The organism is Bradyrhizobium sp. 197 (assembly GCF_023073375.1).
Classification (GTDB): Bacteria; Pseudomonadota; Alphaproteobacteria; order Rhizobiales; family Xanthobacteraceae; genus Bradyrhizobium.
In genome coordinates, this window is sequence record NZ_JADPJJ010000077.1 from 1 (window position 1) to 57671 (window position 57671).

49 protein-coding genes, 6 pseudogenes and 1 other annotated feature (1 of these 56 running past the window's edge) are annotated in these 57671 nt (G+C 59.2%); of the genes and pseudogenes, 29 read left to right on the forward strand and 26 right to left on the reverse strand.

Annotated features, from left to right (window positions below):
- Positions 1-1429 precede the first annotated feature (1429 nt).
- Complete coding sequence (locus IVB27_RS17980; RefSeq protein WP_247444705.1) at positions 1430-1609, reverse strand: hypothetical protein; 180 nt, start codon at positions 1607-1609, stop codon at positions 1430-1432.
- A 201-nt stretch (positions 1610-1810) separates the two neighbouring features.
- Between IVB27_RS17980 and IVB27_RS17985 the strand changes: the two genes are divergently transcribed.
- From IVB27_RS17985 to IVB27_RS17995, 3 genes and pseudogenes are all read left to right on the forward strand, one after another.
- Positions 1811-2095 carry a hypothetical protein gene (locus tag IVB27_RS17985; RefSeq protein WP_247444706.1) on the forward strand — a complete coding sequence of 95 codons (285 nt, stop codon included), beginning with the start codon at positions 1811-1813 and terminating at the stop codon, positions 2093-2095.
- Positions 2096-2367: 272 nt separating this feature from the next.
- Positions 2368-2535, forward strand: coding sequence for a hypothetical protein (locus tag IVB27_RS17990; protein WP_247444707.1), 168 nt, complete (start codon positions 2368-2370; stop codon positions 2533-2535).
- A gap of 130 nt (positions 2536-2665) precedes the next feature.
- Positions 2666-2862: pseudogene (locus IVB27_RS17995) on the forward strand (cold-shock protein).
- Between the two features lie 436 nt (positions 2863-3298).
- Here the strand turns inward: IVB27_RS17995 and IVB27_RS18000 are convergent.
- The 3 genes and pseudogenes from IVB27_RS18000 to IVB27_RS18010 all read right to left on the reverse strand — a co-directional run.
- Entirely contained in the window at positions 3299-3523 is a 225-nt protein-coding gene (locus IVB27_RS18000) for a DUF6894 family protein (RefSeq protein WP_247444708.1), read from the reverse strand.
- A gap of 5 nt (positions 3524-3528) precedes the next feature.
- Positions 3529-4062, reverse strand: a complete 534-nt coding sequence (locus tag IVB27_RS18005; protein WP_247444709.1) for a Crp/Fnr family transcriptional regulator — start codon at positions 4060-4062, stop codon at positions 3529-3531.
- 896 nt (positions 4063-4958) lie between these two features.
- Positions 4959-5582 (reverse strand): annotated as a pseudogene (locus tag IVB27_RS18010) (transposase); the annotation flags it as partial.
- Positions 5143-5257, reverse strand: a sequence feature (AL1L pseudoknot). (Overlaps the previous pseudogene by 115 nt.)
- Before the next feature lie 148 nt (positions 5583-5730).
- Here IVB27_RS18010 and IVB27_RS18015 point away from each other — a divergent pair.
- Positions 5731-6102: an ATP dependent DNA ligase gene (locus tag IVB27_RS18015; protein ID WP_247444710.1), complete on the forward strand. Its 372-nt coding sequence runs from the start codon at positions 5731-5733 to the stop codon at positions 6100-6102.
- 35 nt (positions 6103-6137) lie between these two features.
- Positions 6138-6329: a DUF3606 domain-containing protein gene (locus IVB27_RS18020; RefSeq protein ID WP_247444711.1), complete on the forward strand. Its 192-nt coding sequence runs from the start codon at positions 6138-6140 to the stop codon at positions 6327-6329.
- A 347-nt stretch (positions 6330-6676) separates the two neighbouring features.
- Here IVB27_RS18020 and IVB27_RS18025 read toward each other — a convergent pair.
- The 10 genes and pseudogenes from IVB27_RS18025 to IVB27_RS18070 form a co-directional block, all read right to left on the reverse strand.
- Positions 6677-7065: pseudogene (locus IVB27_RS18025) on the reverse strand (hypothetical protein).
- Positions 7066-7104: 39 nt separating this feature from the next.
- Positions 7105-7950 (reverse strand): carbohydrate ABC transporter permease, encoded by an 846-nt coding sequence (locus IVB27_RS18030; RefSeq protein ID WP_247444712.1) that lies wholly within the window; start codon positions 7948-7950, stop codon positions 7105-7107.
- Position 7951: 1 nt separating this feature from the next.
- On the reverse strand, positions 7952-8881 hold the full coding sequence (locus tag IVB27_RS18035; RefSeq protein ID WP_247444713.1) for a carbohydrate ABC transporter permease: 930 nt from the start codon (positions 8879-8881) through the stop codon (positions 7952-7954).
- 15 nt (positions 8882-8896) lie between these two features.
- The gene (locus IVB27_RS18040) at positions 8897-9925 is read right to left on the reverse strand and encodes an ABC transporter ATP-binding protein (RefSeq protein WP_247444714.1); all 1029 of its coding nucleotides are present in this window, start codon (positions 9923-9925) and stop codon (positions 8897-8899) included.
- Positions 9926-10055: 130 nt separating this feature from the next.
- The gene (locus tag IVB27_RS18045; RefSeq protein ID WP_247444715.1) at positions 10056-11399 is read right to left on the reverse strand and encodes an ABC transporter substrate-binding protein; all 1344 of its coding nucleotides are present in this window, start codon (positions 11397-11399) and stop codon (positions 10056-10058) included.
- A gap of 218 nt (positions 11400-11617) precedes the next feature.
- On the reverse strand, positions 11618-12415 hold the full coding sequence (locus IVB27_RS43280) for a Crp/Fnr family transcriptional regulator (RefSeq protein ID WP_247444716.1): 798 nt from the start codon (positions 12413-12415) through the stop codon (positions 11618-11620).
- 588 nt (positions 12416-13003) lie between these two features.
- A complete protein-coding gene (locus IVB27_RS18055) occupies positions 13004-13441 on the reverse strand; it encodes a histidine kinase dimerization/phosphoacceptor domain -containing protein (protein ID WP_247444717.1) in 438 nt (145 codons plus the stop codon).
- Positions 13442-14056: 615 nt separating this feature from the next.
- Entirely contained in the window at positions 14057-14221 is a 165-nt protein-coding gene (locus IVB27_RS18060) for a DUF2934 domain-containing protein (RefSeq protein WP_247352234.1), read from the reverse strand.
- A gap of 75 nt (positions 14222-14296) precedes the next feature.
- A complete protein-coding gene (locus IVB27_RS18065; protein WP_247444802.1) occupies positions 14297-14581 on the reverse strand; it encodes a hypothetical protein in 285 nt (94 codons plus the stop codon).
- A 1049-nt stretch (positions 14582-15630) separates the two neighbouring features.
- On the reverse strand, positions 15631-16029 hold the full coding sequence (locus tag IVB27_RS18070; protein ID WP_247444718.1) for a hypothetical protein: 399 nt from the start codon (positions 16027-16029) through the stop codon (positions 15631-15633).
- 695 nt (positions 16030-16724) lie between these two features.
- Between IVB27_RS18070 and IVB27_RS18075 the strand changes: the two genes are divergently transcribed.
- The 3 genes from IVB27_RS18075 to IVB27_RS18085 all read left to right on the forward strand — a co-directional run bounded on the left by IVB27_RS18075 (position 16725) and on the right by IVB27_RS18085 (position 20300).
- The gene (locus tag IVB27_RS18075) at positions 16725-19160 is read left to right on the forward strand and encodes a PAS domain S-box protein (protein ID WP_247444719.1); all 2436 of its coding nucleotides are present in this window, start codon (positions 16725-16727) and stop codon (positions 19158-19160) included.
- Positions 19157-19828: a response regulator transcription factor gene (locus tag IVB27_RS18080; protein ID WP_247444720.1), complete on the forward strand. Its 672-nt coding sequence runs from the start codon at positions 19157-19159 to the stop codon at positions 19826-19828. The genes IVB27_RS18075 and IVB27_RS18080 overlap by 4 nt, the downstream gene beginning before the upstream one ends.
- 85 nt (positions 19829-19913) lie before the next feature.
- On the forward strand, positions 19914-20300 hold the full coding sequence (locus tag IVB27_RS18085; RefSeq protein WP_247444803.1) for a response regulator transcription factor: 387 nt from the start codon (positions 19914-19916) through the stop codon (positions 20298-20300).
- A gap of 1399 nt (positions 20301-21699) precedes the next feature.
- Here IVB27_RS18085 and IVB27_RS18090 read toward each other — a convergent pair.
- From IVB27_RS18090 to IVB27_RS18100, 3 genes and pseudogenes are all read right to left on the reverse strand, one after another.
- A pseudogene (locus IVB27_RS18090) lies at positions 21700-22089 on the reverse strand (IS481 family transposase); the annotation flags it as partial.
- A 127-nt stretch (positions 22090-22216) separates the two neighbouring features.
- A complete protein-coding gene (locus IVB27_RS18095) occupies positions 22217-22723 on the reverse strand; it encodes an Hsp20/alpha crystallin family protein (RefSeq protein WP_247444721.1) in 507 nt (168 codons plus the stop codon).
- A gap of 317 nt (positions 22724-23040) precedes the next feature.
- Positions 23041-23367: a hypothetical protein gene (locus IVB27_RS18100; RefSeq protein ID WP_247444722.1), complete on the reverse strand. Its 327-nt coding sequence runs from the start codon at positions 23365-23367 to the stop codon at positions 23041-23043.
- A 373-nt stretch (positions 23368-23740) separates the two neighbouring features.
- Between IVB27_RS18100 and IVB27_RS18105 the strand changes: the two genes are divergently transcribed.
- The 6 genes from IVB27_RS18105 (at position 23741) to IVB27_RS43625 (ending at position 29046) form a co-directional block, all read left to right on the forward strand.
- On the forward strand, positions 23741-25732 hold the full coding sequence (locus IVB27_RS18105; RefSeq protein ID WP_247444723.1) for a protein-L-isoaspartate(D-aspartate) O-methyltransferase: 1992 nt from the start codon (positions 23741-23743) through the stop codon (positions 25730-25732).
- A 4-nt stretch (positions 25733-25736) separates the two neighbouring features.
- Positions 25737-26624, forward strand: a complete 888-nt coding sequence (locus tag IVB27_RS18110; protein ID WP_247444724.1) for a hypothetical protein — start codon at positions 25737-25739, stop codon at positions 26622-26624.
- Between the two features lie 120 nt (positions 26625-26744).
- Positions 26745-26960, forward strand: a complete 216-nt coding sequence (locus IVB27_RS18115; RefSeq protein WP_247352227.1) for a hypothetical protein — start codon at positions 26745-26747, stop codon at positions 26958-26960.
- A 64-nt stretch (positions 26961-27024) separates the two neighbouring features.
- Positions 27025-27594 (forward strand): NuoB/complex I 20 kDa subunit family protein, encoded by a 570-nt coding sequence (locus IVB27_RS18120; RefSeq protein WP_456649770.1) that lies wholly within the window; start codon positions 27025-27027, stop codon positions 27592-27594.
- Between the two features lie 173 nt (positions 27595-27767).
- Positions 27768-27926, forward strand: a complete 159-nt coding sequence (locus tag IVB27_RS18125) for a hypothetical protein (RefSeq protein WP_247444725.1) — start codon at positions 27768-27770, stop codon at positions 27924-27926.
- A gap of 307 nt (positions 27927-28233) precedes the next feature.
- Complete coding sequence (locus IVB27_RS43625; protein ID WP_524536489.1) at positions 28234-29046, forward strand: GNAT family N-acetyltransferase; 813 nt, start codon at positions 28234-28236, stop codon at positions 29044-29046.
- Positions 29047-29247: 201 nt separating this feature from the next.
- Here IVB27_RS43625 and IVB27_RS18140 read toward each other — a convergent pair whose 3' ends face one another.
- Positions 29248-30048 (reverse strand): LssY C-terminal domain-containing protein, encoded by an 801-nt coding sequence (locus tag IVB27_RS18140; RefSeq protein ID WP_247444804.1) that lies wholly within the window; start codon positions 30046-30048, stop codon positions 29248-29250.
- Positions 30049-30399: 351 nt separating this feature from the next.
- Here IVB27_RS18140 and IVB27_RS18145 point away from each other — a divergent pair, with 351 nt between their 5' ends.
- On the forward strand, positions 30400-30807 hold the full coding sequence (locus IVB27_RS18145) for a hypothetical protein (protein WP_247444726.1): 408 nt from the start codon (positions 30400-30402) through the stop codon (positions 30805-30807).
- A 576-nt stretch (positions 30808-31383) separates the two neighbouring features.
- On the opposite strand, the gene IVB27_RS18150 is transcribed toward IVB27_RS18145, so the two are convergent.
- The 5 genes from IVB27_RS18150 to IVB27_RS18170 all read right to left on the reverse strand — a co-directional run bounded on the left by IVB27_RS18150 (position 31384) and on the right by IVB27_RS18170 (position 34634).
- Positions 31384-31848, reverse strand: coding sequence for a cysteine rich repeat-containing protein (locus IVB27_RS18150; protein WP_247444727.1), 465 nt, complete (start codon positions 31846-31848; stop codon positions 31384-31386).
- A gap of 94 nt (positions 31849-31942) precedes the next feature.
- Positions 31943-32428, reverse strand: coding sequence for a DUF992 domain-containing protein (locus IVB27_RS18155; protein ID WP_247352221.1), 486 nt, complete (start codon positions 32426-32428; stop codon positions 31943-31945).
- 59 nt (positions 32429-32487) lie between these two features.
- Positions 32488-33210, reverse strand: a complete 723-nt coding sequence (locus tag IVB27_RS18160) for an outer membrane protein (protein WP_247444729.1) — start codon at positions 33208-33210, stop codon at positions 32488-32490.
- 162 nt (positions 33211-33372) lie between these two features.
- Positions 33373-34062: a hypothetical protein gene (locus IVB27_RS18165; RefSeq protein ID WP_247444730.1), complete on the reverse strand. Its 690-nt coding sequence runs from the start codon at positions 34060-34062 to the stop codon at positions 33373-33375.
- A 224-nt stretch (positions 34063-34286) separates the two neighbouring features.
- Positions 34287-34634: an HdeA/HdeB family chaperone gene (locus tag IVB27_RS18170; protein WP_247444731.1), complete on the reverse strand. Its 348-nt coding sequence runs from the start codon at positions 34632-34634 to the stop codon at positions 34287-34289.
- Between the two features lie 1185 nt (positions 34635-35819).
- Here IVB27_RS18170 and IVB27_RS43285 point away from each other — a divergent pair.
- A complete protein-coding gene (locus IVB27_RS43285) occupies positions 35820-36806 on the forward strand; it encodes an AraC family transcriptional regulator (protein WP_247444732.1) in 987 nt (328 codons plus the stop codon).
- 280 nt (positions 36807-37086) lie between these two features.
- On the forward strand, positions 37087-38100 hold the full coding sequence (locus tag IVB27_RS18180) for an HAD family hydrolase (protein WP_247444733.1): 1014 nt from the start codon (positions 37087-37089) through the stop codon (positions 38098-38100).
- Between the two features lie 291 nt (positions 38101-38391).
- On the opposite strand, the gene IVB27_RS18185 is transcribed toward IVB27_RS18180, so the two are convergent.
- Entirely contained in the window at positions 38392-39393 is a 1002-nt protein-coding gene (locus IVB27_RS18185) for a SphA family protein (RefSeq protein WP_247444805.1), read from the reverse strand.
- A gap of 328 nt (positions 39394-39721) precedes the next feature.
- Here IVB27_RS18185 and IVB27_RS43125 point away from each other — a divergent pair, with 328 nt between their 5' ends.
- The 10 genes and pseudogenes from IVB27_RS43125 (at position 39722) to IVB27_RS18240 (ending at position 54750) form a co-directional block, all read left to right on the forward strand.
- A complete protein-coding gene (locus tag IVB27_RS43125; RefSeq protein WP_276001337.1) occupies positions 39722-40675 on the forward strand; it encodes a helix-turn-helix domain-containing protein in 954 nt (317 codons plus the stop codon).
- A gap of 201 nt (positions 40676-40876) precedes the next feature.
- Entirely contained in the window at positions 40877-42571 is a 1695-nt protein-coding gene (locus IVB27_RS18195; RefSeq protein ID WP_247444807.1) for an arylsulfatase, read from the forward strand.
- A 150-nt stretch (positions 42572-42721) separates the two neighbouring features.
- Positions 42722-43255, forward strand: a complete 534-nt coding sequence (locus IVB27_RS18200; RefSeq protein WP_247444734.1) for an HdeD family acid-resistance protein — start codon at positions 42722-42724, stop codon at positions 43253-43255.
- 107 nt (positions 43256-43362) lie between these two features.
- Complete coding sequence (locus tag IVB27_RS18205; RefSeq protein ID WP_247444735.1) at positions 43363-44337, forward strand: formylglycine-generating enzyme family protein; 975 nt, start codon at positions 43363-43365, stop codon at positions 44335-44337.
- A gap of 348 nt (positions 44338-44685) precedes the next feature.
- Positions 44686-46401 carry an arylsulfatase gene (locus IVB27_RS18210; RefSeq protein ID WP_247444736.1) on the forward strand — a complete coding sequence of 572 codons (1716 nt, stop codon included), beginning with the start codon at positions 44686-44688 and terminating at the stop codon, positions 46399-46401.
- Between the two features lie 205 nt (positions 46402-46606).
- On the forward strand, positions 46607-47164 hold the full coding sequence (locus tag IVB27_RS43630; RefSeq protein WP_524536490.1) for a transposase: 558 nt from the start codon (positions 46607-46609) through the stop codon (positions 47162-47164).
- 696 nt (positions 47165-47860) lie between these two features.
- Positions 47861-49435 (forward strand): porin, encoded by a 1575-nt coding sequence (locus IVB27_RS18220; RefSeq protein ID WP_247444737.1) that lies wholly within the window; start codon positions 47861-47863, stop codon positions 49433-49435.
- A 257-nt stretch (positions 49436-49692) separates the two neighbouring features.
- A pseudogene (locus IVB27_RS18230) lies at positions 49693-50044 on the forward strand (porin); the annotation flags it as partial.
- Positions 50045-51659: 1615 nt separating this feature from the next.
- A pseudogene (locus tag IVB27_RS18235) lies at positions 51660-52857 on the forward strand (ABC transporter substrate-binding protein).
- 39 nt (positions 52858-52896) lie between these two features.
- Positions 52897-54750: an AMP-binding protein gene (locus IVB27_RS18240; protein ID WP_247444738.1), complete on the forward strand. Its 1854-nt coding sequence runs from the start codon at positions 52897-52899 to the stop codon at positions 54748-54750.
- Between the two features lie 59 nt (positions 54751-54809).
- Here IVB27_RS18240 and IVB27_RS18245 read toward each other — a convergent pair whose 3' ends face one another.
- Complete coding sequence (locus tag IVB27_RS18245) at positions 54810-55322, reverse strand: winged helix-turn-helix transcriptional regulator (RefSeq protein WP_247348488.1); 513 nt, start codon at positions 55320-55322, stop codon at positions 54810-54812.
- 237 nt (positions 55323-55559) lie between these two features.
- Between IVB27_RS18245 and IVB27_RS18250 the strand changes: the two genes are divergently transcribed.
- Both IVB27_RS18250 and IVB27_RS18255 read left to right on the forward strand, forming a co-directional pair.
- Entirely contained in the window at positions 55560-56192 is a 633-nt protein-coding gene (locus IVB27_RS18250) for a 2-hydroxychromene-2-carboxylate isomerase (RefSeq protein ID WP_247444739.1), read from the forward strand.
- Between the two features lie 76 nt (positions 56193-56268).
- Positions 56269-57468, forward strand: coding sequence for a CaiB/BaiF CoA transferase family protein (locus IVB27_RS18255; RefSeq protein ID WP_247444740.1), 1200 nt, complete (start codon positions 56269-56271; stop codon positions 57466-57468).
- 33 nt (positions 57469-57501) lie between these two features.
- Here IVB27_RS18255 and IVB27_RS18260 read toward each other — a convergent pair whose 3' ends face one another.
- On the reverse strand, positions 57502-57671 hold the end of the coding sequence (locus IVB27_RS18260) for a glutathione S-transferase family protein (RefSeq protein ID WP_247444741.1). Its footprint extends 505 nt past the window's final position; 170 of the gene's 675 nt are visible here — the last part of the coding sequence; the start codon falls outside the window, past its right edge; the stop codon is at positions 57502-57504.

Here is a 57671-nt window from a genome sequence, read left to right on the forward strand (position 1 = left end):
ACGAAAACAGGCCGCCCTGATCCGTAAACCTGCCGCGCATGATCGTCTCCGCCGATTCGAGATGATAAAGTGAATCATCAAGTCCCCTCCCTGGCGAGGGGGTTTTTCAGCAGAGTGCTAGGTGGCTTGCTGAAGGATTTAGAAGTGCCGCTGTAAGGCGCGGCGCTCCATCAATTGGCCTTCGGGGCAGGAATCGAACCTGCACCACAAGCGGCTGCTCTGGACTTGCTGCCAGCCTTGCGGCTGCTCATCAGGTTTTTGCCGTGAGGCTCACTGCTTAGTGGGCAACAGGTCTGAACTCCTGCGCCGCTCTCCGAACCTCGTTAATTAGAAAGCGAACCAGGCCAGCACCGCTATTAGGGGAATGACTGCTACGCCTAAAAGCATCAAGGGTGCAGGTTCATTTCCTGTGCGGTCACTCATGCGGGTCTCCTCTTGAAAGAAAGACCCCGAGACGGCGGCGCCGCGGGGCCTTTGATGCCGACTCGGTGAGGGGGGACACTGCCGGCACTACTCTACTCGCCTCTTCTGCCTTCAACTCCGACTTGTCGGGATTGGTTCCGTGGGGTCGCTGGTTCACGGCCCCAAGCACAGAGCTAGTTTGAGCCCGTGTCTATTCGGAGATCCTCCAGCTCCAGAGGGCGGGGATTGGGACGGTCTCGGCGGAATCCTTGTTGAGCCGGATGCAGGCCAAGATCGAAGGCCTTTGAGCTTTTGCCTCGTGAGCAGACGTGATCGTGGGCGCGCTGAAGATACGCCACCGCGCGTGATTGCGGCAGGCAAAGTCAAAAGAAGTGTCCGTGGTCACCGGTCTGCTTATCAGGACACGGGTGCTATCCATGTGGCAGCAGCGATGTCAGAGAGGACGATGCTTACCAGGTAGATGACGTTTCCATGCATCGCGCTCGGCAACGACACCGCAACGAAACGCCGCACAGCGGGAAGGCGTGAAGAAATGCGTGTCTGCTGTAAGGGGATGGGGAGGGGTGTCCGCAGCTTCAGAACCAATCGTTTCTTAGCGACCGCTCGCCCCCAGTTTCACGCGCGTCTGCCAATCAAATGTTGAGGGGGGTGGTGGCGCCTTAACTCGATTGCCGTCAGCCCGGTGCGCACTTGTGACATCGCTGCGACGGTTACAATTCTCCGGCCAGCCCGTATGGCCTATCGTCGAATTTCCCTCGATTTCCTCTTCGGCCATCCTCTCTTGTTCGCGGGGGGTCGAATGATGAGCGAGGAGGAGGCGGATCGCTTTCGAACCGAAGCTCGGAAGCTGAGGAATGCCGCCGCTTGGCCGATAGGGCAATTAGACAGCCGGACAAAGAAGCCTGGTTGAGGCTGGCGGAGGATTGGCTGAAGCGAAGGTGCCGGCGTGCAAGTTGAGCGCAAGGGATGAGACTTATCCAGCCGCATCGTAGACCAGAGCGGGAGCCTAACCCCTCGTGTCGAGCGAAACGCCCAATAACGACGCCTTGACCATTGTAGCGCCCGGTGTTCGCTTCAGCGTCTTCGAAATTTTCTTAACACCGGCCTTCTGTTTCGCGAGTGACTTGAGCGTCTTCACATCATCTTTCGTCCATTCGCGACGAACAGTCTTTTTCGTTTTGGCCAAAGCAACTTCCCTGCATTCACTTTTCGTGGTCGCGTTCTATCACGCGAGGGGAGTGATGCAAGGCCGCAGCACCGAGTTTCAAGATGATCCAGGCCCACAATTCCCAGCCCACCTCTCAGAACCGCCGGCAGATGAGGCACGTGCCCGACATTTGATGCGCAACGGCGCGATCGAATCGGTGAAATTATCAAGGAGACTGAAATGGCGATCTTCACCGATAGCAACAGCGCTCGCGTTGCCAGCGTTCTTCGCAACGCCCTTCGCGGGCGAGGCCTACATCGAGGAATAGTCGAGATGACATCGATCAATAATTTTGTAACGTCCGACGCGGTTCATCTCTTTACCGACGCCGGGCTGATGGACTCCGGGTGCACGAAACTTGAAGCGGTTGCCAGTAAGGCCGCGCTGCTACCTGAGTATCACGCCGTCTTCGCGGCGAACGGCATGGTCTTCATTGAACAGCTTCTTCGTGCGGTGCTCGCATAGGTCCGGTTCGACGATTTCGATGCGTTAGTGTCGGGTTTCCTGAAGTAATCAGGCGTGGGACCGATCACGGAACGGGTTACGGCGCGCCGTCTCATTGGCCGAGTTGTGAAGTTGTTCTTGCTGGTTGGTTACTGGGCCAGGATGCGCCGGCTGCCGTCGTTTTCGCGTCGCAAGGTGGATTTGTCGCAAAGCCTGTAGCGCAGTTCATTCGCCCGTCGATTCCGGGGCTCACTTTGGACTCGCAGGAGATTGAGAGCTCAGGCTTGTCGCTCATGCGCAAGCAGCGCGACACGGATTTCGCGGTCGAGGACCCAAACCAAGGTGGCTTCATCAAGTCGAAATGGATGCGCCGGGCTGTCCACGGATTTTGCCAACATACGGTCGTAACGCGCGAGGCGATCACAACGAAGGTGATCGAACGGTGGCCGGATATGCCCTGATGGATTTGTGAGGTTCAAAATGAAAGTCGGATTCAACAACCTCCACCCAGATAGCGCGCGTGACCAGCGTTTCTTTGTCGGAATTCGGGCACTAGTTCTGATTTTTGAAAAATGGAGCAGCTAAGCGGCTATGGGGACAGTGAAGTGGTTCAACCCCCGAAGGGGTACGGGTTCATCCAACCTGACAACGGCGGCAAGGATGTATTTGTCCATATCTCCGCCGTTGAGAAGGCCGGCCTGAGCAGCCTCAACGAGGGAGCCAAAGTCAGCTTCGACGTCGTGAACAATCGCGGCAAAGATTCAGCGGGAAATCTACGGATGGGTTGACCAGCCGAGCCGAATCACGCTGGTGGGCCCAGCACTCCCGGCGCTCTGATCCGCAATTGGATCGGCAGCCGGGAGCATTGGGGCTGGAAAGCGAGCCGTGCCATGTTCCCCCTTTAACGACAATGGGTAGATCGGCGGACTCCGGTAGTTGTACCGACTCCATTTTCGGAACGGGGTGTTCTACTGTGAGAACACCGGCGAGATTTAAGTACCAAAACTGATTTCAAGTTGTCCGGGAATGCCGCAGTGGGGCTGGAACCACGCTGCGGCTTTTCCCGTGGGCGAGGCGCAACCCGAGGCTGCCTGTTTTCCGTCAGGGCTCCAAATCACCAGTTCGTCGATCCTCTTGCTCCTACGCTTAGCGACCCGATGGAGCGCGCGTCGGTTCGATCGTGCCGTTAGCGGCGATAGTGACGTCTGCCTACCCATCGCCGGCTCAAGTATGCTCAATAATGGCAGAGACACTCAAAACACCGCCGGTGTCGTCCCTAACCCAAATAGCTATCCGTCCAGGCCGGCCGGCAAAGGTGAAGTCGCGCACGGCCTCGCCAAGGGCGATCAGCGCCATTTTTCGGGCGGCGTCAACGCTGGCGAATTCCTCACCCGCGCTGTCTACGGTAACGAGGTCCGCTTCATGGTAGTCGAAATGATATCGAACCATGCCGGCTAAATCACTCCGGGTGGGGACGTTCCAAAAACATTGCTGAGTTTTGATCTTTCGCTTGGGCTCAGCTCATGAAGATATTCAGGGCTGAACTCGGCTACAGCTTGCAGTTCCTGCGGGCGGAGCAGAGTAACGGTTTGGTTTTCCCATTCAATGAGGCCCAAACCCCTGAGTTCCTGGATCGTCCTGTTCACGTGAACTATCGAAAGTCCACGTGCATCGGCAACATCTTGCTGCGTGAGCGGAATCCGGAAGCTGCCGTTGTCCGCCAGCCCAACGAATTCCATGCGAGTGGTAAGCTCGCAAAGAAGATGCGCGAGTCGACCTAAGGCTTGGCGGGCTCCGAGATTCTCAACCCATTCGCGATAGATGGAAGCCTGTATCAGCGTTTCGCGCCAAAAAGCGTGTGCAAGTCCGAGAGAGTCGGTCATCATCTCTCTGAGAGATGAATGAAGCACAGCGGCTATCGTCGAATTGCCTATGCTGCAAAGATCACAATCCGCGATCGGCAAATGCAGGGTAGGCAAGTCGGGCATGTCCCCAGCCATGTAGAACGAGGAGATCTGATTTCGATCATTCACCACTCTCAGCTAGAAAGCCGTCGATCACAACGATGCAGCTGCTGGGCTTGTCTCCTTCGCGAACCGCGTATTCGCCATCAGCCAGGGATTTCACCCTGTATGGTATGCGCGTGAGTCTAACCTTATCTCGTTCAGATAAACCGCCGACCGCCTGTAGGCGCGCTATTAGCTTCTGATGCGGCATTCATGCTCCCGTGCGATGCAGGCGGGAGCCCAGTTGGTCTCTCAGCCACCGACGCCTACGGACAAAGCCTTGGCCAGTGATGGCATATTAACGCATGAGGGCGGGCGGAGTGCAACCGACGATGTAGGAAAATTCCAAGTCAAGTCTTGGACTTGTCCAATTCAGCCTGCTTTTTTCGAATCCGGCAATGGCCTACCTCAGAGACGCGAAGCCGGTCCCAATCCCTCCGTCGCGACGAACAGTTTCTTTCTTCTCGGGCAGCCTGGCGCGCCCTCAAACGTATGAGCGACGTTTGCCAGACGGCGCGCGGTACGCAAATCCGCGCGACTTCAGATTTAACCTCACGTCTCAATTTAGGATACAAATGCCAACGACCTCGTAGTCCAACTCGGCGCAAAACTGGACCAATTCGCCCAGCGATATGAATCAAGCTGGCGATATGGCGGATGCAGCAATTGATCGCATTGAACGATCATTAGCCAATTTGAATCCGACTGCGGGCGGCTTTGCGTCGCTCGGCGATGCCGCCGCCATCGCGTGAGGAGTTTCGAGACGCAAGCTTTGACTTGATTGCCGACGTGGAGAAGGTCGATCCTGAATCCTATCTGCTGCACTGCATGGAGATTCAGCGCCGCAAGCGCTTCGATGGACGCCATGTTGTTGGCGGCCTTGCGTATTGACAACGATCACGGCCGCGCTTGAGCTGGCGCCAGACCTTGCGCACGCCATAGACCCGGAAGTTCTGATCGAAGACGCACCGGACCTCGATCTTCAGCGCGGCGTCCTGCCTGGCGCGCGCCGACAGCCTGGCGGGATCGTGCCGTTTGGTCACCTGGGCGTGGTAGGTCGAGGGGGGCGATCGGCAACACCTTGCAGATCGGCTCGACCCCATGCGCCCCACGATGATCGTCGATGAACGCGATCATGGCTTGGACCGGCGGTCGAGCTCCCCTCGCCCGAAAGGCGAATGTCTTCATTCGCCGAAAGGGGCCATCGCAAAATAAGCGCTTGCCTTGCGCAGGATTTCGTTGGCCTGTCGAAGCTCACGGTTCTCCCGCTCCAGGGCCTTCAGCTTCTCGGCCATCTCCGTCGGAACGCCGACCCGCTGCCCGCTGTCGATCTCGGCCTTCTTACCCCAGTCATGCAGCGTCTGCGGTGTGCAGCCAATCTTGGCGGCAATCGATGTCACCGCCGCCCACCGCGAAGGGTGCTCACTGGCGTGATCCAAAACCATCCGAACCGCACGCGCCCGGACCTCGGGTGAAAATTTGTTCGTCGTCTTGCTCGTCATGGCTCCGCCTTCTCAAGAGTTGGAGCCTCCGGCAATCCCGGGGCGTTTCATCCGGTTCTGTATAGCGAAGACTTGGTTGGCGACGGGCAGGTGCTCTTCGAACATGCCAGCAAGCTCAACTACGAAGGCATCGTCTCGAAGTGGGCAGATGCGCTGTACCGTTCGGAGCGAACAGAAGCTTTGGCAAAGGTCAAAACCGTACACACCGGAACATTCCGATGGGTTCATCAAGGACTCGTCGGGCGTTGCCGCTCTCTATCTCGGCAAGCAGGAAGGGAAAGAACTGGTCTACATGGGCAAGGTCGGCACGGGCTGGAGCCGCACAAAGTCGGAAAAGATTAGGAAGGCTCTCGATGCCGTCGTGAGCCCGAAGGTCAAGCTGACGAAGCCCATTAAGAAGCCCAAGGCTACGTGGGTCAAGCCGAAGTTCTTCGCCGACGTCGAATACCGCGACATCACATTGGAGGGCTTACTCAGGGCGAGCTCTTTCAAGGGGCTGAGCAAAGGAACGCGCGGCTGATAACCGCGTTTCCCCTCAAAATAGGGAGGAGGAACGTGACCGACAATCTCACCAAGAGAGAGCAGCCCGACCGCAGCAAGGTCAACATGCACGAAGCCTATGAGGTTAAGCACTGGACCCATGCCTTGGGTGTCACCAAGGAGGAGCTTCAGAAGGCGATCGATAAGGTTGGCAACTCGGCGGCAATCGTTCGCAAGGAGTTGGGCAAAGCAGACGATGCGGGATGAGGAGCGTGAGAGTCTGTTGTTCTTGATCGATGTAGCCATCGCTCCCTGCATGTCCGGTCTCCTCGTGACCTTCGCCCACGTGATCGGGGGACTATTGTTTGACTGATCCGAATTGTCCCATCTGCCACTCGCTGGGCTGGGTCTGCGAGAACCATCCCGATCGCGCTTGGAGTGAGACTGCGGGCGGTTGCGAGTGTGGTGCCGGCATGCCCTGTGAGTGCAACAGGACCGACGGCATCGACTTACCCGACATCGAGGGGATAATCGAGGAAGTCTAAGGCGGCCCCAAGAAGACCTGGCATTGATGGAAGGCCAGTTCAAGATCGCGCTTCCAAAGCGAACTCAGTTCAAGCGGTACCGCCCGGAAGCCGTAGCGCCAGCTGAACGCCAGAGCGGCGAGTTGCGTTCGCGGCGACAAAGGCAAGTAGCGCAGGAGAAATCTCGATATCGGTGTCAGCCGCGCGCTGAGCGACCGCATCGGCGACTTCCGATGTTGTGTCCCGTGGCCATCTCTCGATCGAATTGAAGGCGACGATCCGCACCGGATAGGTATATTCGCCTGACAGAAGACGGTGCCGGATATCATCGAGAGCGGTGTCTCGTTCGTCGGTCTCGCGCCATGCGCAGCCGGCGCGGCGCCGAAATCTTCGAGTACAAGATAGATGTCGCGTTCTAACCGATCGAGCTGTTGATCGGCGCGGGTTCCCGACGCCGATCGGCGAGCTAAGCTATCGATACAGTGAGGGGTGAAGGGTCAATGTTGGGCGCTTGTTCACTATTTGACGGCGCCCCCGGTAATGCCCGCGATGAAGCGATCTAGGAAGAGATTGTAGGCGATCGCCACGGGGAAGGCGGCGATCAAGGCGCCGGCCATGATCTCGCCCCAGAAGAACACGTCGCCCCGGATCAGGTCGGTCGACACGCCCAGCGTGATCGGCTTTTGGTCGGACGACGAAATGAATGTCAGCGCGTAGACGAACTCCTGCAAGGTCAGGGTGAACGTAAAGATCACCACCGTCAGGATTGCAGGCACCGACAGTGGGACCGCCATCTTGATGAAGGCTCCAAACAGACTGCAGCCGTCGACGATTGCGGCTTCCTCGATCTCGACCGGCAGGGCCTTGAAGAATCCCATCAGCAACCAGGAGCAGAACGGGATCGTAAAGGTCGGGTAGATCAACACCAGCGACCACATCGAGTTTTGCAGACCGAGTTCGGCGATGATCCGGGACAACGGCAGGAACAACAGGGTCGGCGGCACCAGGTAGGTCAGGAAGATCATAATCCCGAGCGCTTCGCCCTTGCGGCTGGTCATGCGGGCCAGGCTGTAACCGGCCGGAACCGCGGTGACCAGCGTGATCGCGGTGACGCAGACGCCAATAATCAGCGAATTCAACAGCCAGCGCGCGAACAGGGTCTCCTGGAAGAGGTACTTGACGTGCTCGAGCGTCGGCGGCTCATTGAACCAGAATGGGATGTTGGTGACATCGTAAAGATCACTGTTCTGTTTGAACGCCGTGATCACCATCCAATAGAACGGAAAGGCCGCCAGGATAACGAAGAATGCGACGCCGAGGAAAAACCCGGTTCCGCGGAGCGAGCGAACAAAAGACCGCGACATGTCAAATCTCCCGGCGACGAATAAAGCGCAGCATGAAAATCACCACGACAAGCAGCACCGGCAGCATGAACAGCGAGATGGCCGCGCCGTGCGACACGTCGCCGGAAACGATGCCGGTCTGAAAACCCGCAAAGCCCAGGACTGACGTCGCGCCACCGGGGCCTCCCATTGTCAGCAAAAAGACGATGGAAAGATCCGTGAACGTGAACACGATGCCGAATATCAGGCCGATAGCCATGATTGGCAGGATCATCGGCAGGACGATCTGGTAGTTGCGGCGCCAGAAACCCGCGCCATCGATCGTCGCAGCGTCGATCACGTCCTGTGGAACCGCAGTGATGCCGGCGAGAAAGATCACGATGGCAAATGGAAAGAAGCGCCAGGCGTTGATAATGACAATGCACAGCATCGCGAGGTAGGGATTGCCGAGCCAGTTCGGCGCCTCGTCGCGAGTAAGGATACCAGCTGCAATCATGGTCCAGTTGATCACGCTGTAGAGCGAATCGAACATCCATTGCCAGGCGATCGTGGCGAGCGCGACCGGTACAGCAAATGGCAGGATGATCAGCGCCCGCACAATCTTCCGGCCGGGGAAGGGCTGCAACAGCAGGAAGGCGCCGAACTTTCCGAGTACGAGGCCGAGCAGTTGCGACCCAAATGTAAAGATGAAGGTGTTCCGCAGCGTGTCAAGGAAAGTGGGATTTTGCAGTATCTGCTCGAAGTTGGCCAGACCGACAAACTTCCAGGTCGGGTTGTAGATTGTATAGGCGCTGAGCGAGTAGTAGACCGCGAGCAGAAGTGGCAGGCCTACCAATAGCAGGACGTAAAGGATCGCCGGTGCGACCAGAATCGTTTCAAGCACCTCGCGCCGGTCGAGGACAAAGCGAAATCGTGAAATCGGCTTGGCAATAGGTTCGGCGATGACGGCCATCGGTGAATTCCCCGCTCAGTGGCGACTGCTACGATTGCCGTTGGCGTCGAAGTGGCGCAATGCGCTGTTCCTCACCGCAAACGGATGCCATTCGCCGGGACGAATGCTTTCTTTGGCTACGTGGGCCGGTGGCAACTTCGCCGTGATCGGCTGCTTTGAATCAAAGCCATCCATCACACCGTAAACAATGCGCTCGGATCCGAGATACTCGGAGCGATCGACGCGAAATAAAAACTGGGTCGCGCCCCCGTCTTCGATCATATCCCTGGGCAAGAAATTCTCTGGCCGGAATCCGAGATAGCCGCCGCCGTTGCGGGTGACGATGTTCATCGGCGGCGCGCCGACAAAGGTCGCGACAAAAAGGTCGGCAGGATCTTCATAAATATCAGTTGGCGTTCCCACTTGCCGAACCCGTCCATGGTCGATGACCGCGATACGGTCGCCCATGCCCATCGCTTCGACCTGGTCGTGGGTCACGTAGATGGTGGTGAGGCCAACGCGCTGCTGAAAGTTTTTGATCTCCTGGCGAGCCGAGGTGCGCAGCTTGGCGTCGAGATTGGACAGCGGCTCGTCGAGCAGAAGCGCGGTCGGTTCGCGGACGAGCGCGCGCGCAAGCGCAACACGCTGGCGCTCGCCGCCGGAGAGCTGGCGCGGCCGCCGGTCGAGAAGATGGCCGATGCCGAGCAGCTGCGAGGCCCACTCGACCTTCTTTTCGATTTCCTCGCGGGGCACGCGCTGCGTGCGCAGCGGAAAGGCAATGTTGTTGCGTACTGTGTAGTGTGGATAAAGGCCATAGCTCTGAAACATCATCGCGACGCCGCGAGCGCGTGGAGGGATGTCGTTGACGACGTTGCCGCCGATCAGGAGATCGCCGCTCGTCTGTTGCTCGAGGCCGCAAATGATGCGCAGAAAGGTCGTCTTGCCGCAGCCCGAGGGGCCGAGCAATACCATGAACTCGCCGTTCGGCACCGTAAGCGAAATGCCGTTGACGGCGGCGACCTCGCCGAACTTCTTGACGATATCCCTGGTCAATACCGCTGCCATCGAACCTCCCGAGAACTAATGGATGGCGCTCTGCCGCCAATCGTTCGACGGAGCGCCAATCTTGTTTGCCAATTGGCGGCAACGGCAGCATCCGGACCGACCAAAAAGGGGGTCCGGTCCAGGCACGGCCTCAGGCTTTCTCGTGCCACTTCTTGAAGATGGCTTCCGACTGTTGGTGCGCCCATTTGACCGAATCCTCGGCGGACATCTCGCCGGTCGCCGCCTTCGCCATCATGTCGCAGATGACGAAGTCGTTGTAGACCTCGTCGACGGCGGGCCAGGACGGACCGGGATATCCCGGAGAGGCGGACCACTGGTCGGAGTCCTGCAGCACCGCTAGTTTGTTGGTCGGCGTCGACGTCGGATCGTTCGAGAGGATCGGCATGGGCTTCGGCACAAGGTTGGCGAAGCAGGGATTGTTGTACCCTTCACTCGCCTTAAACGCTTCCGGCCAATGGTCGGCGTAGTATTTGAGGAAATCGATTGCGCCATCCTTGTTCTTGGCGAACTTCCAGATACCGTAGAACTCGGAGGCGCCGCCCATGATCTGGCGCACCGGTCCCTTCGGCGGAGCCATCACGAACGTGTCGTCGGCGCCTTTCTTGTTTGCCTTCTGGAACGTCCGATAGGCCGAGATCGGGTTGACGATCATCGAGCCGATGCCCGAAACGAGATAGCGGTTGTTGCTGGAGTCATCCCACGACAGCACTTCCGACGTCATTGCCTCCTTGTATAGCGCGGCGACGAACTTGACGGCTTCGACCGTCTCCTTGCTGTTGAGCACGACTTCCTTGCCTTCGGCGTCCTGAAGCGCACTGCCAAAGCTCCACAGCAGGCCGCGCCAAGTCGTGTTCGGATCGTTGCTGTGCCCGAGTGAAATGCCGACCGGATGACCCTTGGCTTTCAGCTTGGCGCCGCCAATGCGAACATTGTCCCAGGTGTCCGGCTTCATCCCGATCTCATCCCACATGCCCTTGCGATACATGGCGGGGAAGTTGATGTAGAAATCGGGGAAAGCCGACCAGGTCTTGTCGTCCTGGTTATATCCGATCTGGCGGCCGATCGTGCTGATCTTGCCGTACTTCTTCTCGGTCGCCTGGACGAGGCTTGTCACGTCAACGAGGAATTTGCGGTAGAGGTGCGCCCCGCCTGCGCCGTTCCAGCCGAACAGATCGTGACCTGATTGGGCCGAGGCTTCGGCGGCCGCACGCGCGGCGACGTTAGCGACCGGGATGTGGTCGACGGTGACCTCGATACGGTTCTTCTGTCCCCAGTCCTTTGCGAACGTATCGAACCACTTGTCGTACTCCGGGACGAAATGGCTCCATTGCACGATGGAGAGCGATTTGGTGTCGGCAAGCGCGCGGGAGACGAATGGCGCAGCAAGGGAAGGCGCCGAAACGGCGGCAAGCGTAAGACTGGCTTGTTTCAAGAAGCGGCGTCGCGTGACGCGCAAATATTTGCCCGTGCTCATCTGGATTCCTCCTGTGGATGTGGCCAGTTGGAGAAGGCTCATCCAGATGAGGGATCAGTCTAGCTCGGTCCTGGATCTTGCTATTTTCAACGTCACTATAGCTTTGAGGTCCCGATCGGCCTTTCTACTAAAGACGGTCACTCAGTACGCTGCCGTACAAGGATTGACAGCCGACGAAGTCGCGCGGCGCTGGCCGAAGCAGGCTATTTGAATGACTGTCAGACGCAGCAAAGACAGCTGCGCATAAGGTCGGCGGCCGCGGAAATGCGGTGCTCATGCAGGCCGCTGCGAGTTAGGCGCCCGTATTCCGACGCTATGATCTGATAGCATTCGCATGTTCGAAGCTCGAGGGCCGCGTGATTGCACACGTCGATGCCGCCTCGCTGCCTGATGAGCCCGCCGGACTGCTCCAGTTCCGCAAGCGTCGTCGTGATGCTGGCGCGTCGCACGCCCAGGGTGACGGACAGCACGTCGTGCGTCACGGGAATGACCCGGTCATCCAGACGGTCGGCTGCAAGCAGCAGCCAGCGGCTCAGCCGTTCCTCGAGGCCGTGGCGGGCGCTGCAAAGAGTTGTCTGGGTGTTCTGGACCAACAGCGCGTGGACGTAGCTGAACAGCTGCTGCTGGATGTCCGGGTATCTGTGTGCGGCCCGGCGCAGGTCGGGCACCGCGATGCGCAACGCATAACCCGGGACCGACATCAGGCAGCGATTGGGCGACCGCTGGATGCCGAGCGCCGCGGTCACACCGACAAAGCCGAGCCGTCCGACCATCGCGATCTCCACCGGACCATCGCGCTGCGTTCGCGCCAGCAGCGATGCGACGCCGCGTTCGATGAAGTAGATGTGCTCGATGGGATGGTGGTAGTCCTGAAGGATCGCCCGGCGTTTGAGCGCAACGGGCTGCAGGAAAGGACGAAGGCGCTCAAAGGACGCCGGCGCAAGACCGGCCAGCAGACGGTTTTGAACCCGAACCGTCTGCTCGCGGTTGGCACGGCTCAGCGCACTTACGAGCACTATCCCATGGCGCTGTCCTCGAGATGCGTCCCCATCGGCCCTCGTTCGGCTGAGATCAGGGCTTGTTCCCCGCGAAGCTACTCTCTCTTCCATCTAGAGTCACTGGCACCCGACAATCCGGCGATCCCGCTAAAGGCGCCTTCACCCCCCGAACGAAAGGCAGGCGCCAGCAGGACGGGAGGGCGGCCGAGTTGGAGGCCGACCGGGCCCCCGTCGAGAAACGGTCGCAAGCCGATGAGGCGCGCTGGCAGAAGCAGAGGGAGAAAACTCGAAAGCGCGCTGCGGCGGGCGCGAAACTAGGTGGGAAGCACCGACACCATGACTTGGACCTCGCAGAAGCGAGGCAAGGGGACCCTGGCCATATTTCCATTCATCTGTGAGGTCAGCAGGCTGATGAGGCGGGTCCCTAGGCCGCTGTTGACCTCGCTGGGGCAGCCGACGCCGTCGTCCCGCACGGTGACCGTGATCCGACCGCTCAAAGCCCTGATGTTCACTTCCACCGTGCCGTCTGTCCTTCCGGAAAGGCGTACTTGAACGCGTTTGTCACCGGCTCGACGATCAGCCCGATGGATCCGGCCTGAGAGCTCTTCACCGAGCCGAGTCGCAGTGCACCTGTATCGCGATCGGACGCACTCCACGATGAAAGTCCGCCAGGCTTGCGCACAGCCGGTCCGCGTAGGGCGCAAGATCGACGAGGTCGCTGTCGGCGACGCGCAACCTGTCGTGCACCTTCGCCACCGCGTCCATCCGTGCGACGGCCGAGGCGATCGCGGCCTGCGGCACAGGATTGGGATCGGAACGCGCCTGCAGTCGAAGGATTGAGATGAAGATCGCGAGTTCGTTTCTGGTGCGATGCGCGAGCTCCTGCAAGAGGACATCGCCATATGACTTGGCTTGCGAAAGCCTGTCCAGAGTCTTCCGCAAGGTTTCGGTGACAGCGGCAATCAACAGGCCCATCACTAGAAAGTCGATCAGCGGGACGATTGCAGAGGTGACCGGCGGGGACATGAAATAAGCCGCGGCCATCACTGCGCTCGCCGCGGTGGCCAACACGCCGGACCCATGGTCGGAGATCACTCGATGCAAGGAATACTGCCGGGATGAACAGCAGCAGAGGAAGGGAATCCAGAGCGTCGAAGAGCAGGAGCTTTGCCGTGAACGTGATTCCGACCAGGCCGCGGGTCAGAAGGTACCGCACCCACGTGGGGTAACGCGGCGTCACGGCGATCAGGCGGAGCAGTAGGCGTTCCATCACCGTCGGCGTTTCGACGCATGTTCCTTGGGTCGCCTCACCTGCCATCACCGGGTGGGTCGAGCAGGAGCGACGAGTGCTCTCAAGGCTTTCCTTTATGCGTGCGGCGCTTCGACCATATCGATCGACACGGTATTACAGCGCGCTTAGATTGCCCACGCCGGAGACAAGACCGACAACCATTGAGGGTTGGACCGTTCTTGATGTTAGAGGCGGGATGGCGGTTCTTGGAGGGCCCGACGGGGTTCGGATGGCAACACGGGGTGACACCGTTCCCGGCATCGGACGAATCGACTCCATCGTGCGTTGGGCAACCGCTGGATCGTTGCAACAGCCAGTGGATTGATCTCGACGCCATAGAAGGCGCGCGGACCTCTCTTCCTTGTTTTCTACAGCGTATCCGGCGTTTTGAGTTCGTGGTGGATCAGCTCTTCCTTCAGCTGTCGCTCCGCTTCCAAATAGAACTCTTGATCCCGCCCCTTAGGCATTCCCGCTTGCTCCCACAGCTGATATGCGCGGCGCTCGACGTCCTTCTGGGTCAAAGGACCTGCCATGGTGCGTTACTCCCAATGAGACCAAGCGCGGTTTAGGCTCACCGCCCTGTTCACGTAGTTCTTGTACGGTTCTCCCTAATCCACATCTGGCTCATCATGCCGTTGCAGCTGCAGGACATCACCGCTCCGCACCTGATCGATCAGCGCAAGTTCAGTCGCATTCAAGGTAGCTGAGGCCCCATGCCGCCGTGATGTCAAGGAAAACTGGAGGTCCTGAACGGCTGACTTAATTTCGTCGCTGACCTTGAGAACTCTTCTTCTGCTGTTGCGCCAGTTATGTGCAGAGTAAAGCACGGGTACGGCAGAGCCTGTGCTTAGAACGAGCATGTCACGCTTGTCATTGCGATAGACATCAAACACTTTTCGACCCCGCTGATCATCTTGAACAAAGCAACAAACATGTTTTGTCGTCTCAATGGACGAGCTTAGGATCTCGAACGGCTGTGCGGGTTGGAAATCTGCAGCACTCGCGACTTTTGCTTCACCGCGTTCCGGATCTGGAACGAACTGATGCAAACTCGGACCATCGCCAAATTGGGCGCGCTAGGCAGTTCTTTGAGCGATGCCGTGAACGGCACGAGACGGGACGACCGGCTTGTAATCCTCCCGTGCGGAGCGAAGATGTCCTGGTGTCGCAACAGCAATGATCAGCCGCACGTGGTTCTGGGAAGGTATACTCTCTGGCAAATTTAGGAGACCCGCACTTCAGAGATAAGTTGCGCGATACCGTCCGCACACGCCGGCAGCGGCCGCAGCCTCCGCGCCGTAGCTTCGCAACGCCGGGGCTGGACGCGGCGCGAAGCTGGATGCAGTGACTGCGGCCGACCACTCTGCGCGGCCCTCATCGGCTAGCCGTCACCTCCTTCCGTGGTCAGAAGGTTCGTGCGCGCGCAGAAACGCGTCCGTCAGCGAGCGCGAGAGCGCGCTCATCTGCATCAGCCAGCTCCAGCTCGAAGTGGCCGCCAACACCGTGATCGTCTCGAGCGAACTGTGGTAAGGCCAGAGCATTCCCATGGCCGACTGTTGATAGCGACGGTAGCAATCCGTATCGCAATAACGCCGTCGCGTAGACAAATGCCGGACGTAACTCGCGCCCAATGGCTGGGCGCACGCGCTGCAGGTGGCGCCGTAGCTGGGTCGTCCATGATTGATGAGCATGAATCTCAAGGTCGTGTCCTCTCCTGCCGACAGGCGCATCGCCGATCGTCTCGAGCACGTGTCCGCTCAAGACGCCGCTCGCGTACGCCCCTCGATCAACGGCGCAGCTTCGCCATGAAGCGCGTAGCACTCATAGTCGCAGTAAGGCAGTTGCGTCCTGGCGTCGCGCAGATAACCAGTGCTGATCTGCTCGCAGCACCATAGACAGAACGTCGTGCGGAAAGGGGTTCTGTCGTTCACCAATATGAATCTCACGTGGCACCTCCCAGCGCGAAGCAGTAGGCCGTGTCGACCGGAGAGGCGGACGGCGGCGGCGCGCAAAAATGGTTGCGGCCGTCGGGATTGTCTCTGTTTCGCTCGACCTTCTGGGACGGGATCAGGATGTATTTCCCGTCTTCCCGGCGTCGCGCGTAGACCCTGCCGTCGACGTATCGTACCTCGGTCGGATAGCAATCCGCATTGTTGCAGCAGCTGAGCACCGGATTGTCGGGCATACGCCAGCTGGAATAGAACTTCTCGTGCAGGAGCTGATCCTGGAGCGGATGATGACGATGTGCACTATCCGGTCCAACCTCGTCGGCCTCCACTCCCGTTATCAACGGAAGCGGCAGCGCGATCATCAAGAGGAGCTTGCAAGCACGGTTCAGCACGCAGCCTCCTGTTCAGAATTGGCGGATGGAGCGGATCGAAGGACAAATCCTCATGCCGCCTGAAATCGGAACAACCATCGGCGGTCGCGTTCGCGACGCGCCCTGAAGCGGTCGAGACATTTTCTGGAGCACAGTGGCGTTCGCCAGGAATAATATCGGATCAGGCCAAACTTGCCGCTACAGACAGCGCAACCTTTTACAGCAGGACCGCGCTCGGAGTGTTCAGGCGTATCGCACATCATACTCTCCCGGCTTCATGGCCGTGGATTCGCTCGTACGCTGACGCAGAGCCATCCACGCTCCGTTCGTGAAATGCAGCCTATTAATCGTGATCAGCCATTCATGCGGCAAGTCGGGCAACGGTCGCAGAGCTGTAGCAGCACATCGAGCTAATTGCCGGCTTGTGCCTTGCACATCGCGTCCCCTCGATTGGTTATGAGACTAATCCGCCCGCAACGGACCGCTCAACTGTACGGAGGTAAATGTGCGCTATGACTTGGGATGCGCGAGCTATACGTAAGTTTGTCCCGTAGTTTCGGACCCCGCCGCACCTTCGCAACGAGACGGCGCAAGGCCGGCAGGCTGCACGGTCACCGCGAATTTCGGCGCGGAGTTCTAACTTGGTCGGAGGGAATTGCTCCCCTTGCTGCAAAGTGCTCTACTTGCTGCGGCCCCAGCGAGCCGGGACGCCTGCGATGATGCCTGGCCAAATCGCGAAATTCGGGAATTCGGCCGCACAATTGCTGCTCGGCGGCCTCGCGGCACTTCGATCTTTCGGCAACGGCGAGAAGGACAGGCCCGCTGTCGGAGATGACTCGCGGCAAGACATCCTCGATCTACGCGACGCCGTGAAGCAGTGGCGCGAGGTGTTCGAGCACAATCCGGTCATGTACTTCATGGTCGATCGGGCCGGAACGGTGCTCAACGTCAATACATTCGGCGCCGCACAGCTGGGCTACACCGCGGCCGAGCTGATTGGCCAGTCCGTGCTCAACGTCTTCTTCGAGGAGGACCACGACTTTGTTCGCCGATGTGTAGCATTGTCCCTGGAAACCCTGCACCAGTCGCATACTTGGGAGATTCGCAAGTTCCGGAAGGACGGATCGGTCCTTTGGGTCCGTGAAAACGCCAAGGCGATGCTGCGCGGCGACGGCACGCCGATCGTGCTGGTCGCCTGCGAAAACATTACCCAGCGCAAGGAGGCGGAGGATGCGCTACGCCAGAGCGAGGCCTACCTCGCCCAAGCCCAGGAACTGAGCCGCACCGGCAGCTTCGGCCTCAACATCGTAACAGGCGCGATCGTCTGGTCAATGGAAACCTTTCGCATCTTCCAATGCGACCTGGCGGTGAAGCCGACCTTGGATTTTGTTGTCCAGCGCATCCATCCGGAAGATCGCGCTGCGGTCAGCAAGACCCTCGATCGAGCCGCCCGCCGAGCAGCGGATTTCGACCATGAATATCGCCTGCTGATGCCTGACGGATCAGTCAAATATCTCCATTCCGTAGCCCGCGCGGTCAGACATGGATCCGGGCTCATCGAATTTGTCGGGGCTGTCACCGATGTCACGGTTGCAAAAGAGGCGGAACAGAGGCTGCGCCGCAGCGAGGCCTATTTGGCCGAGGCACAGCGGCTCAGCCATACAAGCAGCTGGGCCTGGGATGTGCGTCGTCAGGAGTTTGCCTACCGATCGGCTGAACTCTACCGCCTGTTCGGATTTGACCCAGGCCAGATCGAAGTACCGGCGCGGGCTTTCCAGCAACGCATCCTCCCTGAGGATTTCCAACGGATCGTCGAGGTGGAACGTCGGGCCGTCCGGCGAAAGGAACCCTTTGAAGTTGACTTTCGCATTGCGCGCCCGGACGGCTCGATACGACGAGTCCATACCGAGGGACATCCCATCGTCAACAGCGACGGCGAAGTGATGGAGATCATCGGTACCCACGTGGATGTCACCGAGCAGATCGCTGCAAAAGAAGCGCTGCAAAGGGCATTTGATGAACTCAAGACATCCGAGCAGCGGTTCCGGGACTATGCTGAAACGGCATCTGACTGGTTTTGGGAGACCGGGTCGGATCACCGTATCACGCAGATATCGGAACACGCCGATACGGCCAGTGCTACGCCGACGGGCTTGATTGGCCTGAGCCGTTGGGACATTCCGCCCGACGCTGAGCTTGAGCCGGGAAAGTGGGAGCAGCATCGCGCGACGCTCGACGCCCACCTCCCGTTCCGCGATCTGGTTTACCGTGGCAGGGATCGCAATGGATCTCCAATTTACGTGCGCACCAGCGGCAAGCCCTTACATGATGCGGACGGCCATTTTCTCGGATATCGGGGCGTCAGCAGCGATGTGACGGCGGCTATCCGCGCCGAGCAGGCTGAAGAAGCGCTACGCAAAGCGCAAGCCGAGCTCGCCCATGTCACGCGCGTCACGACGCTCGGCGAACTCACCGCCTCGATAGCCCACGAAATCAACCAGCCTCTTGCCGCCGTGATCTCCAATGCGGACGCCTGTATCAGCTGGCTCGGTCGCGACCCGGCCAATCTGGACGCTGCGCGACGTTCCGTGGAATGGATTGTCGAAGACGCAAATCGGGCTAGCGAGGTGATCCGCCGGATTCGGGCGCTCGCGAAGAAGACCGAAATCGAGATGGTTGCGCTCGACATCAATCAGGTTGTCAGGGAGGTGATAGCCTTCGTTCGGCGCGAGCTCGCTACAAATGCCGTGTCGGTGCGAATGGAGTTGTCGTCCGGCCTGCCCAAGATTTGCGGCGATCGGATCCAACTCCAGCAGGTGCTGATCAACCTTGTCGTGAACGGGATCGAAGCCATGCAAGCCAATGTTGACCGTCCGCGCGAGCTGGCGATCCGCTCCAGTCAGGCTGGCGAGGACGGCGACCGCCACCTGCTCCTCACCGTGAGAGATCGCGGTGTCGGCCTTGGCTGCGACGTGACAGACCGCATCTTCACACCGTTCTTCACCACAAAGTCGAGCGGCCTGGGCATGGGACTATCGATCTGCCGATCGATCATCGAGGCTCACGCCGGCCGGCTTTCGGCCCTTCCCAATGAGGGGAGCGGCGCAACGTTCCAGATTGCCCTGCCCTTCCCACACAAGGACACGTCGTGACGGACCACGCCAAGCCGATGCAGGCACAGGCGAGTGCCGACGATCCGATCGTCCTGATCGTCGATGACGATCCGTCGATGCGCCGTGCGCTCACCAATCTTTTTCAATCGGTCGGCCTCAGGGTCGAGGCCTTCGGCTCAGCGGCGGAGGTCATGGAAGCCAAGCCGCCGGCGGTCCCCAGTTGCCTTGTGCTCGACATCCGGCTGCCGGGCTCGAGCGGCTTCGACCTCCAGACGGACCTCGCGAAGGCCAACATTCGCACGCCCATTATCTTCATCACCGGCCATGGCGATATTCCCATGACCGTCAGGGCCATGAAGAGTGGCGCCATCGATTTTCTGACCAAGCCGGTGCGCGACCAGGACATGCTGGATGCGGTTCAGGCTGCCATTGATCGAGATCGCAGGCGGCGCAATGCCGAGAAGTCGGTCGCAGGAGTGCGGTCCCGTTTCGAGGGTCTGACCGCGCGCCAGCGCGACATCCTCGCCCTGGTTGCGTCCGGCCTGATGAACAAGCAAGTCGCCGCCGAGCTTGGATTGGCAGAGATTACCGTCAAGATCTATCGCGGACAGATCATGCGGAAAATGGGCGCCAAGTCATTGGCCGATCTCGTCAGAATGACCGAGGCGCTCGGAATCCCACGCCCAGGGGGAAACGTGCAAACCTAAGTATGCTTTTCAAGCTTGCTACGAGGGCCCAGTTTCCGGTGGGCGCTGCACCATGATCGGCAGCCCCCGATCAGGAGCGATCATCTTGTCAACCCCCTCGGTCATTTCCGTCATTGACGACGATCCATCAGTCCGCCTTGCGACGAATAATCTCCTGACGTCGCGGGGATACGCGGTCTCCATCTTTGGCTCCGCTCGCGAATTTCTCCAGTCGGCAGAACTGAAGACGACGTCCTGCGTCATCGCGGATGTGCAGATGTCGGCCATCAGTGGTGTCGATCTGTTGGTGCATATTCGCGGCCTGGGCCACCACACGCCTTTCATTTTCGTGACGGCCTTTCCAGACGACGCCGCGGTGCGCGAGCGCGCGCTGAAGGCCGGCGCCATCTGCTTTCTCGCGAAGCCGTTTTCGACGCCGGCTCTGATTCACTGTCTGGAGACCGCTCTGTCCAGGTCCGGTGTCGCCACGTAATAGTGGGCCGCCAGCACTCGGGCGAGAGTGGTTGAGAAGCTCCAAATTATCGAGGCATGAACATAGCAAAAACCGCTCTCAGAGCTGGTCCCGTTTTGTCTGAACAGAATCTCCGCTTGGATAAGTGGAGCTTCTGCCGGGGTTAACGGACGTAGCTGTTGTGGCGATTGACGTTTGCTCTCGGGCGCATAGCGGCGTTGGATTCAGCGCGGTACGTTCTCGATCATTCGGAGTGGTCGTTGTTGCATTGTTCGGTGGGCTCGAAAGAGGAGTAAGGCCCAAAGCTCTCCAGCAGATCGCGCCATGGTACGCCCGACCTCGCGCGCCTTCTGATGCCGCAGAGACTGATGATCGTGATCCGTCTTCATTCAAATTCTCGACTAGTTTTTGGACATTGCCAATGCGCACACCTCTGGATACCTCAATGGCACGCGCTCGATCGCTGGTCCCAAGGAGCTCATTCAATTGGGCGAACGCTCTAAGTTCGTTCACGAGATGGGGCGCCTGGACCGCGCATCTCTAAAGAAGTCGAGGCGCGCAGAAAGTTCGCCTTCGCCAAGACGGGGCCACCCGCCGTTCGTCCGTTTGGCCTGTACCGCCTTCCTGCAGACAGAACCCGTATTGGGTAGCGACGTTGTGCCGCCCGGCGGTGCGGCGTGACGAGTGGGCAGGAGTGGCTCGGCTGTAGTTTGATGGATTGATGTCCAGATCCGCCCCTGGGCACCTCGAGCAGAGGAGCTTCCTGAAATCCAGCTCCGCCGTCCTTTGGCAACGAATGGTGGGTGCGGCGGATCCGCTATGGTCTCTGCCGCTTCCTCAGGCGGGCTCCGACAGTTAGTCGATGCACTCGACCACCGATTGACCACCGAAACCCCGTGAACAAACGGCGATAAAGGTGGTCAATCCCGCGCAAAGCTCACCGCTTTCGTTGATCTTTTGATCGCTACTTACGTTCGGGACGTAGCGTAGGGAGGTGCCTCGCTCAGATCGGGACTTGAAGCGTGTTGGTATCGGTGTTTGCGTCTCCGGGAATTGAACCTGCGCAGGCCAGGTGGATCGCGAGGTTATTGCCCTCGGTGTACGAGACGAGAAAACCTATTGCGGGTTCAATGCAGGTGGGACGAAACGTTTGTCGGAATGACGATTGATCTTGCTGCGAAATCACACGCCTCTTAATCAGCGGCTCCGTCCAAATCGTAAATTTTATGTCGACGCACGGGCGTGCGAGGACCGCGTAAGAACGGCGGCTCCTGGCGGGCTATGAAGGCGCGACGTCGGGAGTTAAGCTGCCCTCCTGTAAGAGAACAGCGCCTCCACAATAGTGGGTTTAGCCATGTAGCGGTCTCCCGCTACCAACGGCTCCCCTGTCCAGCCCGGAGACATCGGTAACAGGTCGTACCTAAGACATGGGTGACAACCTCGTGCCGAACGGGTTGTCGAGGGGTTGCAGGGTTTTCTGCTCCAGGTCGAAATATCCCAGATCATAGTGCATGAAGCTGACGAGCCAAATGCCGTCGTCGACCTCCTTGATGCCGAGTTTCTGGCCGGCCAGCACGGTCGAGATATTGATTCGCTTGCGATGCAGGCAAAGGCGCCCGCAAACGGTCACGAGAACCTCGCGATCGTGGAACGGATAGATCAACTCGGGCAAGCCATCGTAAGGACGTGGTGAGGCGCGGTAGAGTTCGGCGGGGCATTTCATTCCCAGCGCGTCATGCGGCCGTTCGGCATTGAACTCGCCGACGAAGGCGTCGAAGCGTTCCTGCTGCATCAGGCTGTTGGCGCCCGGCATCCCGGCCTCTTTCAGCGATAAAGTCAGGCGCGATACTAATGGCTCGTCACCCGCGGCCGGCGCAAATTCCCATCGTCGCGCCGAGCCCCCAACTCGGCGAGACTCTCGCGGGCGAACGAGTACGTCAGCCGTTGCGATTTATAGCGATGCGGCGAACGTTGCGCTTCGCTTCCGCGGATTTTGGCGCCGTAATTGTCAGTACGCCATTCTTGAACGCGGCTGAGACTTCATCCTCATTGACGTCCTGTAGCGGAATGCGCCGCTCGAAGCGGCCGTAGTACCGTTCACTGAAACGCCGATCCTTATCTACCGACTCCGATTTCTTCTCACCGGAGATCGAGAGAACGCCATTTGCAATTTGCAGACTGACGTCCTTCTCCTCGAGACCAGGCAGTTCAGCAGTGATACGCAGCTCTTTGTCCGTTTCGTCAATGTCGATCTGAGGCCAACCCGGCCCATCCGCTGACCAGGAGGTTAGTCCGAACGGCGCTAGATCGAACCCGCGAAACGCATCGTCGAACATATGATTGATTTCGCGCTGCAACGTATAGAATGGATGCACGTCCGTACTGCGCGGGAGACCAACCTCGCGACTCCTATTATTCCATGGAACGAGATCCTTGATGGACATGATGATCCTCCCTTAACCAGGCTACTTCCTCCGCATACCAACGCGGAAGTTGATCTGCTGATCCAAAAAGTAGCCTCGCGATTTAGCACTTCAAGCCTCTGCCGCATTTTTGGCTTGGCTCGGAACACGCATGTTCTTGGCCAAGCCAGATGATAGCAATCCGATCGCGCCGTACCGCTGAAACGTCGGCGACGAATCGTCAGCGTCTTGTTTCGGGAGAAGGTGCGCTCGTGCATCTGCAGCAGCGAGCAAAGAAACCGCCTAGTGAAATGGCCCCGCCTCGGCGGGGCCATGCTGTATGTAGCCGCGGATCCGGTTCACCAATCGGAGGCGATCACATCCGTCGCGTAGTCATATCCCGCGTAGCTGTATCCGGGGTGGTAGCCTCCATAGCCGTACGGCACTATCGGCGCGCGATACGAATATGCTGGAAGCCGGGTGTACCCAGGGCGGCCCACCACGACGGTGCGCTCGCGCACGATCGGCGCCGGTGCGACGTAAGCGCTGCCCGGGGCTACGACGACAGGATAGGGCTGGATATAAGGATCCACATAGATGTCCTGCGCGGACGCACTGGTGGCGCCGAGGCCAAACAAGCCGACTATCGCCAAGCCGGCAATTGAGAGCTTGCTCACTCTTGCCATTCTGCAACTCCTTTGCTGCTTGTTGCGACCTTCAAAACGAACCCTCTAGCCGGCGTGGTAGTTCCGGTTCACACCAGTTTTTTGGATAAGTCGTTTTCCGCGTCGCACCGGGATCCGCCAATAGATCGAGGCTCTGGAACGAAGTTTTGAAGGACGCGTTCCGTCATGACGGAGTTTGACCGACGCTAAAGATCGAGGCTGCGATGAGCGCAACTGGCCTTGATGTCGTCCACAGACACTGCAGACGACCAATATTTGGCTCGACGAAATTGTCGCTGCACTCAGCCGCGACCGCAAGGACGCCGGCGATGCTCTGCGCGGAATTTCGTCCGGGTGGAGAGCACACCCATGCCGGATGACGAGGTGGTAGCCAATGCTTGATCTCGCGCGCGCCCGGGACCAGATGGTTGATATTCAGATTGCCAAACGCGGGGTGCGGGATACACACGTCTTGGAGGCGCTCCGGCGTGTGCCACGCGAGGTTTTCGTCGAACCCGGTTTCGAAGAATTTGCCTACGAAGACTGCCCACTGCCGATCTGCGAAGGTCAGACCGTCTCGCAACCTTACATCGTCGCGCTGATGATCGAGGCGGCCGAGGTAAAGCCTGGCGACAGCGTTCTCGAAGTAGGCGCTGGCTCCGGCTACGCGGCAGCTGTCCTGAGTCAGATTGCCAACCGGGTCTGCGCCATTGAGCGCCACCCTTCGTTAGGCAAATCCGCCCAGCAACGGTTGAAGAAGCTCGGTTATGACAATGTCGAACTGCGCGTCGGCGATGGCACGCGCGGTTGGCCCGAGGCCGCGCCGTTCGATGCAATCGTGGTCGCGGCTGGCGGACCCGAGGTGCCTTCGGCGCTGAAGGAGCAGCTCGCAATCGGTGGCCGTCTGGTGATTCCGGTAGGCGAGGAAGAGCGCTATCAGACTCTGATAAAGCTCACCCGGAAGAGCGGGTCTGAATTCGAAGAAGAGAATCTTGGCGCCGTCGCGTTCGTGCCATTGATCGGCGAACAGGGCTGGGCGGAGGATGGTCGAAGCGCGGCCACGAGCGGCGCGCAGGACCAATCACGTGGACAAACTTTGTCTGAAATGATCGCCGGCCTGGCCGAACCGCTGCCCAAGCTCGACGACCCCGCTTTCGGACAATTTTTCGATCGCTTCGCCGATCGCCGCGTCGTTTTGCTGGGGGAGGCGAGCCACGGAACATCCGAGTTCTATCGCGCGCGGGCGGCCATCACCATGCGTCTGGTCGAGGAGCATGGTTTCACGATCGTTGCCGTCGAAGCGGATTGGCCCGATGCGGCCGCCGCCGACCGCTATGTACGCCATCGGCGAGCACGTCTTGGAGAGGAGCCGCCATTTCAGCGCTTTCCGACCTGGATGTGGCGCAACACCGATGTGGATGCGTTCCTCGGTTGGATGAGGGAGCACAATGACAATCTCAAGCCGGAGCAGCGCGCCGGCTTTTTTGGTCTCGACCTCTACAACATGAGCGGTTCCATCGCCGCCATTCTCGAATATCTCGACAAAGTCGATCCTGAAGCTGCGGCCGTGGCGCGTGAGCGCTATGCTTGCCTCACGCCCTGGCAGAAAGAACCCTCCACTTACGGCCGAGCGGTGCTCACAGCAGGCTACCGCAAGTGCGAAAAGGCGGTGGTCGATCAATGTCGGGAGCTGCTGCAACGGCGGATCGAATACATTGCTGAGAACGGTGAAGACTTTCTCGATGCCGCGCAGAACGCACGTCTGATCGCTTCCGCCGAGCGCTACTATCGGATCATGTACTATGGTGGCGCTGAATCCTGGAACTTGCGCGACACGCACATGTTCGAGACGCTTGGACATCTGCTTGACGCGCACGGGCCACAATCCAAGGCCGTGGTCTGGGCACATAACTCTCACATCGGCGATGCCCGTCACACGGAAATGGGCGCCGTCCGCGATGAACTGAACATTGGCCAGCTCTGCCGAGAGCGATTTGGCGGCGAGGCTGCACTGATCGGCTTCGGCACGCACACGGGCACCGTGGCAGCGGCTTCTGACTGGGGCGGCGATATGGAAATCAAGCGTGTGCGACCGTCGCATCGCGACAGCTACGAGCGCGCCTGCCACGATGCCAATGTTCCACGCTGCCTACTCGATCTTGGCCGCGATCAGGCAGTCCGGCGCCGTCTTCTGGAGCCGCGGCTGGAGCGGTTCATCGGCGTCATCTACAGGCCGGATACCGAACTAATGAGCCACTACGCCAATGCCTCGCTACCGCAGCAATTCGACGCCTTCGTCTGGTTCGATGAGACCTCGGCGGTTACGCCGCTAGGACCGGAGCACGCCAAGGCCGGCGTGCCCGACACTTATCCATTCGGCTTGTAGCCCGATGCTGCGGGACATCGGCTATGTGCTGGAAAAGCTCGATTGGATGCGGGCCGAGCGGATCTGGCCGAACGGCCTGCGTTATCTCTGGACTGATGCCTTTGGGGTAGTGCTGTACGTCTCGCTTTACCGCGAACTGGGCGAGCGCCGCTGGCTGGACGAAGCCGAACGGCTGGTGAGCGATGTGGAGCGCGTACTCGGCCGTTCGCGCGGGCTGCGCATCGGCGAGGCCGCCGACCGCGACGGACAGTACTTTCACTACCTCGCGAAGTGGCTTTTTGCGCTGGCACGGCTGGGCGATGTGAAGCCTGAATACCGTGAACGCGGCATTGCGTTGGCGCGCGACATCCATCGGGCATTCGTCATCCCCGACCGCGGTGTGGTCTGGAAAATGAAAGAAGATTTGAGCGGTCCCTATCCCGGCTATGGTCTGGGCGCCATGGATGCATATGACGGCTATATCAGTTACCGGCTGCTCGACAGCGATGTACTCAGGTCCGAGATCGCGGAAATGAGCGTCATGATCGAGCAGACCTATCGCGGGCTCGAAATCGACCAGGACCTGGCGCTCGGTATGATGCTGTGGCTCGCTCACTTCTTTCCTGAAGAGTCATGGGCCATCGCGCAAGCGCAACGCGCACTGCGGTCGCTCGACACGATGTGGATTGATCCTCCGGGCTATTTCAGTCGGGCGCCGTCGCTGCGCGACACAAAGTTCGCCTTCACCAATTTCGGCGTTTCCCTGGGTCTGCAAGCGACGCATGTCTGGCCCGAGCGCGTCGAGCGCCTAAACACATTTTTTGAAAGCTGGCGATCAGGCGATGAATATGATCGCGAGGCGATCACTTGGGTTATGGCATGCACGTCCCATTATCCAGGGGCGTTCATCTAAGCACCCGCGCAGTCTCGCGCGGCATCAAGAGGAACAGGTTGCCGGCCCGCGACATTTGAGCCGGCCGGCCTGGAACGTTTCGCCTTGCTTTGATTTGGCCCCACAGAGCGCGAGAGCGGCGTGCATTTCTCGAAAACCAATCGGATGCATGGAAACCGAGCCGATCCAGCGATGACAGAAAGGAACGAACGCCAGACGGCGCCCTATCCGGCCGAGAAGGCCAGGGGCGGCGAGATCATTCTCCGCACTCCCCTGCGCCGCGCGATCTTTATCGCAGGCTTGGCGGGAGCTGCAGTGTTGGCCCTGCTTCTCGGCTTCGACCGATTTGCTCATTGAACCAGGCGGTGCGCCGCCAGTGCTGGGCCAGCAGGAGATTTGCATGGGCAAGATTCAACTCATAATGCAAAGCGGGCATTCAGCCACGACGACCGCGCCGGTCGGGACCGTCCATCGCTATGCCGGCACGCAAGGCGCGGACGATCATTTCTTTCGTGAAGTGAACCACGAACTGTCGGACCGGGGGTTTCTGGTCACGTCCGCAGACAACCTGATTACCTGGGCACGTAGCGGCTCGCTGATGTGGATGACCTTCGGTCTCGCCTGCTGCGCGATCGAAATGATGCAGATGGCGATGCCACGCTACGACGCCGAACGCTTCGGCTTTGCCCCGCGTGCCTCGCCGCGCCAGTCCGACGTGATGATTGTTGCCGGCACATTGTGCAACAAAATGGCGCCAGCGTTGCGCAAGGTGTACGATCAGATGCCGGAGCCGCGCTATGTGATCTCGATGGGATCGTGCGCCAATGGCGGCGGCTATTACCACTACTCGTATTCGGTGGTGCGCGGTTGCGATCGGATCGTCCCGGTCGACATCTATGTCCCGGGCTGTCCACCTACCGCCGAGGCGCTGCTGTACGGAGTTATGCTCCTGCAAAAGAAAATACTGCGAACCGGTACGATCGAGCGCTGACAAGCTTGCCGACACCGCGCAACCATCTTTTCGCAGCGGTGGTCGGGGAACGGATCGACAGGCGTTTTCGCTGCATCGAGAAGCCGTTTCGTTAATCCCACGAAGTCATCCTGAAACGAACGCCTGCTGTTATGGTGGGCGTCGGGTCTTGGCCGTCTTCACCGGAGAGTGACATGAACGCTGCAATTGCATGGCTGCTGCCCCGCGCGTCCGCGAAATCGATCGCCGACATCGATACCGCGCTTTCGGTGGCGCTGTTTAGTGGCCTGGGCCTGCTGCTGTCCCTCTCTGTTCTGATCGTCGACAAATACACCCCGGGCGAATGGTTCTGAGCTGAGCGCTCCGACTCCTGGGTCCGGACGCGTCTGTGCCTTGACTGCCGGCGAGGTCGCTTGAGGCGGCGTCCGCCCGCTGGCCTCCGGCGGTCCGGTCTTGCGTGGCGGAAGCCCTCGGGTGAGGCTTTCTGCGTCCCTAACGCTGTGGAGACTGATCCGGCGGCATTAGGTATTCAGACCTTTCGGGAGTTCCCGTGATCGTGGAGTCGTTCGATGACAATGGTTTGCCGACCCGCCCGCGCGGAGGACCTGGAGCTTGCCGATGCGCTTGTCGTCGCCAGCATCAACGATCTCACGGCCCGCCATGGATTTGGGTCCATGGCCGCAGCGAGTCCTCCGAATTTTCAGTTGTTCTTCCCTGAGGGACGATCCCGACGGTCTCTGGGTCGCGGAAGACGAGGGCCGGATCCTCGGCTTTGCTTGGAGCTGGGTCTGCGGCGATATCTGGTTTCTGGCGCAGCTTTTCGTATCGCCTGACCGCCAGGGTGGGAGTATCGGCAACGAGCTGATCGAACGGACGCTAGATCACGCCAAGAAGTCAGGCGCTTCCAACAGGGTTCTGATCACTTTTGCCTTCAATGCCGTGTCGCAGGGGCTCTACATCCGTCACGGACTGTTTCCACGGTTTCCGATCTACAGCGTCAGCGCGCCCCGAGAGCGTTTGATCGATCGCCTGAATGGGCCGCAGTTCAAATGCGCTCCGCTCGACCAAGACGCCTCGACCCTAGCTCGCCTCGTGCAGGCGGACGAGCGGGTGCTTGGAGTATCTCGCCAGAAGCACCATCGCTATCTTATCAACGACAGCCGGATGCGAGGCTTCAGCCTGTACGACGGAGATGATTGGGCCGGCTACGTTTACGTCGATGCCGGCGGCCATATCGGACCGGTCGCGGTCCTGCAGTCCGGCGCCGCAGCCACCGCCTTCAGGACGGCGCTGCGCCTGGCCGTCGAGAGTGGCGCACCGCAAGTATCGGCATTTCTTCCGGGTGCGAGCGAAGCTGCCCTGACGACGGCGTTCGAGCACGGCATGCGGATCAAGTTTCCGATGTTGCTGATGTCCTCACGCGATTTCGGCAGTTGGGCCCAGTACCTGCCTCGGAACCCAGGATTTATGTGAAACGACGAAGCTTTCTTCACCATCCGGGCTTGGTCAGCGGGTGCCAGGAGCCAGAGCTCGAGGCGCTGGTCCTGCCGAGATTCCGCAAGCAATTCGCGACGGAGCGGTGAACTTTGTATTTGCGTATGACGGTCTTGAGGCTCTTCTTTATCTGCAAGGCCCGAGAGCATCGACATCGAGCACAGGACGGGGCGTCCGCTTTTATTTGGCAACGCCGGCACTCACAGCATGCCAGACCCTGTCCTTTAGGGCTATCAAGGCCGGCGCTGGCAAGGCTCCTGGTGGTTGCGTGCTCTTGTGACCGTCGACGACAAGGCGCGCCACGTCGATTTCCCCGTCGGTGTAATAAGGATCTCCCTCGCCATTCCGCGCAAATAGTGTCGGTCCAACTCCGGAAACCTTAAAAAACGCCTCAACCATGTCGGCGGCTCGCAAGTCGTGCATCAGAAGGTCTCGCTCAGCGTCAATATCCGGCCCGATGTGATGGGTGATTTGACCGGTGTCGCGACTCACTCCAACTCCCCGATCAAAGGTGATTGCGCCAAGCCAGACCGGTCGCCCGCTGGTCCCTTTCTCGAGAACTTTCCACAGTCGAACGTGATGACGACGGTCCGCGCTGCTTCCCACCGGTTTCTCGAAAGCGAGCTGCTCTCGTTTTCCGTCGTAGAACAGTGGGCTGACCGGCGCGTCGCGGTATGGCCGGTCGAGAATGACGCTACCCACGATCTCAATGCTTGTGCGCAGAGTGATAGGGTCTGCGGGAAACCATTCCGCGGCATGCATCGCGCGGGCAATATCTTGGGCGTCGCCGACCAACCCGACATTCAGTGCATCGCCGGGAATGCCGTCTGCTGTGCGAGTTACCTCGGGTAAATCGGCCAGCCCGGGTTCGTGTTCATGGTGCTTCCAGAAGGAAGGAGCCAAGACGTACGCCACCAGCAGATAGCCGAGTGCACCGACACCAAAAACGGCAAGCCACCATTGCCCTCTCCCGAACGACATCCCCCAGCGCCTCCGTAGCTTGTCCAACGTCCGAACTCCGACAACGCTCTGATGCCACCTGGCGAGCATGCGGCCCCAGCTTGGCTTACGCAAACAGCCTCGATCTTAGGAACTGCGCATCGTGACGACTATGCGAAATCGGCCGTCCCGCTTCGCCTTCCATACTCTCGATGGCCCGAATTCAAGGACTCTACGGCCAGCGCGCGGAAACCGCCGCGATAATTGCCCGGTCGACCGAACCCTCTCTTCCTGCCGAAACTGCATAGCCGGAAACCAGCGATCTCCCGTAGTCTCTCCTGAATGGTGATCCGCCGCCGGATTTGCGGGACACTTAGCAACGTGGAGAATCATATGAAGCGCAGAGCACGCCTCCTCGTTCCGACGCTTGCTATTGCTTGGTCGGCCCTCGCCATTCCGGCGAACGCGCTCGAAATCACCGGCTCGTGGGCCACTTCTCCCTCGTCTTGCGGCCAAGTTTTCATGAAGAAGGACGGTGCGATTTCCTTTCGGCAGGATTCGGACCAGTACGGCGGTGGGTTCATCCTGGAGGGAGACAAGATTCGGGGGCAAATGCAGACCTGTACCGTCAGCAGGCGGAAAGAAGATGGCAATGTTCTTCATATCATCGCCAGATGTGCGGATGACATCATGGCATCGAATGTTCAATTCAGCGCGAAAGTCGTCGACGACAACACTATCGTAAGAATTTTCCCGGGAATGCCGGACTTAACTTTGAGCTATTCGCGTTGCCCGATGTGATGCTGTTGCCAGTCTCCTCGTTCGGAATTCATCCTCAAGGCTTGCGGCGGAACTGAGGGGTGGGAATTTTCCCCAACGATCTCAGTCGCAGCCCATCAATTTGCCCGGCTGAGAATTCTACCCGCTCAGACCGATGATCGGAAACGTGAGATTGCCGGACGAGCGCTGTCCGCGACGGCCATCTTGCCAATCAATTCATGCTGTTGTTGCAATCGTGACATAAGTGTCGGGCTTGGACGGACCAGGTATTCTAACTCCAATCTCGAAAATTCATTACCTGCGATAACTTTGCACGCCGCGTCAAAATCGTCTGGTGCTGCAAGCGTGCAAGTCTCGCCGCGAAGGCAGTTATCAAGCCCTGGCGAACTTCAAAAAAACAGCTTCCGGGCGAATTGAATTGATGTGTTGGCGTCAGCGAAGGATCTTGTATTCAGGAGAACAAGAGTGGCCCCCGTCCCTTGTTCATGGCCGCTTCTCCGCGAGGCAGTGACTCGCCTTTCAGGCCCGATCGACCATGCCGCGTAGTACACGGGAGGAGAGACAGCTATCCCTGACAGATGCTACGCGCTTGCAGTGCTATTGAGCGGCCATGGACTCGATCTTCTGAATGGCTTCGACGCAACCTGCAGACGCTGTCGATTTATTCGACAGCAGACAAGCAGCCATTCGACCTTGGCCGGGCAATATTTTTCCGCACGGTCCGCTTATCTCGGCCTTGCATGCAATCACAGCGTCTTTCAGGACGTCTGCCGTTGTTTGTACACTTGTCGTGGCTTCCCCGAGTTCAAACGCGCATTTGGGGCTAATCTTGTCTTCATGGGCTTGCATGCAATAAATCATGCGCCCTTCACCAGGCGTCACCGTTTTGCAGTATTTCTTGATATCGCTTGCGCAGGCGCTCTCAAGCTTTGCCACCCTGGCGGTCAGCTTTTCCAAAAGCGCCTTTCCGACGTCTGCCTGCGCGGAAGCCGTGCCAATCGACGAAATGGCGAGCCACGGGAAAGCCCCAAGGATGATAATTGATCTGACTGTCATTCTCATCGATACGTCCTCTGATGACTGGCTCCGAACCGCGCGGTCGTTGAACTGGCTGCAGGCTCGTGATGAACGCTGAGGGATGCTCTTTGGCTGTAATTCATTGCGCCAAGGAAAGCGTGAGGCTTGAAACTCCAAGCGACAAATTGATCCCGACCGAGCCCTCGAGGGAGAGCGGCTGCAAGGCGATCGAACGTCCCGTTCCACCGAACAGCAGATTGGCGCCGACGCCGACGCCAACGCCGACGGCGCCACTCGCACCCACATAGGTGCCGGATAGCGATCCGCGTCGTGGACCTGCCGTTGGTGCAAAGACGCCCCATGCCATCGCCCCGCCTGCCGTGATCCCGATATCGATACCAATAGTGCCCATCACGCCAAGATATGCTTCTGGCGGATAGGGGCCGTTGGGTGCGAAGCGGCATGCCATCCGCTGGCGGGATCCAAAGAGTAAGCCGATGGAAGGCGCCATTTTGCACGTCAGGGTACCGACGCTAACTCCGGGAGGCGGCTGTTGGGCAACCGCAGGTGATACGAACAGCGTGGCGAGCCCCACGAGCAACAGCGTGCCTAGATGTTTGAGCATGACGAAATCCCGCGTTGCTGCAATTACTCGATGTGGGCTTAGCCAGGGTCGAAAACGATTCAGAACTTATAGCCCAGGCGAGCCGTGACCTGGTTGTTGCTCAGCTCTTGCTTGAACCCGATGATGCCAAGATTAAGAACCGGTATTGGATACACCAAGGATCTGGATTGATACTGTGAGTAGCGATATTCGAGCCCTGTGAACCAGTTGTTTGTGACGGCGTAGTCCAGCCCGGCCCCGACCGTCCAGCCCACGCGCGTGCCGTCGCCACCGACTGAAATACCGGTAAAGGGAATCGAGGTTTCGATGGATGCGAACGCCGCTCCACCCGTCACATAGAGCAGGACGCGATCGGCAGCGTAGCCGAGCCGCCCGCGTATCGAGCCGCCCCATTTGCTATGCGCCGTAAGGAAATCACCGGTGATTGCAGTGTAGCGTATAGCGCCGACCGTCCATCCCTGAAAATCACCTTCGACGCCCAACACCAACTGACCCAGCTGGTAATTATAGCCAGTGAGCATTCCATATGTCAGGCCATCCTTACGCGATCCGGATGTGAGCAGGAACGGAGCCCCGAGCAGTAGCGCGCCGGTCGTGTATTGGGGGTTTGTTTGTATCCACCCCAGCTCGCCACCAACGTAGAAGCCGGTCCATGAAAACGCAGGCGCATAGGCGACCGGCGCGAGGGACTCCACTCGGCCCGGGAGGTCGGCAGCAGATGCCGACGCGCTAACAGCGCCGGTCGTGGTGGCGAGGAGAGCGATACGTGCCAAACGCCACATGAGCTGGTCCTTATGAGTCGAAGCCGCCAAGTTTGCCGCCAAGTTTTCGGACGGAATTTTGGAGGAGCATTCGAGGGGCCGATCGGATGCCGCGATCGAGCGCATGCGGCAAAGGGCGCCGAGCGTCGAAGGCAACGATTGTCTGTTGCGGAGCTGCGGTCTTCAGTAGCAAGGCGGGTAGGGATAGTAGCCGCATGCCGGAGGCGGCGGATAGGGACGATAGTAGGGCGCGGCATAAGCGGCCGCCCCATATGCGGCGGCCCCTACGGCGCCCGCGTACATTGCGCCGCGGAATGCGGAACGGCGAGCAACTCCGGCAAACGATAGCGGCGTCAGCGGCCGCCCGATAATATCGATGAAGACCGCTGCCGCTCCATCGGCGCCGGCGAGATCACCTTCCAGGGTCTGCACGGTGAAAGTCAGCTTGTCACCCTCGAGCTTCGGGTTCTTCAGCACCACCACCGCATCCTTCACTGAGCCGTCCTTCGCTAAAACGGACACTGTCGCATTGGGTGGGTTCTTGGCGAAGCTGTCCTCTCCTGAGCCCCATTCTGCGATCACGTCGGCAGTGGCCTGGTGACCGGCAGCTCGTATTGGGCGATCTGCGAAGATGATCGAGCTCGGCGTGACGCCAGTCAGAACGAGGTTATCTCCCTGCAGTGTCGCTCCGCGGGAGTTCATCACGAACAAAGACGGGACGATTTCCGGTTTGATGGCCGCGGCAGGGGTGCCAATCGTTTTTATCGAGGATGACGTCGGGGCAGCCTGCCCAAACGCGCCGGCGATGCCTGCGAACGCGATTGAAACGCCCAAAAATCCCGCAAGCGCGGTAGCCTTCGTCTTGCTCGTCATATCGCCCCCTCTTTCGTCGACGTTCTTGCTTCCAGAATTTGCGGAAGGCGTCGCACTCTCCGGGCAACCATGGAAGAGCATTATAGGTTTGGCTATGCAATTCCGGCGATCGAGATCTATTTTCTCTGCCGACCAATCCTGATGCCGAATCCGGGATGAAGGCCGTTTCGCAAAGACCGCGTGCTCCACCTCAGCGATCTAAAAAGTTGCGGTCAAGAGCAATGTCATTTGAAACCGGCCGAGAGCCTCTCTTGCTTGAGCATGACGTCAATGGCCTCAATGATGCGTATTTGAGGATTTGCTTTGCAGTAGACGATCACCTCATGCTCGAGCTCTTTCGATCTCGCTATATTGAAGTAATGCTTCTTGGCGAGGCCGTTGTACCAGCCGCTATACCAGGTCGTGAGCCGATCGGCGTCCCCCTGCCAGGTGCCCGCGAGCGCGGCGCAGGTCAATGTTTGGACGTCGATGTATCCGTTGGCATCGGCGTAGGCGGTGAGGTCTGTTTGGGCCCGAGAATGCGAGCTCGTAGCTAAAAGGATCGTTGTCACGAAAAGAACTATTTTGCGCATCTGGACCTCGCTGAGAAATGATGAAGCGATCGGGTTCTGCGTTCGAGATCACAACAAACAAGAGCCGTTTGCTATGCACTTTCGGCCGATGGACCTCGGCGCCCTAGCAGCCAATCAAAGAAGACTGGACCAGAACTTGGCATCACCCCTTGGCGTACCGGCGTCAGCTAGATGAGATCTGCTACTCTCAGAACTGTCCGGGTTGAGCAGGCGGACTGGGCCAGTCTGCACGAGCGTTATTTGGATTACGGCGATCAAACAAATCCTGTCGAGCGACGGTGCTCGTTCTCAGGCGCGGAGCGGGCCGAGTATCGCGAACTGACACGGCGCGGTCGTGCGCCTCTTTGGCGATAGCAACTAACGGCAGCGCATGTACAAGGACGAGAATGATGGGGAGCAAGCGAGCAGTGATCATGAGCATTCCTCTAACCGTGGAAAGCCTGTCGGGAGATGAAACGATCGGCTCTCGCGGCCCGGGCGATGCAAGATCGACGTTTGCACAAGTGTTCTCCAGGTGGGTTCGTGGGAGTCGCTCGCTGGTCAGCATAAAATTCAGCGCTCAGGCCGGCTATGCAATTCCGGAAAAACTCAGGTCATCGAACCAGCTCGAGTGCCTATGACCAAGCCCATCGCCGCTGTTGCTTCGGGAGAAGAGTCCACAGACGAACGACCAGGTCGCCATTCGCATTCCCTGACGCGCAACAGCAGGAGAAGTCCTGCGCTGCGGCAACCGTTCTAATGGTGCGATGCGGTGGGTACATGGGAAACTATCAATTCACTTGACGACGTACTATTCTTTTGAGACCGGCGAGAACCCGGTACGCTTCCGCCAGCTGCAACAGTTTCTCTCGTGCAATTGATCCCGGTGGCAGGAATGCAGCATCGTCGCGCATCGCTGCCTCGATTTCCTCGCACTCAGCCGCGGTCAATCGCTCTTCGCGCATCTGGCCTCTTCGCCGGTCGCATTTGATATGATCTCAAATCAATTCAGACCGGGCGGTTCCGGAAAATTTTTTGTGCGCGCTTTGAGAAGTTGTCATCTTTGCTTCGGGCCGCCTATGCGATTTCAGCATATCGACGGAAAATGATTTTTGCCGATACTGCATAGATTTTCCTGACATGCTGAATTAGAAACAGATAGTGTTGCTCGCTGAGCGTGTACCGGCGTATTTGGTGGAGCTCAAAGTGAATCGGACTAAAGTCCTCAATTTCGTTGACCCGGCTCAGTACGCAGCGAGCATCCGTTCGGCCGACATAGAGATATTCCCGACGGTGAAGGGCGAATTCAGCGCCCAGCTAACGCAAGTGACATTGGATCGGCTGTGGATGCAACGACTCGAGGAAACTTTGCCGCGTATACACAGAGGCAGGGTCACGGCAACTCGCAAGGTATTTACTTTCCTCACTGAAGATCAGCCAGAGGTGTACAATCGAGGCCGGTTATTCTCCCTAGGTGATCTGTGCGTGCACGATCATGACATGCAGCATGTGGTGACGACTGGAAAATATCGCCTCGGCGGAGTGTCGCTTGCAGTGAAGGAGCTTGCTGAAGCGTGCAGTTCGATGATGGGTTTCGAGTTCGATCCACAGCAGCGCACGCGCTTCCTGAGGCCTGCCCCGGACCTGATGAAACGATTTCTGGACCTGCATGCGATCGCCGGAGCCTTTGCCAAAACAGCCTCCGAGCTTCTGGAGATTCCGGAGGTAATCCGCGCAATCGAGCACCAATTGGTCTACGCTCTGCTGCGATGCGTGGCTGACTGCAACGTCTCGGCACCGAAAGATGGCAGACTGCGACACGGGACTATCGTCGCGCGCTTCGAAGACTTTATAGATGCGAACCCAAATACTCCTTTGTACCTGGATGAAATATGCTCCGCGATCGGGGTCGCGGAACGAACGCTGCGAGTTGTCTGCGAGGAGCATCTGGGTATGGGCCCGATTCGCTACCTCACTTTGCGGAGGATGCATCTTGTTCACCGCGCATTGGGGCAAGCAGCACCCGACTGTGCAACGGTCACCCAGATCGCCACCACGCATGGCTTCTGGGAGCTGGGCCGTTTTTCAGTTGCCTATCGCAACTTGTTTGGCGAACCGCCGCTCGCCACCCTACGGCGCCGTGAGGACTTCCGATCGAGAAATATAGATCGTCCTTCACAGCTCGTATCGTGAGTTTCAGATAAAGCCCGGCTCGCCGACGAACGTCACGTTTCATCGCGTGACCGACGCAAGTTCTTGGCGACAGGTTCCGGCCCGATCCGAGGTGACGCTAACCCGCCTCGTCGCGCGACGTTCGCCGCTGTTCGTGCATTGTCGAGAGGCCGCTCCCTCGCTGGTAGCTCAGGCCGTGCTTATGCAGAAGGTCTGCCGAAATTGCATAGACGGTGAACATCCGGCTCATTCAAACTCCACCAAGGAGTCCCGATAATTTGTCGGCATTGGAGTGTGAGCTATGAGGCGCAAATTTTTGAGCGCGATTGCCGGCGCCACATTGGGTCTGTTGCTGAACCTGATCTGCCTGGTGCCCACGTTTGCCCAAAGCGATCCCCTCCCATCATGGAACGACACGCCGACGAAACAGGCTATTGTGGATTTTGTGCGTCGAGTCACTACACCAGGCGGCTCGGAATTCGTGCCGGCCGCCGCACGTGTTGCGACCTTCGACAACGATGGCACGCTTTGGGTTGAGCAGCCGATGTATGTTCAACTGGCATTCGCGCTCGATCGGGTAAGGGCTCTGGCGCCCTTGCATCCGGAATGGCAGTATACAGAGCCTTTCCAGTCGGTACTTGCAGGGGATATGCAAGCTCTGACCGGCTTCAGCGAGCGCAGCCTGCTGGATCTAATCCTGCTGACCCACGCCGGCATGACGACTGACGAATTCTCCAAGATTGTGGTGGACTGGCTCGCCACGGCGCGCGATCCGCGATTCCGGCGGCCTTACACTGAACTGGTCTATCAGCCGATGCTTGAGTTGATTTCCTATCTTCGGGCGAACGGCTTCAAGACCTATATAGTGTCCGGCGGCGGCGTCGAGTTTATGCGTCCATGGACGGACAAAGTGTACGGGGTTCCTCCGGAACAAGTGGTAGGGTCATCTATCAAGACCAAATTTGAAATGCGCGATGGCATTCCTACGCTATTCCGTTTGCCGGAGGTGAACTTCATCGACGACAAGGCGGGCAAGCCCGTTGGAATCTACGAGTTTGTTGGCCGTCGTCCCATTGCTGCATTCGGAAACTCAGACGGCGATCTGCAAATGCTTCAATGGACCACCATCGGCGGCGATGGCTTGCGTCTTGGGGCTATAGTTCATCACACTGACGCAGCGCGCGAGTACGCCTATGATCGACAGTCACATTTTGGACGGCTCGACGTGGCGTTGGACGCGGCTGCTGCAAACCGGTGGACTGTGATCGACATGAAGAAAGATTGGAAAGTGATCTTTTCCTTCGATGCGCGCTGAGTTCCCGCGGTTGCCTTCAGCCGACTGTGCATCAAAGCCTCGGTTCAATTCGATCCGTTGGGAAGAAGTTGTTCTCGATCGAAACCTGCGGAGTTGACGCACGTCGGCAGCGAAGCCACCTTGCGAGGCTTGCGCAAGACACAAACGAGCGAGGCAATCACGCGTTGAGCCTTGAAGCGATCAACGGGCTGGCAGACGTTTCGTCAAAGCTCAACAGCAGAAGTCACCTAACTGCCTGATGGTGAGTTAAGGGACGCGTGCAGAAGCGAAGCCGTCACGAAGTCCCGATCACTACTTCGTCACGAGATGCCGAGTCGGCTTCGCATCCGTTGCCGCCGTTGGGGAAATTGCAAACGTCAGCCACGTATTCCAACCAGACGGCCGGTTCGCCGCATCAAATTCTCCGTATGCCTTTATGTTCAGATATCCCTGCATGTCGCCGACGGGGAAAATGTATCCGAACTGGGGCCCCATACCAAGAACGCGAGATCTGAAGCCGCCAAGCAGTGGATGTCCGCCGGTATCATCTGAGACTTGCTGATAAGCGTAGCCGACCAAGCCGACGAAAGCCTGTTTCGAAAGAAATTGCGCTGTGCTCCAGTCGAAATGGAAATCAATTCCGCTTTGAACCTGCGTGTCGGGGTTCTTGAAATTGTAAGTGAATCCCGCAACGCCTGAAAGCGTCACACCCGTAGCCGGGTTCAAGTACGTGTAGCCGCCGCCAGCATCGATGGCGCCGTGACCGATCCCGATGTTCGCGATGCGACTTGGATCGTAAGCGCCGACCGGAATATCGCCGGTTATGTACGTCATATAATTGTTAACGCCCGAGTTCCATTTCAGCGTGATCATCGGGTAGAGATCGCCGACGGACGTAATCGAGTCACCGATGCTCCCCATTCGCGTTGCCGCAAATCCTCCCACGCTGGTTGTCAGCGTTCCATCAATGGTCGCAGCCGACCGGCCGAATATGCCCGTTACTCCCATTGCCAATTGGCCACCAAGGACGGGTGTGCCGAAGGTGTAGGTCGGGTTTAATAGCAAAAGATCGGCTTGCGCATGCAGGCTCGCGTTGAGGCTGACATTGACGTTCGGCGCGAGCCTCCCGATCTGAATCTCTCTTGCCGCAGCGACTGAACCGGAAGCTGCAACACTCGTGTGATAATAGACGGTCCCCATCGACCAGCCCGGCGCGCTCTGCGGGACCGCCGGCAGACTGCTGATCTGGCCGGGTAGCCAGAACGAAATGCCGCTTTCGTCGCCGCGGGATACTTGGGTGGTGAGGATCAGCATCGCACAGATCGTACCCGCGCCGAGCCCGAAGTCCCTGATCGAACCATCACGCCGCATCTGCCCGCTCCCCGGTACCTTGTCCTCCTATGCTATCTGCGGTTCGGTCGTAAGCTATGCAAAATCGGCAGAAAACAGCAAACTGTTGGCGGCTGATGTCTCGGCGCAACACTTGGGGCATAGCGCCAGTCGCCCCGAGGGGGAGCCAGGAAACCAATAGTCGCAACCGAGTACATTCCGCTTCCGAAGCTGCATAGGCGGATCGTTGCCGATCTACCATGCTGGGGCCCGCCTGGGCCGGCGGCGGCCGTCTTCGAACGAGACGATTTGGATGATCCAGAACGGAATGGCGACTTTCGCTAGTCCAGACGCCTACGGTGCGGCGATTGGAGCGGCGAAGGTCGAGCTCTTTATTACATCGAATGGAGCGTTCAAGGGGCAACTGACCCATTTGGATATTGGCTGCCTAAACGTGTTGAGAGGGAGAGAGAACCTTCCGCGCATCGCTTTCCTCACCTTGCCGCCGGCCCATGTGCACATCTCGTTTTCGACGAATCGGACGCGGAGCCTGATCTATTGCGGCTTGGGCTTGAATTTTGGCGATCTGATTTTCCATTCCCTTGGGCAGAAAGCGCACCAGCGAACCGTCGGAGAAGGGGACTGGTACATGATATCTCTGCCGCCAGATCAGCTGATCGCATGCAGCAAAACTCTGATTGGTGAAACAATTAGAGCGCCATCACAGGGCTACGTCTTGGTTCCTGGAGACGGCGCCACTGCTGTGTTGTTGGGCCTGGTTTCCCAAGCGTGTCAGCTCGCTGAAAGGGCTGGAGAATTCATTTCAAAAGCCGGTGCGGCCTCGCTCGAGCGCGAGTTGCTCCATGCACTCGTCAAATGCCTGTCGACCAGGCATGCCGGTGGGCTCTCGAATTCCAGGCTGCGCCACGCCGATATCATGCTCCGCTTCGAAGAGTGTTTGGCGCGACGAAGCGAGCCTCATTTGAACCTGTCCGAGCTCTGCAGCACAATCGGAGTGCCGGAGCGCACGTTGCGAGTTTGCTGTGCAGAATTTCTGGGCGTTAGTCCAAGCCGGTATTACCTGTTGCGGCGGTTGAATAGGGCGCGATCCGCATTGAGTTGCGCCGATCCGGAATCGGCGAGTGTTTCAGAGATTGCGCGAAATCATCACTTCACCGAACTAGGCCGCTTTGCGGTGGCCTACCGCGACGCTTTCGGTGAAACACCTTCGTCAACTTTGCGCCGCGTTTCCAACAAAGCGGAATAATTTACAAGCGCTCTGCCGGATTCGCATAGCTCCATCTGAGAGAGCTTGGAAGACTAGCCACGTCAGCAAGCGGAAAGCTCTGCGAGTGCGGCCAATTCATTTCGCTTTCTGCGGCCGCCCTCCAGACTTCGAAAAGTCTGCCGTTCACACATCGTGAGAGTAGGAGCCGGAGCTATGACGATCACCAAAAGCTTAAAACGGATGCTGGTCTCAGGGGCGGCCTTGGCGGCCGTCAGTTTGCCTGCGATGACCCTGCCGGCCTTCGCACAGGCGCCAGCCGGAAAGCCCAACATCCTTTTCATCATGGGCGACGACATCGGCATCATGCAGCCGAGCATCTATCATCGCGGCTTGATGGTGGGAGAGACTCCGAACATAGACCGCATCGGAAATGACGGTGCGCTTTTCATGACCTACTATGCTGAGCAGAGCTGCACCGCCGGCCGCAACGCGTTCTTCACCGGCATGCATCCCCTTCGCACCGGCATGATTCCCCCGCAGCTCCCCGGCAGCCCGTCCTGGCTGCGGCCTGGCACCCCCGCCGTTGCCAAGTTCTTGCTCGACCTCGGCTACAACACCGGCGAGTTCGGCAAGAACCACCTCGGTGACAATCCCGAGGCGCTACCAACTGCGCATGGTTTCCAGGAGTTCTGGGGTTACCTGTATCACCTCGACGCGATGCAGGGGGTGAGTTTCCCGGACATCAACAAGAGCCCGACCGTGCAAGGCATTGCGCCTCCGTGCAAAGCAACCCCGGTCCCGGGTCTCACCGAAGTCCCAGGTGCCGTGGATCCTCGAACAACGACGTGCTTGACGCCGCCGCGGCCAGTGCTTGCGTGCAGATCATCAGACGGCTCGCAAGCAAACCAGACCTGCAAGGACGAAGGTCCCTTGACGCTCGACCGATCACGAAGCGTGGACGAAGAAATCTCGGCCAAGGTCATCGACTATCTTGATCGCAACGATCCCAAGAAGACCAACAAGCCGTTCTTCGTCTGGTACAACCCGGCGCGCATGCACATCACGACCGTGCTGCCCCCGAAATACGAGGCGATGATCGGCGAGCCCGGTGGCAAGGACTGGGGCCTCAACGAGGCCGGCATGAAGCAGATGGACGACAATATCGGCTATGTTCTCAAGAAACTCGAAGACATGGGCCAGCTCGACAATACCATCATCGTCTTCACGACCGACAACGGCGCCGAGAACATCACTTTTCCCGACGGCGGCACCACCCTTTTCAAGGGCGGCAAGCTGACCACCTGGGAAGGTGGCATGCGCGCCCCGCTGGTCGTTCGCTGGCCGGGCCACATCAAGCCGGGCACTGTCAAGAGCGAGATGATGTCGGCACTTGATTGGCTGCCGACGCTCGTCGACATCGCCGGCGGCCCGAAGGGCGACGCTTTGAAGAAGCAGATCGAGGCCGGAAGCTATCCCGGCATCGTCAAGACGACGCTGGACGGCGTCGATCAGCGCGCCTATCTCGAAGGCACGGACAAGTCCGCGCGCGAAGTCTTCTTCTACTACACCGGCGCGCAGCCATCGGCGGTACGCTACAAGAACTGGAAGATGTACTACACGATGGTGCCGGACACCGGGACCGGCGGGTTGTTCGGAGCGCAGAGCTTCCATTGGACGCAGGTCGCCAACATCAAGCGTGACCCATTCGAGCAGACGGTCGGCTCCGATGCCAAATCGTTGCTGGGCTATGCCGGTTCGATCGGCTCTCCGAGCACGGCCTATCTCTATGACTGGAATATCCTGCCGCTCGGCCAGCTGCTCTGGGAAAAGGAGCTCTTTTCGTACAAGGACTTCCCTCCGATGCAGGCACCGGAGACCTATAACCTCGACGGTATCCTCGCAGAGATGAAGAAGTCCGGTCACCAGAGCGAGTAACGACGCCTGCCGATATCCAACATTGGTGGCCGGCCCAAAAGCCGGTCACTTTGGATACTGTGAGCTGGCGTCGAGCCGCGCTCGACATCGCCGAGCTGCTCAAGCCGCAGCGATTGCCGCCAGCCATTTAGCAGAGGGAGCCCGCTCGTCATGACCAATATTGCTATCCTTCCGCAACAGCCGAGCATCTGGTGGGTTTTCCTGCTGCAGGGTTTTGCCGGTATCATCCTTGGCCTTATGCTTGTCACTCAGCCCGGAGCCACAATCCTGGCGCTCACAACCTTCCTGGGATTCTACTGGCTTATCACCGGCCTCCTTGCGCTGGTTCAGGTCTTCGTCGATCGCTCGACTCCGTGGATATGGTCCCTGCTTAGCGGGCTTGTCGGCGTTCTGGCTGGACTGTTCGTTCTAAGGCACCCTTTGGTTGCTTCCCTGACCGTGCCTACTGTGCTTGTCCTCATTCTCGGCGTGCAAGGACTTGTCATGGGCGCCCTGCAGATCATTGCCGGCCTTAAGGGTGGCGGCATCGGGCCGCTTATCCTGGGAGCGATCAACGGCCTGGTTGGTCTTCTGCTATTAGGGTCTCCGATCGCAGCCGCATTGGCCGTGCCGGTTGTCTTTGGTGCGCTGCTCCTCATTCAGGGGGCGGGATTGGTAATCCTGGCCTTTCGAGTTCGTAGCTAAGGCTTGGTCTTCGCTTCGAGGATTTCGGGATTCTGCCGAATTCGCATAGTGCGCGCGGCGCAGGCTGGGCACTCTGCTACTGAAGTGATCGGCAAGACGGAAGTCACATGAATTTCGCTCCCCAGTCTGATCCCAGGCGCGTTGAAGATTCACCGCATATAGAGATGGTGCACGTACCTGGCGGTACGTTTCGAATGGGCTCAAACAAGCACTATCCGGAGGAAGCGCCCGCCCACCGCGTCACCGTTGACGGTTTTTGGATGGACCGGACGCCTGTAACCAATCGCCAGTTCCGCGAGTTTATCAACGCGACCGGCTACGTCACCTTCGCAGAGATCACTCCCGACGCGAAGGATTATCCAAACGCATTGCCGCGGATGCTCAAAGCAGGCTCCCTTGTGTTCACCCCGCCCAAAGAGGCGGTGGACCTGCGTTACTGGGGGGAGTGGTGGACATTCGCCTTCGGCGCCAACTGGCGACGGCCCTACGGACGTCACAGCAATATCCGTGGGCTGGAAGATCACCCCGTCGTTCACGTCGCTTTGCGCGACGTGGAAGCCTACGCAAAATGGGCCGGGAAGGAACTACCGACCGAAGCCGAATGGGAGTTCGCCGCACGCGGGGGCTTGAGCGACGCGGAGTTCGCGTGGGGAGACGAACTGACGCCTGCTGGCAAACACATGGCAAACACCTGGCAAGGGAATTTTCCGCATGAGAACCTCGCAGCCGATGGCTTCGAACGTACCTCGCCGGTGACCGCGTTTCCGCCGAACGGCTACGGCCTCTATGACATGATCGGCAACGTCTGGGAGTGGACGGCCGACTGGTATTCGGCGAAGCACGATGCCGATGCGCCGAAGGCTTGTTGCGTTCCGCAGAATCCGCGCGGCGGCGCCGAGGGCGGGAGCTACGACCCGCGCACCCCGAATATCAGCATTCCCCGGAGAGTGCTCAAGGGAGGCTCACATCTGTGTGCGCCGAACTACTGCCGACGCTATCGCCCAGCAGCCCGTCATGCCGAGCCGATCGATACGTCTGCTAGCCATGTTGGATTCCGGTGCATCTCCAGGAGAAAATCCTGATGAGGAAGACCAACGCCTAGCTGCCATCTACCCATCTCAGCGACCTCGTTCCGCGACGGAGCGATCGTGCACAGTCCCTAAGCCATCCGCATGATCGGGTTGGGCTCGCAATTGGAGCGGTTGCCGTTTCCGCATAGTCGATCCCTAGAAACTCCGCCAGGATGGGTCGTGGGTCATTTTCGTTAGTGCGTCGGCTCACAATCTGTACTTGCGACGGCCGACATTCGTCAGGTGGAGAGCCTTCAGTACTTGCGCATACTGTTGTCGCTCTTGCCCCGCCGAGTCATGCCGCCTCGAGCCGACGCTCTCGTCATTCGGCTTCACGTGCTCACCAGGAAGGGAATCGTCATGAGCGACAAAAAGGCGTCAGAGAAGTCAGAGCTCGCTACCGGGCCAGGCAGCGCAGGATTGAAACGCCGCGAATTGCTATTGAGCGGCAGCTCTCTCGTCGCGGCCTCGGCACTCGCAGCCGTCGGGTTGACGAGCCCTGCCCAGGCGCAGCAGGCGACGACAGCACCCGCAGCTGCGTCTGCCGGACAAAAGCCCAACATTGTCGTCATCATGGGCGACGACATCGGCATCTGGAATCTTGGCGCTTACCACCGCGGCATGATGGCCGGCCGGACACCGAACCTGGACAAGATCGCCGCCGAAGGCATGCTGTTCACCGACTATTACGCCGAGGCGAGTTGTACGGCCGGTCGTGCCAACTTCATCACTGGCGAGCTGCCGATCCGCACCGGTATGACGACCGTTGGCCAAGCCGGCGCTCCCACAGGCCTGCCGGCGCAGGCCGTAACGATCGCTCAGGCGCTAAAAGGAATGGGCTACGCGACCGGCCAATTCGGCAAGAACCATCTCGGCGATAAGAACGAGTTCTTGCCAACCGTGCACGGCTTCGACGAATTCTTTGGCTACCTCTATCATCTGGATGCAATGGAAGATCCGGCCCATCCCGCCTATCCGCAGAATCTGCTGAACACCGTCGGTCCGCGGAATATGATTCATTCATATGCGACCAGCGTTGACGACGCCACGGTAGATCCGCGCTGGGGCAAGGTAGGCAAGCAGAGGATCGAGGACGCCGGAACGCTCTACCCGAAGCGAATGGAAACTGTGGACGACGAAATTCGCGACCTCTCGCTGGCGTTCATCGATAAAGCGAAGGCCGAGAACAAACCGTTTTTCCTGTGGCTCAACCCGACCCGCATGCACATCGTCACCCATCTGTCGCCGAAATATCAGGCGTTGCGCAACTCCAAGAACGGCTGGACGATCCATGAAGCCGGTATGGCGCAACTCGACGATGACGTCGGCATTGTCATGAAGAAGCTCAAGGACATGGGTGTCGACGACAACACCATCGTCATCTTCACGACCGACAATGGCACCGAAGTGTTCACCTGGCCCGATGGCGGACAGACGCCATTCGCGCAGAGCAAGGGCACGGTGATGGAAGGCGGCTTCCGCGTCCCAGCAATGATCCGCTGGCCCGGCAAAGTGCCGGTGGGCAAGGTCGAGAATGGCATCATCTCCGGCCTCGACTGGTTCCCGACGCTTCTTGCTGCCGCGGGCAATCCCAACATCGTCGAAGAATTGAAGAAGGGAAAGCAGATCGGCGAAACCACGTTCAAGTGCCATCTCGATGGTTATAATCAGATGGATATGATCACCGGTCAGGGGCCGTCGAAAAGGCACGAGATCTGGTACTTCGGCGAAAGCGAGCTCGGCGCGGTGCGCATCGATGACTACAAGTTTCGGTTCATCGACCAGCCTGGGGGCTGGCTGGGTGACAAAAGCAAGCCGGATGTACCCTACATAACCAACCTGCGCCTCGATCCGTTCGAGCGCACGGGCTGGCCGAACAACGGGACCAAGGAAGGTGCGCAGCAATACTTCGACTGGTTCAAATATGAATTCTGGCGCTTCGTATTTGTTCAACAACAGGTTGAAAAGCTGGCGATGACTGCGATCGAGTTTCCGCCGATGCAAAAGGGCGCGAGTTTCAATCTTGAGGCCGTGAAGGCGAAAATCGCCGCGGCCCAAGCTGCAATCGCTAGGTAGAATGAGCTTTGGTTGACTAACTTCGGACGGGTGCCTTGATAGCGAGGCACCCGTCATTCCATGTGGTCGTACGCCTTCAGCTCAAGCGCCGTTTCGTGCCGTCCTTCTTTGAGAAGATGCCGCGCGCCGAGTGGGGAACGAGGCTTGTGCGTCCTCGCATTATTGGTCGCGCCGGCTGCAGGCCTTGAGGCATACGGTCCAACTGATGCCTCCGTCCTATGTGAAGCCCCACGTCAAGCGGCAGAAGAACGACAGCACCGACGCGGAAGCTATTTGCGAGGCGGTCACAAGGCCTAACATGCGGTTCGTGGAGAGCAAGACGATCGAACAACAGAGCAGTCTGATGCTTCATCGCGTGCGCCATCTCATCATTCGCCAGCAGACTGCCGTCATCAACTCGCTCGCGACTAGCGCCGTTGCCGGTGCTGAACCGATGCCAGGGATCGCATCTAGTCGCTTGCTTGTCGCGTTTGATCGATGCCAAGCAATAATGCGCCTATCGAACTCCAGGATCTGCGAACTCCAGGATCTGAGCCTTCAGTGTCCGCAACTGACTGCCGATATCCGCAAGACACGCGCGGGCAACCCCGGGACCCGGCAGTCAGCTGGATCGGCGAAGCCAACAGCTGTTCGACACCCCTGCGCGTTGCCGGACAAGCTTGGCAGTATCAGCAAGCAAGGCGATCGCAATTTGGGCAGCCGGATCACGGCGGGCGCACTCGCCGTGATCCGCTATGAATGCGTGCTTTTGATCGGGACCTGATCCGCGGAGGGCATTATGGCGAGCGGTCATGAGTACCGCTCGAGAAGGCCGAACACATGGCTGCTTCGCCCAACGCTGCAAGTGAAGGTTCTCCTTGCGACCCGGAGCGACCTTCTTCGTTCCGTAGCGATGGGGCCTTCCCGTGCATCTCCAGGAGAAGTCCTGATTAGAAGAGTGACGCTCTAGCTCAGATCAGCCGCCCGAGCAGTGACTCCGCGTCGCTCGGGCAAAGCCTCGGGTCTCCGCCAAGAAACTCCCTCGTTCGAAAGACGCAAGGCCTTGGGGTTGGGCTGATTCCCCGAGATGATCAGGAGCAGAGAGAGAATTGAGGCTGTGGGGAACTCCTACCAGCGCGAGATCACGCCCCGAGCACTTCTATCAAGCGGCTGGCATTTCGTAAGTATTATCAAGGTATTGGTGAAAAGTAGCCGTTCAGCAAAAAGTGATATTTGTGCAACATCCGTCCAAAAACGCGCCATTCAGGCCTCAACAAAGGCAGTCTGTCATTGATTGATCGGAGGTCTTCGCTTCTTATCGTGAGTGCGACGGAGGGGGGCATCCCAAGGTCGTCCCGTTTAGGTCTTTCGCTGAAGCAGACCATCGTTACAGGGACGCGTTGAATTTCGACGTGTTTTTGCGGGTAGCTCAAACGGCTTTGTACGAGCAATTGTACGGGGCTTCAACTTGGAGGTTAACATGAAGTTCAAGGGCCTTTTGCTCGGTTCCGCGGCAGCGTTGCTCGCCGTTGGGGGAGCACAAGCGGCTGATCTTCCCGTAAAGGCCAAAGCGGTCGAGTACGTGAGGATCTGTTCGCTCTATGGTGCCGGTTTCTACTATATCCCGGGCACTGACACCTGCATCAAGCTGGGTGGTTATCTGCGCGCCGAAGTCGCCATCAACGCGACCGATTTCAACGGTAACTTCAGCAGCACCCAGGGTGCTCAGAACCGTCTGACGAACTACTACGTCACTCGCGCCCGTGAAGACTTCAACGTCGACACGCGCACCGCGACCGAATACGGCGTGGTTCGTACCTTTGCGGATGTGGTGTTCTCGTGGACCACGGATGCGTACTCGGGCAGCGGCACCACTCCTGGCGCGACCGTTTACTCGCAGCTCGGCGGCACGGGCGTTAGCGCGCCCAACAATGCCAACGCAGGCGCGATCGCTGGCGGTACGCTCGGCGTGTACTACGCCTTCATCCAGTTCGCCGGCTTCACCATGGGTAAGGCCGTCGCGCAGTTCGACGCTCCCTGGACCAACTATCCGGGCAACAACTTCGACGGTCTGACGGGTGGCGGCGGCACGGTCACTGGTGTGAACCAGTTCACCTACACCGCTGACTTCGGTCAGGGCATCACGGCCGCGATTTCGGCGGTAGACCCGACTGCCTACTATCAGAGCAACCTGTACAACACCAGCGCCGGCGTTTCCGTCGCGGGTTTCGGCGCGGGCGGCTACGGCATCAACGCCTTCGGTGGCACCCGGTCTCCTGACATCCAGGGTATGGTCCGCGTTGACCAGGCCTGGGGTCTCTTCCAGTTGTCCGCAGCGGCGCATAACAACCACGTCGGGTACTACACTGGCTTGCCCGCGGCGGCTGCGATTGCGGGAACCGAAGCGGCCGGTCACCCGGGCGACAAGTGGGGATATGCTGTGCAGGCGGCGTTGTCCATCAAGAACATCCCGACTGGTGCCGGCGACACGCTCAACGTGCAGGCGGTCTACACGGACGGTGCGACCCGCTACAACTTCCAGAGCTTGGCCTCGCAGAACTATGCAATGTTCGGCGGTACCGGCCTGGCGGGTGCCTATCAGAGCATTGGCCTTGCCGGCGCTGCTGACGGTGTGTTTGCCAACGGAACCGGCATCTCCACGGTTACGAGCTGGGGCTTCCGTGGCGCCTTCACCCACAACTGGGATGCGTTCTGGAACACCGCGATCTACGGTTCGTACTCTCAGCTGAAGTACGGCAACGGCGGTTCGGCTCTCGTCTGCGGTGCTCTCCTCGGTTTGGGCGCAGCCACTGCGGGCATCACCACCTGCAACCCGGACTTCAACCTCGGCACGGTCGGTCTCATCACCCGCTGGACCCCGGTGAAGAACCTGACCTTCTCGGCGGACGTGGCCTACACCATGCTCGACCAGAAGTACGCTGGTACGATCACCACGCCTGCCGCTGCGCCACTCGTGGCAAAGCCGGGTGCCACCTACGAGCTGAAGGATCAGAGCACCGTCAGCGTGCTGCTCCGCGCTCAGCGCAACTGGTAAGTTTGGTCTAACGACCTGACCTCCAAGGCCCCCGGCGGGAAACTGCCGGGGGTTTTCGTTTGTCGCTGACAGTGCGAAGGGCCTCATGGCGCGGGCATCAACAGATAAGGCACGAGGACCCGCTCCTTTTGAACGGATAAGCAGGTTGGTTAGGTTCCTGAGTGCATCTTTGACGGATGTTCAGACCATTCGGGCCGATATGCTGCAGCTGACTGTGCCGCGGTGGAGTGAACGGTACCGACGGCAACACCTCGGGCGGTTCGCTCGGCGTGCACTACGCCTTCATCCAGTTCGCTGGCTTCACCAAAGGTAAGGCGGTGTCGCAGTTCGACGCGCCCTGTTCGTCACGGGCCAGCCAGCAGGAAACGGTCAAGACCTGGGGCTTCCGCGATGCGTACACCCATAATTGGGATCCGTACTGGAACACCGCGATCTACGGTGCCTACGCTCTGGCGCAGTTCGGCACTCTCGCCAAGACGACACCAGAAGTATGCCGGTATCGTCACCGCGGCCGCTGTGACCGCGATCCCCGCCAAGCCGGTCGCGGCTTACGAGCTCAGGGATCAGGACTCGCTCGTCCTGCTCCTCCGCGCTCGGCGCAACTGGTAAGTTCGGTCTAACGACCTGGCCTCCAAGGGCCCTCGGAAGGAAACTGCCGGGGGTTCTTTGCATTTTGATGCCTCCCGCAGCGGCCGAGAATCGGGCCAGCCTAAACTTGCTCTCCACCCAGCAAAGGTGAGACGAACGTCTCTCGACCGGTTTCTCGGCTAAGCTTCTCGGCTAAGCTCCTCGGTATGGCTTGATGATCGTTCAATGCAAACGAAATGCGACTGGACATGGATGCGCTCGTGCGGTGGCACTCGGACGCTACAAAATTCTGAGCGTTGCCAACCGTCACCCGTCGGGCAAAACACCCGCCACCCCGTCAACCCCTCCTTGCAGAAATATTCCACTTTACCGAAATTCGGTTTTGACGTATGTGTCGCCCATCCCGGCTCACCCTTGAGGGGCGACCATGTGTCGTGATGGTCGTAGAGCCGGGCTTGCGGTGGACGCGACAGCGTCGGGCGCGAAAGTGCGGGCAGGGCGGATTGCTCTCCGTGAGCTCAGAACTTCGTGCCGACGAGCGGCGCTGTCAGGTTCGTCTCGTCATCAGGTCGGCGGCAACGTGCACAACGTCGTCGAAACCGGTGGCGACAAGCGAGCCGTGCGTACGGCAAAACCGTGTGGTCCTGGCCGTCGTTGCTACGGTCAAGCCTTGGCGGATGCGGCACTTGCGTCAACCGGCGCGGTGTCCGCGACTTTCGTGAAGGCGAGGGAGGCCAACAGGAACTCGGCTCCCGGGAGAGCACGGCATAAGCCGTAAAGCCACTGCGCAGGGAAGGCCGAGTGATTTGGCTACACCTGTATGCTGCTGTGCGGTTTCCTTGCGCTACCTTTCGCGCAGCGGACCGTGGGTGCCAGCCGGCACCCGGCCTTCCCTGCGCCCTCCTGGACAAGAGGGTGAAGCGACGAAGCAAAGCTCGGGCGAAATGCGCCGCGAGGATGCGAAGCCGTGGCATGACGGCCATCTTAAGCGCAATTTCCCGCACGATCTTCTCAGTTACCAGCGCCGACGTGGCAAAGGACGCGCTGTTGTTGGCCGGAGCGTGCGCTTTCGTGTTCTGCTTTCGCCTACCCATGGCCTGGATTTGAGCGCCGGATTCTTTTGATCGTCTCAGTGGAGAGAGCCACGAATGTCGTACCACGCTGTGCGTGCTGACGTTGGCGTTGGCAAGATAGCGCTTCTGATGCTCCCGAGCGGACAACCGGAGGCGCGATTGATGCTTAAATAGAACTGATAATTTTCGTATCTTGCCCCGGCCTGGACGGCTGAGCCCGCGCGTTGATCGTGCTCGAACACTTCAAAATCGACTGGCCAGGCACTTCCAGAGTAGCGCTGGAAGCACGCCAATTTGCTTGACTCAAATCCGCAGGTGAGCGCGCCCGGAGTTCGCGAGCGGCCGCGTCGGATTATAGCAGTTGACTAGTTCTAAAAAAGAACTGTATCTTCGAAGAAGAGACGGCCGGTCGTAACGGTCGCGATATGCGGTTGCAGCCCTGGATGGGTCCGGTTCAGCGAAGTCGAATTCGGCTTGGAGGACGCAGGGCGCGAGCAGGCAGCCGCACAAATAACAGCGCTATGTCCCCGAAAAGGGCGTGGCGCGTTTGGGAGGACGAGAAAATGACGCCGACATGGAAGCTCGTTGCTGCGCTGACATTACTCTTGTGCGGCCCGGCACTCGCGGCAGACGAACCGGGTCTCTGCGACCGAGATCAAGATCGGCGGGGTGTTTCCGTTCAGCGGACCGGCGTCGTCGATCGGTCTCGTGGGCAAGGGACTGATCGCCTACATTCAATCCTTGAACGACCGCGGCGGCATCAACGGACGCAAGATCAACTACATCGCCTATGACGACGCGTACAGCCCGCCCAAAGCGGTAGAGCAGGTCCGCAAGCTCGTTGAGAGCGATGAAGTGGCGTTTATGTTCGGCCAGCTCGGTACTCCCGGCATTTCGGCGACGGCGAAATATTTGAAGGCGAAAGGCGTGCCCAGCATCGCAATCGTCAGCGGATCATCAAAATTCACCGACGTCGCCGCTTACCCGCTGACCACGACGGGCCTTGTCAGCTACGATACCGAAGGAAAAATCTACGCCAAATATCTGACCAAGACGCTGCCGAACGCCAAGTATGCGATCCTCTATCAAAACGACGACCTCGGCAAAGATTACGTCAATGCCTTCAAGACGTTTCTCGGCAAGGACTACGATCGAAAAGTCGTCAGCGCTTCCTACGAGGTCACCGAACCGACCGTCGATTCACAGATCACCAATCTGAAGAGCTCCGGCGCCGACGCGTTGATGATCGCGGGAACACCGAAGTTCGCCGCGCAGGCAATCAGGCAAGCCTCTTTGATCGGCTGGAAGGCGACCGTCATCATCGACTTTCCGTCCGGTTCGGTTGGAGGCACGCTCACCCCGGCCGGCCTCGACAAATCAGTCGGCGTGATCGTCGGGACGATCAACAAGGATATCCTGGATCAGGCGTGGAAGGACGACCCTGCCATGCAGGCCTATCGGAGCTTTCTCGACAAATATTTGTCGGGTGTCGATATCACCAACGGCAGCTATCTGACCGGTTATCAGCAAGGCATCCTGCTCGAGCAGATCCTGAAGCAATGCGGAAATGATCTGTCTCGCCAGAACGTTCTTGCGCAGGCCAAGAACCTCAGGGATTTCGTCGTCTCGACCGCGCTGCCGGGGATCAAGGTCAATACCAGCGGCGCCCAGAACATGATCTGGACGCAGATGCGGTTGCAGCGATGGTCCGGCACGAGCTGGGAAGCTTTCGGGGAAGTGCTGGACGCGAGCTCCGAATAAGCGCGCAACCGGCAAGGTGGCGTATCCGGCACGGCTTGCGTGCCGGCCGCCCGCGCGATTGTCTTTCCAGCAATTACGGAGACCATCTCGATGTCGACGAAGGCACTGAATTTTGCGCCGCGGGAGGTTCGCATCGAGCGTCGCCCCGACGGCGCGCTGATCTTGCGTTCGCCCCTCGAATGGGCGCCGTGCGACTGGCGCGTCGCCGATTTTCTGCCGAGTTGGGCAGCTGCCGTTCCGGACCGGGTTTTCCTTGCGCAACGCAATGCCGGGGGTGGATGGGACGAGATCACCTATGGCGAGGCATGGTCGCAGGTCCAAGCAGCCGGCCAAAGCCTGATCGATATGGGCGCAAAGCCCGCCGACAAGCTGGCAGTCCTGTCAGGAAACTCGATCGAGAACGCGGTGATCTCGTTTGCGGCCATGTCGATCGGGGTCATCCTGGCGCCAATATCGCCAAACTACACTCTGATGCTCGGCGGCCTGGCTCGTCTCAAGGATATCGCGGAAACGCTGCGCCCGAATTTTGTTTTTGTTCAGAGCGGACGCGATTTTTCCGCGGGCCGCGCCATTCCCGAGTTGGCGGAAGCGGCCTGGATCAGCGTCGATGGTGCGCCGGATACGGTGCCTTTCCGCACCCTTGCGGCGCGAACCGGGAGCGAAGGGTTCGAGCGGGCATCACGCGCCGTGTCTTGCGATGCCGTCGCCAAAATTCTCTTCACGTCCGGTTCGACCGGCTTCCCGAAAGGCGTGCTCAACACCCACCGCATGATGGCAAGCTCCCTGCAAATGGGGAGCCTGCTGGTGTCGCCTCCGGAAGCGCCGGTTCAGGTGGAGTGGCTACCCTGGCACCATACGATGGGCAGCAACGTCATCCTTCACGGCATTCTCAAGAACGGCGGGACGCTCTACATCGACGATGGCCGGCCGCTGCCGCAGCTCTTCCACAAGACGGTTGCAAATCTCAAGGATGTTTCGCCGACCGCCATGTTCAACGTGCCTGCCGGCTATAATCTCCTGTGCGACGCGATCGAGAACGACCTTGATCTTGGTGCCAGCGTGTTCAAAAGGATGGATCGGCTAAGCTATGCCGGCGCCGCCATTTCACAGGCCACGCTGGAAAAGCTCTATCGATTGACGTTTGCGGCCACCGGCCGGCGAATTCCGGTCATGTCCGGCTACGGCGCCACCGAAACGGCCCCGACAATCGCCACCACCCATTGGGCGACCGACCAGCCGGGAGAGATCGGTCTTCCAGCGCCAGGCCTGCAACTGAAACTGATCCCTGTGTCCGATACCTACGAGGTCAGGATCAAGGGACCCAACGTCACTCCCGGTTATCTCGGAAGGCCGGATTTGACGGAGCAGGCTTTCGACGAGGAAGGATTCTACCGCATCGGCGACACGGTCTCGTTTCTGGATCCCGAGAAGCCGGAGCGCGGCCTGCGGTTCACCGGCAGAATCTCCGAAAATTTCAAACTCGCGAACGGCACGTGGGTCACGATCGGGAATATGCGCGCGGCACTCCTGGCGGCAACGCGTGGCGTATTGCTGGACATCGTCGTCGCGGGAGAAAATCGTGAATCGTGCGCGCTGCTCTGCTGGTTGAATCCCACCGAGGCGGCGAGGATTTCGAAAACCTCGGCCCCGGATCTGACCAGCGACCGTCTCGTGCTCCAGTTTTTGAAGGATCGTCTTCAGGAGTACAACGAGACCGTTGGAAGCAGTGAAGCAATGTGTTCTTTCTCGCTGCTGAAGGACGCGCCGTCATTGGCGGCAGGAGAAATCACCGACAAGGCCTATGTCAATCAACGTGCGGTGCTGAAACACCGCTCTGAACTGGTGGAACGTCTATACTGCAACGAGGCACGTCAAGACGTGATCCGGGTCTGAGGGCTGGTTCAGCCGTTCGCTACCGTTGCGGCTTTCGATGCGCTCTCGAGCGATCGACCTCAGGCGGCGCTCCGGCGGGTCTTTGCCTTCGGCTTCTCTGGCGCCGCTATTGCCGGGGTGCGGCGAGCACCGGGGCCGGGGTGGGTATGAACCTCCTTGGCCGAAAGCGGTTCGCCGCATTCGGAGCAAATCATGACCGGATCGAAGTCCTTGCCGCATTTGCGGTGTTGATGCAGCAAAGGCCGCCCGCGCGCGTCGACCATATGAGTGTCGCCCCAGTGCACGATCGCCATCATGATCGGATAGAGATCGAGCCCCTTCTGGGTGAGGATGTATTCGTGCCGCTTGGGCGAGTCCTGATAGGGGATACGACGCAACACGCCCTGCCGGACCAGCTTCTTCAGCCGTTCGGCGAGCAGATGGCGTGTGATACCGAGCGAAGATTGAAATCCCTCGAAGCGGCGTGTGCGCAGGAAGCACTCACGCAGAATCATGAGGGTCCAGCGATCGCCGATCACGCCGATGGTCCGGGCCATCGAGCACGGCTCTTCCTCCAGCTCACCCCATTTCATTCAAGATCTCCAGTCTGCCACGGCTTCCGCTCGAATCGTCCAGGGAGCTTTTGGTCCCGCTACCATTCTAGATCGGTACCTAACTCGAAACAATCCCTTGCCAAGTAGGTAAACCAGCAGGGATTACGCCAGAATTGACAGTTCGTTTTTAGAACTGTATCAACAGTCAGGAGCCTGGGTTCGGCTGGCCGACCGTCGAACCCCCACCATCCAACGCGTTTTCCGGGAGAGGCCGACATGCCCCTGAAGGTTGAATTTCAGTTCGATTTCGGCAGCCCCAATGCTTATCTGGCGGAAGTCGCCATCCCGGGGATTGAGCAGCGCACCGGAGTGAAATTCGAGTATGTCCCGGTTTTGCTTGGCGGCATCTACAAGGCGACGGGGAACATGTCTCCGTTCGACTCGCTCCGTGGCATCAAGAACAAGCCGGAATACCAGGCGCTGGAGACCCAGCGGTTTATCCGTCGCCACAACATCACGAAGTTCCGCCAGAATTCGTTCTTCCCGGTCAACACGCTGATGCTGATGCGCGGTGCTGTCGCTGCGCAATTCGAGGGTGTGTTCCAGCCCTATTTCCGAGCCGCCTACCATCACATGTGGGAAGAGCCCAAGAAGATGGACGACCTCGAAATCTTCCGGCGTGCTTTTACCTCCTCGGGCATCGATATCGACCGGCTGCTCGCACGTGCGCAGCAGGACGACGTCAAGAAGAGGCTGATCGATGTGACCAACGACGCCGTGAGCCGGGGGGCATTCGGTTCGCCGACATTCTTCGTCGGAAAGGAGATGTTCTTCGGCAAGGACCAGATTCGCGACGTCGAGGAGTCGATCGTCGAACAGACCAGGCAACCCCTTCCCAAGACCGCCTAGCGGCACCGGCTGTCCGGTTCAGGCGAAAGCCAAGCACCCGGATCAAAAAATGAAAAGTAAGCTCAGGGAGAAAGCCATGCCTGGCCCGCTTAGCGGTGTTCGTGTCCTCGATCTGACTGGCGTCGTGTCGGGTCCCTTTGCGACCATGTTCCTGGCGGATCAGGGCGCCGACGTGCTGAAGATCGAGCCGATCGGTGGCGATATCACCCGCCGCAGCCGTGCCACCATCGACAAGGATGGAGAATTTTCGGCGCTGTTCATCTCCTCGAACCGTGGCAAGCGTTCGCTGTCGATCGACGTCAAGAGCCTCGCCGGTCGCGAGGTGCTCGGCAGGCTGATCGCGCAGGCGGATGTGCTGGTGCAGAACTTCCGGCCCGGCACCATGGAGCGCCTCGGTCTCGGCGCGGAGGAATTGCGTCAGCGCCATCCGCGCCTGATCTACGTTTCGATCAGCGGAGTCGGCGATACCGGTCCGTATGTCAAGAAGCGCGTCTATGATCCGATCATCCAGGGCCTGTCGGGGTTCGCCGATATCCAGTCGCAGCCGGTCACGAACCGGCCGCAGATGATCCGCACCATCGTATGCGACAAGACCACCGCCGTGTTCACCGCGCAGGCGGTGGCGGCCGCGCTCTATGCGCGCGAGAAGACCGGGCAGGGCGACCACATTCAGGTTGCGATGCTCGATGTGATGATCTCGTACCTGTGGCCGGAGGGGATGATGCAGTACACCGTGGTCGGCGCCGAGGCGGCCGCTGCCGATCCGAATGACCGGCCGGATCTGGTGTTCAAGACCAGCGACGGTTACATCACCGCCGGCACCATTTCCGATTCCGAATGGCAGGGATTTTGCCGTGCCTCCGGCGATCCCGAGCTTGCCAAAGATTCCCGGTTTGCGACGCCGTCGGCGCGTTCGGTCAACGCCACCGCGCGGATCAACAAGATGGCGGAGTATATCGCCCAGCACACGACGGCCGAATGGCTGGAGCGGCTGGATGCCGCGGACGTCCCGTGCGCGCCAATATTGCGGCGAGGCGAAATCATTCACAACGAGCAGGTGGTCGCGCGCGGCATCATCGCGGAATTCGATCAGCCGAAGGTCGGCCGGGTGAGGCAGCCGAAGCCGGCGGCTCGCTTCGAAATCAATGAAGCCGCGATCGGCGGACCTGCGCCGCGGGTCGGCGAGCACTCGCGCGAGGTGTTGCGCGAGCTTGGCTACGACGACGGCGCCATCGACAGGATGGTCGCCGAACGCAGCTTGCGCGTGGCCGTCTGATCCGAAGCCCTTCTCGCGACCGCCGAGAGGTTCTCAGATCTTCGCCGTCGCCGGCGCAATCGGTCCCGTCGGAACATTGGCCTCGACGGCGCGCCGATAGGCTCCTCGGCCTTTGATGCGTTCAAGGTAGGGTTGCGCGTTGTCGCAAATGTCGACGCCGTAAGCGACGGCCCAGTCCAGACACGTCGCGAGGAGGATGTCGG

Bases quoted from the DNA above. Each gene is read 5' to 3' on its own strand.
- IVB27_RS18210 (WP_247444736.1), top strand. From the start codon at position 44,686: ATGAGCGACAAAAAGGCGTCAGAGAAGTCAGAGCTCGCTACCGGGCCA.
- IVB27_RS43625 (WP_524536489.1), top strand. From the start codon at position 28,234: ATGGATTTGGGTCCATGGCCGCAGCGAGTCCTCCGAATTTTCAGTTGT.
- IVB27_RS18255 (WP_247444740.1), top strand. From the start codon at position 56,269: ATGCCTGGCCCGCTTAGCGGTGTTCGTGTCCTCGATCTGACTGGCGTC.
- IVB27_RS18170 (WP_247444731.1), bottom strand. From the start codon at position 34,634: ATGCGCAAAATAGTTCTTTTCGTGACAACGATCCTTTTAGCTACGAGC.
- IVB27_RS18145 (WP_247444726.1), top strand. From the start codon at position 30,400: ATGAAGCGCAGAGCACGCCTCCTCGTTCCGACGCTTGCTATTGCTTGG.
- IVB27_RS18125 (WP_247444725.1), top strand. From the start codon at position 27,768: ATGAACGCTGCAATTGCATGGCTGCTGCCCCGCGCGTCCGCGAAATCG.
- IVB27_RS18180 (WP_247444733.1), top strand. From the start codon at position 37,087: ATGAGGCGCAAATTTTTGAGCGCGATTGCCGGCGCCACATTGGGTCTG.
- IVB27_RS18060 (WP_247352234.1), bottom strand. From the start codon at position 14,221: ATGGCAGGTCCTTTGACCCAGAAGGACGTCGAGCGCCGCGCATATCAG.
- IVB27_RS18245 (WP_247348488.1), bottom strand. From the start codon at position 55,322: ATGAAATGGGGTGAGCTGGAGGAAGAGCCGTGCTCGATGGCCCGGACC.
- IVB27_RS18005 (WP_247444709.1), bottom strand. From the start codon at position 4,062: ATGCCCGACTTGCCTACCCTGCATTTGCCGATCGCGGATTGTGATCTT.
- IVB27_RS18160 (WP_247444729.1), bottom strand. From the start codon at position 33,210: ATGTGGCGTTTGGCACGTATCGCTCTCCTCGCCACCACGACCGGCGCT.
- IVB27_RS18045 (WP_247444715.1), bottom strand. From the start codon at position 11,399: ATGAGCACGGGCAAATATTTGCGCGTCACGCGACGCCGCTTCTTGAAA.
- IVB27_RS18000 (WP_247444708.1), bottom strand. From the start codon at position 3,523: ATGGTTCGATATCATTTCGACTACCATGAAGCGGACCTCGTTACCGTA.
- IVB27_RS43125 (WP_276001337.1), top strand. From the start codon at position 39,722: ATGATCCAGAACGGAATGGCGACTTTCGCTAGTCCAGACGCCTACGGT.
- IVB27_RS18015 (WP_247444710.1), top strand. From the start codon at position 5,731: ATGCGCTGTACCGTTCGGAGCGAACAGAAGCTTTGGCAAAGGTCAAAA.
- IVB27_RS18055 (WP_247444717.1), bottom strand. From the start codon at position 13,441: ATGGCCGCGGCTTATTTCATGTCCCCGCCGGTCACCTCTGCAATCGTC.
- IVB27_RS18040 (WP_247444714.1), bottom strand. From the start codon at position 9,925: ATGGCAGCGGTATTGACCAGGGATATCGTCAAGAAGTTCGGCGAGGTC.
- IVB27_RS18140 (WP_247444804.1), bottom strand. From the start codon at position 30,048: ATGTCGTTCGGGAGAGGGCAATGGTGGCTTGCCGTTTTTGGTGTCGGT.
- IVB27_RS18035 (WP_247444713.1), bottom strand. From the start codon at position 8,881: ATGGCCGTCATCGCCGAACCTATTGCCAAGCCGATTTCACGATTTCGC.
- IVB27_RS18205 (WP_247444735.1), top strand. From the start codon at position 43,363: ATGAATTTCGCTCCCCAGTCTGATCCCAGGCGCGTTGAAGATTCACCG.
- IVB27_RS18105 (WP_247444723.1), top strand. From the start codon at position 23,741: ATGCTTGATCTCGCGCGCGCCCGGGACCAGATGGTTGATATTCAGATT.
- IVB27_RS18195 (WP_247444807.1), top strand. From the start codon at position 40,877: ATGCTGGTCTCAGGGGCGGCCTTGGCGGCCGTCAGTTTGCCTGCGATG.
- IVB27_RS18220 (WP_247444737.1), top strand. From the start codon at position 47,861: ATGAAGTTCAAGGGCCTTTTGCTCGGTTCCGCGGCAGCGTTGCTCGCC.
- IVB27_RS18110 (WP_247444724.1), top strand. From the start codon at position 25,737: ATGCTGCGGGACATCGGCTATGTGCTGGAAAAGCTCGATTGGATGCGG.
- IVB27_RS18185 (WP_247444805.1), bottom strand. From the start codon at position 39,393: ATGCTGATCCTCACCACCCAAGTATCCCGCGGCGACGAAAGCGGCATT.
- IVB27_RS18100 (WP_247444722.1), bottom strand. From the start codon at position 23,367: ATGGCAAGAGTGAGCAAGCTCTCAATTGCCGGCTTGGCGATAGTCGGC.
- IVB27_RS43630 (WP_524536490.1), top strand. From the start codon at position 46,607: ATGCCTCCGTCCTATGTGAAGCCCCACGTCAAGCGGCAGAAGAACGAC.
- IVB27_RS18150 (WP_247444727.1), bottom strand. From the start codon at position 31,848: ATGAGAATGACAGTCAGATCAATTATCATCCTTGGGGCTTTCCCGTGG.
- IVB27_RS18200 (WP_247444734.1), top strand. From the start codon at position 42,722: ATGACCAATATTGCTATCCTTCCGCAACAGCCGAGCATCTGGTGGGTT.
- IVB27_RS18030 (WP_247444712.1), bottom strand. From the start codon at position 7,950: ATGTCGCGGTCTTTTGTTCGCTCGCTCCGCGGAACCGGGTTTTTCCTC.
- IVB27_RS18095 (WP_247444721.1), bottom strand. From the start codon at position 22,723: ATGTCCATCAAGGATCTCGTTCCATGGAATAATAGGAGTCGCGAGGTT.
- IVB27_RS18165 (WP_247444730.1), bottom strand. From the start codon at position 34,062: ATGACGAGCAAGACGAAGGCTACCGCGCTTGCGGGATTTTTGGGCGTT.
- IVB27_RS17985 (WP_247444706.1), top strand. From the start codon at position 1,811: ATGGCGATCTTCACCGATAGCAACAGCGCTCGCGTTGCCAGCGTTCTT.
- IVB27_RS18120 (WP_456649770.1), top strand. From the start codon at position 27,025: ATGCAAAGCGGGCATTCAGCCACGACGACCGCGCCGGTCGGGACCGTC.
- IVB27_RS18250 (WP_247444739.1), top strand. From the start codon at position 55,560: ATGCCCCTGAAGGTTGAATTTCAGTTCGATTTCGGCAGCCCCAATGCT.
- IVB27_RS18075 (WP_247444719.1), top strand. From the start codon at position 16,725: ATGATGCCTGGCCAAATCGCGAAATTCGGGAATTCGGCCGCACAATTG.
- IVB27_RS18155 (WP_247352221.1), bottom strand. From the start codon at position 32,428: ATGCTCAAACATCTAGGCACGCTGTTGCTCGTGGGGCTCGCCACGCTG.
- IVB27_RS17990 (WP_247444707.1), top strand. From the start codon at position 2,368: ATGCGCAAGCAGCGCGACACGGATTTCGCGGTCGAGGACCCAAACCAA.